The following is a 41,721-nucleotide window of genomic DNA, read 5'->3' as shown; positions in this document are numbered from 1 at the left end:
ACAGCCCGGAAACGCGTCCAGGTCGCCGCCGTCCGCGACCCCGACAACCCCCGTGCCCGCGCCGAAGCCGACCCCGAGAAGTGGTGGGAGGCCGACACCACCGAGCCGCTGGGCTACTCGGCACTGCTGGCCGCCGCAGCACCAATGCCAGCCTCCCGCCAGGCAATGCTCGCGCAGTACTTCGAGCCCGAGGAAGGCCAGGACGACACCAAGGGCCCTACCGCCGCGCACCAGGCCATCGCGCAGCTCGTGAAGCGCGGCAGTATCAGAGTCATCCTCACCATCAACTTCGACCGGCTGACCGAGCGAGCGCTGCAGGAGATCGGGATCTCGCCGCAGGTGGTGAGGCGTCCGGAGCAGATCAAGGGCATGAAGCCGCTTGCGCACAGCCAGGTCACCGTGATCAAGCTGCACGGTGACTACACCGACCTGGAGCAGCGCAACACGGTCGACGAGCTGAAGACCCACCATGAGGAGCTCCAGCAGCTGCTGGAACGGGTCCTGGACGAGTACGGGCTCATCGTGTGCGGGTGGTCTGCGGACGGGGACAAGGCGCTCGTCCGGGCCGTCGAGGGGACCCGGTCGCGACCGGTACCCGCGGTTCTGGTCGCAGTATGGCCGGTTCAGCGACGCCGCCCGGGCCCTCACCGCGTTGGCGAACCCCCGCCGCGACGCCAGGTCCCGAAGGGCGGAAACCCCTCACGGCACCCTGCCGGGAGCTGTACACGCTCGTACGCCAGAAGGAACCCTGCCTCAGAAGGCTCCACGCTCGAGGATCAGGTCGTGCTCCGATTCGATCTCCTGGTCAGCGGTCAGATGGACGTGTGCACCGGCATGCACGCCGTCCTGAGCCAGTGTCAGCAGATGACGGGCGAGAGAGACGAGGCCCTCGGGGTTCGCCTTGATAGTCACCTCCGTTCCGGTCACTCTCATCTCGATCTCGAAGCTCTCGTCCCATGCGAAACGCAGTCCTCGGTCGGGAAGGCAGTCGGGCACGTCGACCATGCGATCCATCGGTTCATCAATTCTGTGAGGGCACATCATCTGAGTGAGTGCGAACGCTATCCGTGCAGGTACACGTGCCGGTTCTCCACGACCATCATCTTGCCGGGCTTCTTTGGATTCGGTTCCAGCCGTTCGAAGTTCATGTGCGGGCCGACCGATGAGCGGGGTGGCTGCGGGTCGGGATGGGCCCGGGCCACCGCGGCGGTCTGGGAACGGTGGCTGATCAGCTGGTTGAGGGTCTTGTGCTGTGCACCGGGGGCGGACGTGGCCGCTCACTGCTCGCTACCTCCATATCTGACGGTCCCTGCAGGGCGCCCGGGCCCCGCTGTGTGAGGGGTCGGGATGCAATGCGAGCGTGGTGACTATGACCACTGACACGCCCGCAGATGTGCGAGTCACCCGGGCATGGAGCCGGATCGTGGAATGGCTGGCCGACTACGCCCCGCCGTCGTACGCGGCCCTCAGGCCCGGCGCCTCCGACGACGAGATCGTGGCTCTCGAAGAAGCCCTCGGTGTGAGCGTTCCAAAGGAGTTGAAGGCGCTGTGGCGGCTGTCCGCCGGTGAGGACGGCGTGGCCGGTTCGGGGCTCATGCTGGGCAACTGGGCTCTGATGCCGCTCGACGCCGTGATCGAGGTCTACCGGACGCAGATGCGGTTCCAGGAGGGGAACGGTGAGGGTGAGGAGGCCTTGGTGCTGTGGAAGCCATCGTGGATACCTTTCTGCTCCTTCAACCCCGACGACACCGTCTACGGCCTCTACCTGAACGGCGAGACCGGGGAAGTATGCAAGTGGACCAGGTTCGGGGAGCGCGAGCGGGAGTACGAGTCGCTGCCCGCCTACCTGGAACTCATGGCGGTCAGCCTGGAGGCCCCCTTGGCGGCGGCCGGGCCGCAGAAGCCCGGCATGATGGGCGGCGCCCTGGTGTGGGGGCCCCCTTCTGGCGGGGGGCACAGGGACCGGTGGGTGCGCCACCTCGGCCAGGCGCCGCCGCGCCATCCCGCGAAGACTCTCGGCGCGATCCGGGAAGCTCTGCCCGGCGATGAGGGTGCGGGGTTCGACGAGCAACGCGACGCCCTCGACCTGTCCGATCCCGAGGCCGTCGCCACCTTCCGGGACTACTGGTGGGAGCGTGCCGTGCAGGCTCAGGAGCAACTGGAGGACGACGTTGCCGCCGCGCTGGGCGGGAACATCATGGTCCAGCCCGGCCGCAACCTGGCGCCGGAGTACGAAGCCACGCTGCCGCCCGCCATCCGCCACCTCCCGCCGTCCATGGACGACATCCGCGCCGCCCTACGCCACGAGAGCGTCCGCGCACGGTTCGACCGGGAGTTCATGGACGCGATACCGCCGCACTATCCGGCGCTGCTGCTGCGGTGGTGGGACATCGCCCGCCTGATGGCCGACCCACGCGGCGACCGGGCCGTACGCGCTGTTATCAACGACCGCCGCGCCTCGCGCTAGGCCGTGCTGGACGTTCCAGCGCCGCCTGACGGCCGTATGGGCCCGGTCGCTGGAGCGGTGGCGGCGGGGCGTCCTCGTGTGCCCGCCGCAGTGCCACCATCGCGAGGTCCGTCCCCGGCGGCGTGCTCACAGCTCGACGGCCCGGGACACCGTCGTGGGCGTGCCCCAGACCCGTATGACGTTGTGGTCGGTGTGGGCGTGTACCAGCCGGTAGGCGTCGGCCGGCGCGGCCCTTTGAGCAGCTGATCGATGTACTGCTCGACGTCCGTGCGGCTGGTGCGGGGGGTGCCGCACAGTTGCCAGGCGCGGCCGTTTCACATCTCCGCAAGCCACCGTCTGCGCGGCTGCGGTTCGTCGGCGCGGATCGCGTGGCGGGAGGGCACGCGAAGCGGCGGCGCTTCCGCGTCGTCGGGGTGAGGGGGGCGGGGCGGTGTGCGCAGCCCGGCGCGGCGGCGGGTCTCGCACAGCAGGCACAGGTCGGCAGCGTCCGGGGCGACGGGGCCGAGGGGGTGCTTTGAGCAGCGCGTGGTGGGCTTCGCCGTCTGGATGGTGTCGTCGATGAGCGTGAGGGCCCGTTGGGGATCGCTGCGGATCTCGGAGACATCCGTCCCGGCGGTGGCGGTGGCGTCTTCGAGGCGCTGTCCGTGTTCCCCTGCCAGGCGCAGCGCCCGGCCCAGGGCGACGAGCTGGGCGTGGTTCACCGGCCGGTGCCTCCTTGCTAACGGCTTGATCATTGATGCCGCGGGCGCCGCTGTAGGCACGGGTACCGGGGGCCTGTCCCCTCACCACTCTGGTTCGCGACAGTCGGCCTGGCCACATGCCGCCACTGATTTCCGGTCGCTACGACGGCGGCCTGACCGACGACGATCGCGTCGACCCTGCCGAGCCGAGCAGGCAGGTGTCCGAGAAGCGGCCGTCAGGTCACTGCGGGTGACAGTGAGCTCCGCCGGATGTCTGCTCGGCGTCCGCTCGGAGCACTCGTCGACAACGGCCGTGCGTGATGGTCCGGACAGCTCCTGGTCGGCGGCCTCGCCAAGGGGGTGGTGGTTGACCGGGCCGCTCAGCGGCGGGGCACGGCGTTCCAGCTGGCCAGGATCGGCAGGACGCGCGCGGTGGGGGAGTCGGGCTCGGTGGTGTAGACGACAAGACGCTGGTCCGGTTCGTGAGGCGCGCAGACAATCTCGATATCGAAGGACATCGGACCGGCGGTGGGGTGCTGAATACGTTTGTTCACCGACGCGTAGTCGCGGACCGTGTGATCGTCCCACCATTGGGCGACGTCACGGTCGGTGGTGCGCAGCTCGTCCATGAGCGCGGTGAGGCGGTGGTCGTGCGGGCGGCGGGCGGTTTCGCGGCGCATGGTGGCGACGGTGGCTGAGGCGAAGTCGCACCAGTTGACGATCCGCTCGCGGGCAGTCGGGTCTTGGAACATGTAACGGACGAACGACGTGCCTGGCTCCAGTGGGCTGCCCAGGACCTCCGTCAGAACGGCGTTGCGGGCCAGGACCTCGCCGCGATGGCCGAGCAGCAGCACCGGGACGTGCTGGAGGGTGTCCATCAGGCGCAGCAGCCCCGGATCGGGGCGCTGGACCGTGCGCGGCGTCGCCGGCCGGTCCTGGGTGGTGGGCGCGGCCAGGTCGTGGAGGTGGGTGCGCTCGACCTCGTCCAGACGCAGGGCCCGGGCCAGCGCGTCGAGTACGGCGGCAGAGATGTTGGCCTGGCGTCCCTGTTCCAGCCGGCTGTAGTAGTCCGGGCTCACGCCCGCCGCTACGGCCAGCTCGTCCCGGCGCAGTCCCGGCACCCGCCGGGCTCCGGGGAAGGGCTCGATGCCGGCCTGGGACGGGGTGAGGCGGTCCCGGCGGGAGCGCAGGAACGCTCCGAGCGCGGCGCGGTCGCGTGGCATCGCTCCAGCGTAGGCGACCCCGAGCACCCCTGCCTGGTCCTGCCATGACCAGGTTCGTCCTGGCCTGGCCCGGTGCGTACAGCCCACGTAGACAGGGACCCATGACTTCCCTTCACACCAACGACAGCACACCTCCCACGCGGCTTATGAAGCGCTGGATACTGCCCGCAGACGCGACCGACGCCGCCAAGCTCGTGCTGGACGAGACGCCCGTACCCGTACCGGGTCCCGGCGAGATCCGCATTCGCGTCCGGGCGATCTCGATGAACTACCGCGACCAACTGATCCTCAAAGGCCCCTTCGGCCGCCTGCCGGAGCAGGACCTCGTCCCGCTGTCGGATGTCGCAGGGGAAATAGATGCCGTCGGCCCGCAGGTCAAGGGCTGGAGCGTGGGCGACCGCGTCACCAATCTGCACGTGCTCGACTGGAGCGACGGCCGCCCGCCGGCCGCCATGGGCCTGGGCCTGGGCGCCCTGCACGAGGACGGAGTGCTCGCCGAGTACGTCGTCCTTCCGGCCCGACGCATCATGCGCGCCCCCGCCAACCTCGACCACTGCGAGGCAGCCACCCTGCCCGTGGCCGCCCTGACCGCCTGGAACGCCCTGTACGGAGACCACCCGATCACCGCTGACAGCACCGTCCTGATCATCGGCAGCGGCGGCGTCGCGCTCTCCGCCCTGCAGTTCGCCCGGGCCGCCGGCGCCCGGGTCTACGCCACCGTGCGCAACAACGCCGCAGGTGAGACCCTCGTCCGCCTCGGCGCTGCGGGCTACGTCAACAGCACGACCGCACATGACTGGGGCGATGCGATCTTCGCGCTGTCCGGAGGCATCGACAAGGTAGTCGACAGCGTCGGCGTGTCCATCCTGACCCAAGCCCTGGCCGCCCTCGCACCGGGCGGTGAGATCGCCACCCTCGGCCTGTTCGATGCGACCGCAAGGCCGCTGGACGGGTACGCCCTGCTCGGCAAACAGGCTCGCATCCGCGGCGTCGCGGTCGGCAGCGAGGCCATGCACCGCGATCTTGTGCGCTACGTCGAGACCCATGACATCCACCCGGTGATCGACCGCCGGATCGACTTCATCGACGCCCCAGCCGCGTACACGGCGCAGACCGCCGGCGGGTTGTTCGGCAAGGTCGTCATCGAACTCGGCTGACCCTGGCCGACACCGACGCGGCACAACCGGAGCCGAGCACCCGACGATGGTGCTGCCAGCGACGTGTGCGTCGCCACAGGGTGCGCGGGACATGGCGAGAGATGTCGATTTCCTCGCTTGGTGAAACGCATGCTGTGGCTCCCCCCATCACGGCGAGTCTCGCAGGCCGGGCAGCCGATCTGCCCTGCCTCGCGCGTCGCCGCGTGGCTCGCCCGGGAGGGCGAGCCACGCGGCGCCCAAGCCCTCGCACGCCGCGCGACCGAGCTGTCCCACTCCCCCGCCCCTACCTGCATAGCTACCGGTCGTCGGGCCAGGTGGCGAGCACGCCGACGGTCTCGTCGTCGGTGAGGGTGACGCGGGCGTCCGGCATGGTGCCGTACTCGCCGATCCAGCGGCGGAACTTCTCCCGCGCCACCCCCCCCCCCGAGCCCACCAGCCGTGCTGCACTGCCCGGCCGCCGGATTCGAGCAGCAGGTGGTAGCGGCCGGGGCTGGTCATACGAGGCGGATTCCTCGCCACCGTCCCGGCTCCCGGGCGATCACGCGTTTCGCCTCCAGCTCGCCCAGCTGGTAGTGCACCAAGGCCCGGCTGCGCATACCAACAGCCGCGCCGATCTGCATCGTCGGCGCTTGGCCGTGGTCGGCGATGTGCTGGCGGATGCAGCGCAGGATGCGCTCCTGGGTGTCGGTGAGTAGTCGACGCGGTGCATACTTCAATTAGAGCGCTTGTTCGAATCCGAAGGCAAACGGAAGACACGGCGGCCGGGGAGCATCAGGTGGGTGGTGAGCAGCCTTCTCGCGTCTGGACGCGCTGCGCTTCGCTCGGCGCGTCGTCGAGCAGCAGGCCGTCCGGCAGCTTGGGCTGATCGATCGCTGGATCGCCGAGGAGGAGCGCCAGCCCCTGCGGACTGGCTGATCCAGTACGGCCTGAACAGGGACAACGTCGACGCCGTCCACGTCGGCGGCTGCTGGGCCGCGAAGAAGAGCGGCCGGTCCCGGGCCGCCACGCGCGAGCAGGCCCTCGACGCTCTCCGGAACCGGGTGCCGCCGTGCGTGCACTGTCAGCCTGACACGGCCCTCGGCATTGGGGACTGATTCTGAGCCGAAGGCCCAGAGAGCCAACCGTCGGCGCCGTGGCAGCAGAGGCGGCCGGCCCGTCGGCTTCGACCAGGAGCAGTACAGGCGCCGCAACGAGGTCGAACGGACGATCAACCGCCTGAAGAGCTACCGCGCCGTCGCCACCTGCTTCGACAGAGGGGCCTACGTCTTCGATAGCACCGTCACGGTGGCTGCGATCCGGCTTTGACTGCGCACGTGATGCACCGACGACGCCTCAGCCTGTAAAGGGATCTTCCACCGTTGGGATGTACGGGGATAGCAGCGCCTCCATGTGCTGCGTAACCATTCCTCGAGCCAGCTTCAGCACGCGCACATCGTTCTCGTACCCCGGTTCCTCGTCATCGGACTGGATCCTCGAGGGCGACCTCAACCGGGACGCCCCACCCGCCGCCGTCCACGTCGGCGGCTGCCGCATGGCAGGCAAGCGGTGGAAGGGCGTGCCGCGGGACGTGGCGCTGCGGGCACTCGCCGAGGGCGTCGAGGCGTGCGGGCACTGCCGACCCGAGGCTGAGCTCGGCTTCGTCGACGGTTAGTACTCCAGCTGTAGATCGTTGATCTTGCTGGTGAGGGCTGGTGCCCGGCCTCCTGCGGTCCTGCGTGTCACACCCCGGTGGCAGACTGGCGGCACAACGATGTTCCGGAAGGACAGGGCGATCCGGCAGGGTCACCCGTCAGCGGCACTGCTCGGGGGCGGCTGATGTCACGGGGGGAGATGCGCGGCTGTGATCTTCGACAGTCTTGATGTGTCGTACGGCGATATGTGGGGTTCCCACGAAGGAACGACCCATCCGGCCCCGATTTCGCGCGCGGTTGCGGCGCGCAGACACGCTGCCGGGATGGAGTACGCGGTTCTGCTGTCCTCGCGGGAGCGACCGCTGGCACTGGTCGAACGCTGGCCGCGCGGGAAGTGGCGGGTGTATCTGTTCGACGACAGGTCCTGGCGCATGCAGATGATCGACTTCAAGCCGCACCACACGGGGATGTTGCTGGCTCACCGGAACACCCGATGGCGGTTTTCCACCGAGCTGGATCGCTCGTCCTTTAAGTGGGATGTCCAGGAGACCACGACTGTGCTTGCCGACGGGCTTGTCGAGGCGAGGTCCGAGTTCGCCGGGCCGAGAGACCCGGAGCACGTCCCCGTGCGGCTGTTTCCGGCGCCCGTCGAGGACTTCCTCTGCCCCGCACCGGAATTCGGCGACTGGCAGGTGTTCACTCCGTTCCTCGCCCAGCAGAGCCACCAGCCCGCCACGACCGTGGTCCTGAGCGACGTGTCGGTGGACGAGGGGTCGGGACCGCTGCGCGCCACCGGAATCGAGCAACTGTTCAGTTCGGGCGCGCGCGACACTCCGGATGGACCGGCCGTCGTCGAGCCCGTCGACGCCGGTTTGCTGCGGATCACGTCAGGGCAGCTGGCGGTCTCGGACCCCGGCTGGATCAGAGAGCCGCGGACCGTCGCTGTGCCACCGGGCGAGTTCCCGGTCACGCTGTCGCTTTTGCGCACGACACACGGGGTCAATGTCGCCGCGGCCAGGGTGACGTTCCTGGACATCCCGCCCCGCGAGTGGGAGATGGCCCTCCGGCCCGACGAGGACCTGGGGCTGCTCGGCGAGGGTGAGTTCTACGGGGTCGGCGTCGATACCGGCACAGTGGCCTTCATGGATGCGACCCGGACGGTGATCGAAGACGAGCTGGACGAGAACCTGTTCATACCCCTCGACAGCCGCTTCACCGTCGAACTGCCCGGCACGGAGCCCGAACCGAACCTCATCGCCTTCCGTGCCGGCCAGGGCGACGGGTCCTACCCCGTCTGGATCGGCCGCACCGATGACGGGCAGGTTGGTTGCGTCGTGGTCGACTTCCAGCTCCATTCCTCCGGCGGGGGAGAGTAAGGAGCCACCGACCATCGGCGCGAGGCCGCACTGCCCGAGTCTGTACGCCAGGCTGGCGTGAGGTTCGGAGGCTCTGGATGAGCGTGACCGCCATGACTACAGCTGGAGTATCAGGCAGTGCGCGGCCGCCGGCCCCCGTCTTCTTTGCGGTGGTCTTCTTGGCGGGCTGCCTTTTCGTCGTCTTCTTCGGGGCGGGCATCTCGTGCACGTCCGCCTCGCCGGCATCGCCGCGGGAGGCTTTCGCGCGGGCCACCGACTCGTTCAGCGCTGACATCACATCCAGCACCCTTGCCGGCTCCTCCGGCTCCGGCGCCGGGGCTGGCTCCTGGTGCTCCCTCTTCGCCTCGATGACCTGCTCCAGTGCCTCGGTGTAGGTGTCGCGGAACTCGTCGCCTTCGAGGTCGTCGCGGGTCATGGTGTCCATGAGGGCGAGCGCGCCCTCGATCTCCTGCTCCGACAACTGCGCGGTGGGTGGGGTGAGCTCCGTGGGGTCGCGGATCTCGTCGGGCCAGCGCATCAGGTGCAGGACCAGGACGTCGTCCTTCACCCAATGGATTCCGAGGCGTTCGCGGCCGTGCCACGCCCACTTCGCCACGGCGACGCGTGACGATCTCCCGCGGCGCGCACCGGCCTCCGCCACGGCGATGAACACGGTCACCCAGGTCCTGGCCCGGCTCCGCCGCGATACCGTCGCCGCCAAGGAGTGGCTGTCCCGGTGGTGTGTTGTGCGCCGGGTGATGCAGCGTGTGCACTTGTGCGCCCCTTCGGTATATCGCCTCTGCGGCCGGTGCGGGGATAGCTTCGTTGCCTATCCCAAGTGGCGGGCCGGGCCCGCCGGACTGGAAGGAGTGCTGGCTTGCTGAAGCGTGCGGGGTTGTCGGTGGCTGCGGCTGCCGTGCTTGCTGGGGCTGTGGTGCCGGTTGGTCTGGCGAGTGAGGCTTTCGCCGCTGGGGCCAAGGCGGGGGTGTGCAAGTCGTCGGTGGACGGTACGTACTGCGGCTACTACTCGGGGTCGGCGTACACCGATCGCGGTGATGCGGGGGCCAAGGTGAAGGAGATCCAGGCACTGCTGATCCAGCATCACGGCTACTCGGTGGGCCCGAAGGGTGTGGACGGCTACTTCGGGGCGGGAACGGAGTCGGCGGTGAAGCGACTCCAGAAGCGCCATGGGTTGAAGGCCGACGGCATTGTGGGTGCGAAGACGTGGAACGCGCTGCGTGGGGAGCCGTTGGATCACTGAGGGCGATCTTCTCCGGCTGACCCCCAAGCCCCTGGGCACACAACTCGCCCCACGTGCGGCCGGACGAGGGCCGCCGGCGTCGACCGCTTCCATGCCCCTGCCAAGGACGCCGCGGGGTCGCGGCCGTGGCAGGTCACACGGCGTCGCCCGGCCTACCGCTCGGCATTCCGGGTGAATGGGTGATCTCTCTGTCGGCGGCTTTGATGATGGCCAGTACGGCAGCCGCCGCGGCCGCTGGATCGTGGGCCTCGACGGCCTCCACGACGGCGCGGTGACCCGGCAGCGAGGCTTCCACCGCGCCGGGGGTCTGGGTGCTGATGAGGAAGCTGTGTTCCAGTGCGATGTCGACAGCGCGGCCCAGCGAGCCAAGGAGACGGTTGCCGCTGGCGTCGAGCAACGCCCGGTGGAAGGCGATGTCGGCCTCGACGTAGCCGCGGCGGCCGGGTTCCGCCGCCGCAGCCTCCATGGCCGCCAGGGAGTCGTACAGCACTCGTACATCGTCGGTGCCGGCCCGGTTCGCGGCGAGCCGGGCCGCCTCGGGCTCGACGATCCGGCGCAGTTCGCCCGTGTCGCGCAGCAGGGCCGTGGCGTCCCCGGCCTGTTTCCAGCGCAGCACGTCACGGTCCAGGTGGTTCCAGTGCTCCGGAGGCAGTACGCGCGTGCCGGTGCGCGGGCGTACGTGCAGCATGCCCTTGGCCGCCAGTGCCTTGACCGCCTCCCGCACAACACCTCGGCTGACGCCGATCTCGGCCGCGAGCGCGTCCTCGACCGGCAGAGGATTCCCCGGTTGCCACACGCCACCCACGACGCGCCGCCCGAGTTCGTCGACCACGCGCTGGTGCGTGGTCAGGAAGTGCACCACGATCTCTGCCCGCCCCCTGGACGCCATTCATCGAATCATTTAATGATTGCGTCACAGGATACGGCCTGCGGGGCCTCACCCGACAACGCCCCATCGCGAAGCGGACGACGCCGAAGCCACGGGAGTGACCACATGACCGACGGTCAGAAGACGAGCCGCCGCAGCCAGGCATGGTTCGGCGCACAGGGCCGCAGCGGGATGCTGTACCGCTCCTGGATGCGCAACCAGGGGCTCGGGCACGAGGTGTTCGACGGGCGTCCCGTCATCGGTATCGCGACCAGCGCCTCCGAACTCGCCCCGTGCAACGCCCATCTGACACGCGTCGCCGAGGCCGTCAAACGCGGCGTGTGGCAGGCGGGCGGCCTGCCGCTCCAGTTCCCGACCATGGCCACCGGCGAGACCCTGATGCGCCCCACCGCCATGCTGTACCGCAACCTCATGGCCATGGAGGTCGAGGAGCTGATCCGGGCCAATCCACTCGACGGTGTCGTGCTGCTGTCCGGCTGCGACAAGACGACCCCCGCCATGCTCATGGGCGCCGCCAGCGTCGACCTGCCCGCCGTCATGGTGACCGGCGGGCCGATGCTCAACGGCAAGTACCGGGGCCAGGACGTGGGATCCGGCACCCACGTGTGGAAGTTCGAGGAGGACCTGAAGACCGGCCGGATGACCGATGAGGAATGCTTCTTCGCGGAAGGGTGCATGGCCCGCTCCAACGGGCACTGCATGACAATGGGGACCGCCTCGACGATGGCCTGCATGGCCGAGGCGCTCGGCATGCAGCTGCCGGGCTCGGCGGCCTGGCCCGCGGTCGACGCCCGGCGGATGGAGACCGCGCAGGCGGCGGGACAGCGCATCGTACGGATGGTGGAGGAGGAACTGCGTCCCTCGCGGATCCTGACCCGGGAGGCGTTCGAGAACGCCATCCGGGTCAACGCGGCCATCGGCGGCTCCACGAACGCGATCATCCACCTCACCGCGATCGCCGGACGCGTCGGTGTCGACCTGCGCCTGCGGGACTTCGACGACCTGGTCCGCGCAGTGCCGACCCTGGTCAACCTGATGCCCAGCGGCAAGTACCTCATGGAGGACTTCTGCTACGCGGGCGGGCTGCCCGCCGTCATCGCCGAACTGCTCCGCGGCGAGCTGCTGCACGGCGGACAGATCACGGTGACCGGACGCACCGTCGCGGAGAACACCGAGAACGCCGAATGCCTCGACTCCGACGTCATCACCAGCCTGGACGCCCCCTTCCAGCCGGCCGGCACCGGCACCGCCGTCCTCCGCGGCAACCTGTGCCCCGACGGCGCCGTGATCAAGCAGTCCGCCGCTTCGCCGCACCTGCTCACCCACCGCGGCCCCGCCCGCGTCTTCGACTCCCCCGAGGCCTACCACGAGGTGGCCGACGACCCGGAACTCGACATCGACGAGAACACCGTCATCGTCATCCGCAACGCCGGCCCCAAGGGCTACCCCGGCATGCCCGAGGTCTCCAACGTCCCGCTGCCCGCCAAGCTGCTGAAGGCAGGCGTCAAGGACATGGTGCGCGTCTGCGACGGCCGGATGAGCGGTACCGGATACGGCACGGTGGTCCTGCACGTGGCGCCCGAGGCCGCCGTCGGCGGACCGCTCGCCCTGGTGCGCGACGGGGACCCCGTCGTCCTCGACGTCCCGAACCGCACCCTGCGCCTGGACGTGGACGACGCCGAGCTCACGCGGCGCCGGGATGCGTGGCGGGCCCCCGCCGAACGGCACACCAGCGGCTACACCTGGCTCTACACCCAGAACGTGGAACAGGCGCACCAGGGCGCCGACTTCGGCTTCCTGCGGGGATGCCGTGGACACGAGGTCCCCCGCGACTCCCATTGATTCCACGCCAGTCGACCGCATCCCTCGAAACCAGGAGAGCATCGATCGTGGAACCGGCAGCAGCCCCTACTCGTCCGGTCCTCACCGCCGCCTCCGTCCTGCCGGAGGACATGGGCCGAGCCGCCCTCGTCGCGCGCGTCCACCACCCGGAATGGGACGGACCCTGTGTGGCCGCGGTCCGGGGCGATCAGGTCGTCGACCTGACGGCCATCGTGCCCACCGTCTCCGAACTGATGGAACGCGACGACGCGGTGACGGTCGTCCGCGAGGCCGAGGGCGGACACACCTGGCGCCTGGACGAACTGCTGGCGGCACCGGCCGGCCGCCATGACGTCCCGCATCTGCTCGCCCCCGTCGACCTGCAGGTGATCAAGGCCGCGGGTGTCACCTTCGCGCGGAGTCTGCTGGAACGCGTCATCGAGGAGCGCACGGGCGGCGATCCGGCGCAGGCCGCCGAGGTCCGGGCCCGCGTGAAGCAGGTGGTGGGCGGTGCGCTCGACGGCATCCGCCCCGGATCGCCGGAAGCGGACAGGGCCAGGGAACTGCTGGCTTCCGAAGGACTGTGGTCGCAGTACCTGGAGGTCGGGATCGGGCCGGACCCGGAGGTGTTCACCAAGGCCCCGGTACTGTCTGCGGTCGGAACCGGCGCCGACATCGGAGTGCTCGGCTCCTCGGTGTGGAACAACCCTGAGCCCGAGGTCGTCCTCGTCGTGGATTCGCGCGGCCGGGTACGCGGCGCGACGCTCGGCAACGACGTCAACCTCCGCGACGTCGAGGGGCGCAGCGCCCTGCTGCTGTCCCGCGCGAAGGACAACAACGCCTCTTGCGCGATCGGCCCCTTCATCCGCCTGCTCGACGAGGGCTTCGACCTCGACACCGTACGGAAGCTCGACATCGGCCTGCGGATCGACGGCCCGGACGGCTACGTACTCCACGGCAGCAGTTCCATGCGCGAGATCAGCCGCGATGTAACGGAACTGGTGGCCGCCACGCACGGTGCGCACCATCAATACCCGGACGGCTTCGTGCTGTTCACCGGAACGCTGTTCGCCCCCACCGAGGACCGGCAGGCATCCGGCGCGGGCTTCACCCACGAGTACGGTGACGTCGTGCGGATCTCCAGCCCGCGACTCGGCGCTCTGGTGAACACCGTCGTCCCCAGCGAGCAGGCCGCGCCGTGGACGTTCGGGGTACGAGCGCTGATGCGTAACCTCGCGCGACGCGGCGTGCTGTGAGATGACCAAGTCCCCGGAACCGACAGGGCCGGGCCACCACATGACCGGCCCCGCGGTCCGGGGTGCGCAGCGCCGCCGCTACCGCGACGTGCGCCGCGCTTGCCCGTTCAGGCCCGGGCGACCGGCTCCTGCCCCACCGTGGCGTGCAAGCGCCGGGTGTGATCCACGTGGCGCTCGGCTCCGGTCAGCGTGACCCTGGCCGTCAGGCGCGGATCCGCGCTGGAGGCGGACAACCGCACTTCCAGCTCGCCCGGTTCGACGACGCGCCGGCCGTCGCGTCCCGTGAAGGAGGCGACATCGGCCGGGACGGTGACACGCAGACGCCGGGCCTCGCCCGGCTCCAGGCCGACCCGGGTGTAGCCGACGAGGCGCTGCACCGGCTGGACGACGGAGGCGACCGGGTCGTGCAGATAGACCTGGACGACCTCGGTTCCGGACCGCCCGCCCGAGTTGCGGACGGTGAAGGCGAGGACGAACTCGCCGTCCGTCGGGGCCTGTGGAATATCCACGGTCAGGTCTGTCCAGTCGAACCGCGTGTAGGACAGGCCGTGGCCGAAGGCGAACGCGGGTGTCGGGTCGATGTTGGACACCTCGCTGCGGTGCGCGAGCCGCGCCCCGAGGTACGTGGTCGGCTGTGAGTTCGGCCCGCGCGGCACGCTGACCGGGAGACGCCCGGAGGGATTGGTACGGCCGCTGAGCACCCCGGCGATCGCCTGCGTGCCCTCCTCACCGGGGAAGAACGACTGCACGATCGCCGCGGACTCCTGCACGGCGCGGCCGAGTGCGTACGGTCGTCCCGCGAGCAGCACGGTGACCACGGGTGTCTCCAGGTCGAGCAGGGTGTCGAGCAGGTGCTGCTGCGCGCCGGGCAGCGCCAGCGCCTCGACGTCGCACCCCTCGCCGCTGGTGCCCCGCCCGAAGAGCCCGGCACGGTCGCCGAGTGCCACCACGGCGACATCGGCCTCGCGTGCCACCCGGGCGGCCTCGGGGATGCCGGAGAGGTCCCCGTCGTCGATTCCGGTGCCGCGGGCGACCGTGATCTCGGCGTCGGGGAACTCGGTGGCGAGGGTCTCGCGCAGCGTGGGCAGCGCGATGCCCAGTGGGGTCGCCGGGTGGTGGACGCCGATGTGCTGGGGGAAGGAGTAGCAGCCCAGTACGGCGGTGGGCTCGTCGGCGTTGGGACCGAGCAGGGCGATGCGGCGCGGCCTGCCGAGCGGCAGGGTGCCGTCGTTGCTCAGCAGCACGACCGCTTCCTCGGCGACCGTGCGGGCCAGAGCGCGGTTCTCCGGACTGTCCAGGTCGATCCGGCCGCGCAGGGCGGCCGGGTCGTCCGGATCCGCCCCGTCGAGCGCGGCCGGCACGGCGTTCCAGTCAGGGTCGAGCAGGCCGAGCACAGCCTTCTGGCTGAGTACCCGGCGCAGGGCGCGATCGACCAACGCCTCCGGAACACGGCCGTCGGCGACGGCCTCGGCCAGGGGCGTGCCGTACGTCTTGACATTGGGCAGTTCGACGTCGATGCCCGCGCGCAGCGCCGCGCGGGCGGCACCGGCCCAGTCGGCTGCGATGCCGTGCAGGGTCTTCAGGAAGGCGATGGCGAAGTAGTCGGCGACGACAGTGCCGTCGAAGCCCCACGTGTCGCGCAGCAGCCCGGTGAGCAGGTCCTCGTCGGCCGCGGAGGGCATGCCGTCGGTGTCCGTGTAGGCGTTCATCACCGACCGGGCGCCGCCTTCACGGATCGCCATCTCGAAGGGAGGGAGCAGAACGTCGGCGCGCTCACGCGGGCCCACGGAGGAGGGAGCGAGGTTACGGCCGGCGCGGGAGGCCGAGTGGCCTGCGAAGTGCTTGAGGGTGGCGACGATCCCGGCGGACTGGAGGCCCTGCACGTATGCCGTACCGATGGTGCCGACGAGGTACGGGTCCTCGCCGATGGTCTCCTCGGTCCGGCCCCAGCGGGCGTCGCGCACGACGTCCAGGACGGGCGCGAGTCCCTGGTGGACGCCGACGGCACGCATGTCGCGGCCGATCGCGGTGGCCATGCGCCGCACCGTGTCCGGATCGAAGGTGGCGCCCCAGGACAGTGGAACGGGGTAGGCGGTCGCCCCCCAGGCGGCGAAGCCGGCCAGACACTCGTCATGCGCCAGAGCGGGGATGCCGAACCGGTTCGTGGCGGCGATCCGGGCCTGGGTGCGCGCCAGGGAGAGCGCACCCAGGGCGGGGTCTACCGGACCGGTGCCGAAGGGCCGGGTCAGCTGGCCCAGTCCAGTGGGCAGGAGCGCGTCGAGATCGACGGCCTCCTCCATGTCGTGCTGATGGGGGGCCACCTCACCGCCCTGGTCGGAGGCTCCCACCCACACCCCGTACAACTGGGCGGTCTTCTCCTGAAGGGTCATCGCGTCGATCAGAGCGTCGACCCTCGCGGTGACAGAGGCGGTGGTGTCGTTCCAGAGGGGGATTGCGGGCGTGTTCTCTACGGCCACGATGGCGTTCACTTTCCTCCCACGCCCATCGGGCCTCGACCAGGGCGCGACGGGCGAACAGGTAGACGGGCGGGACTCACGGCGGGGCAGATCGCTTGCAGGCTCCGGCATCGGCCCGGATCCGCCGCGCCCGGGGGACGAGGCTGCTGGTGCTTCCGGGGGTGACGCAGGTCGTCCTCCGGCCCGGCCGGTGGACGAGGTACCGGCCCGGACCGGGAGGTGCGGGCAACGGCCTTGGTCTGCCGCGTCCCACCGCTCGGTCCCGGGGCTCCCCGGACGTCCCGGGCCACAGACCGGACACCGGTCACGGTGTCGGTCAGCGGCTGAATCCGGCGGTCAGACCGCTCAGCAGCTGGCGGCGACCGAACGCGTACAGGACCAGGACGGGCAGTGTGGTGAGGACGACGGAGGCGAGAACGGCGGGAACGTTGACCCCGTACTGCCCCTGGAAGGTCCACAGTGCGAGCGGCAGGGTCCGGCGGCCAGGGCTCTGGGTGAGGACCAGCGGCAGCAGAAATCCGTTCCAAATGGTCAGTGCGTTGAAGATGGTCACGGTGAGGATGGCCGGCCGGGTGAGCGGTGCCGCCAGCCGCCACAGTGTCGTCCATTCGGTGGCGCCGTCGACCCGCATGGAGTCGAACAGCTCTTCGGGCACGTCGCGGATGAAGTTGGCGAGCACCAGCACGGACAGTGGGATGGCGAAGGCGATCGACGGGAGGATCAGCGCCGGCAGGCTGTCGTACAGGTGCAGCTTGATGATGATCAGGTAGACCGGGATCACCGTCGCCTGGAGCGGAATGGCGAGGCCCATGAGGAACAGCCCGTTCATGGCGCGAAGGACCCGCATGCGCCAGCCGCGGACGATCGCGTAGGCCGCCATGAAGGAGAACACGACCGCCGGCACCACGGCGCCGGCGGTGACCACGACGCTGTTCAGGAAGTAGCGGAGGAAGTCGGACTCGATGACCAGCCGGTAGTTGTCCAGTGTCGGGTCGCCCGGAGGCACCAGCGGGTTGCTCGCGTAGTAGCGGCTCTGGGCTTTCAGGCTGGTGATGAGGGTCCAGTACAAGGGTACGGCGACGACGACGAGCCAGAGCCATCCGGCCAGGCCACCGGCCCAGTTGCGGTGACGGGCGGTCTGACGGGTGTGGCGTTGCCGCTCGCCGTGGGCGGCCTTGTGCGATCGTCGGGGCTCGGTCGTCGTCGTGGTCATCTCAGGCCCCCTCGAGTTGGCTGGCACCGGCGTCCCGGCCTCCGAGCCGGCGCAGCAGCAGGGCGAGGGCCAGCCCCACGAGGACCAGGATGACCGCGATGACGCTGGCCGGTCCCATCAGGCTGGCCTGGAATCCCCGCTTGTACATGTCCAGCGCGAGGACCCGGGTGGCGTCGCCGGGGCCGCCCTCGGTCAGGACGAAGATCAGATCGAAGAAGGTCAGCGACCCGACCACCATCAGCGTGGACGAGGTGATGACGGTGTATTTCAGCTGCGGCAGGGTGATGCTGAAGAACTGCCGGATGCGCCCGGCTCCGTCCAACTGCGCGGCCTCGTACAGCGATTTCGGGATCTGCTGGACTCCGCCCTGGTATATGAGCGAGTGGAACGGGATGAACTGCCAGGACACGACGAAGATGACGACGCCGAACGCGAGGCCGGGCCGGCCCAGCCAGTCCTGACTGAGGGCGTGGATCTTCAGTCCTGCTCCGAGCCCGAAATTGGGGTCGAGCAGGGCCTTGTACGCGATCGCGATGGCCGCGGAGCTGAGCATCAGCGGGATGAAGTACACCACGCCCAGCACCGCCCGGTAGCGCTGGCGGCCGGCCAGGAACGTGCCGAGCAGGATGCTCAGCGGTGTCTGGACGGCCCAGGAAACGGCCATCACCAGGAACGTCACCCAGAGGGCGTGCGGCAGCCCGGGGTCGGTGAGCACCGTACGCCAACTGGTCAGCCCCGAGGGGTGGATGGCGCCGATTCCGTCCCACGTGGTGAAGCTCAGCGCGAAGACACCGACGAGCGGAACCACGGCGAAGCCGACGAAGAGCACCAGGGCAGGCGCCGCCAGCCACGGCAGGACGGTGCGCGACGCACGACGCGGCGGATGGCCGGTGAAGGCGCTCATTTGGCGGTGACCGCGTTGAGGTTGCTGGCGAACTGTTCCGGTGAGATGGACAGCTGGAACAGCTTGGCGATGTTGTCCAGCAGCGTCTCGGCGGCAGTCGGGCTCAGCGCCTGGTCCCACGACTGGGCGAACACCTTGGCCTTGCTGGCGATGTCATAGGTGAACTGCAGGAAATCGGCGCTCTTGGAGGCGGCCAGCAGCTTCTCCGTGCCCAGCCGGATCGGAACCGACCCGTTGTCGATCCACTTCTTCACTTCCTCGTCCTGGAGGACGCCCTTGGCGAGGAAGTCCTTGGCGACCTTCTTCTCCTCGGCACTGGCCTTCGAGGAGACGGACAGGTACTGCGCGGGGTTGCCGACGGTGTCGCTCGGATCGCCCTTGCCGCCTTCGACGGGCGGGAAGGTCATGTAGCCCAGCCCGCCGCTGGAGACGAAGTCGCCGCCGTCGGCCTTCTGGATGCCGTACGACCAGGCGCCATGGAGCATCATCGCCGCTCTGCCGGTGTACAGCAGCGCCTGGTCTGCGTTGGAGTCCGCGGTGATCGAGGAGAAGCCTTTGACGAACCCGTGGGCTTTGACCAGCTCCTGCACCTTGGTCAGCGCGGTGATGGCGTCCGGGTTGGACCAGGCGTTCTTCTCGCCCTCGATGATGGCCTGGAATACCTCCGGACCGCCGATGCGGTCGAACAGGAACTCCAGCCACATCATGTTCGTCCACCGGGACTGGCCGCCGAGGGAGAACGGCGCTATGCCCTTCGCGTTGAATCGGGGCAGCAGCGCCATGATGTCGTCCCAGGACTTCGGCGGTTCCACGCCGACCTTCTCGAAGACCTTCTTGTTGTAGTAGAGGATGATCGGCTGCACGGTCTCGCACGGCATCGCGTAGATCCTGCCGTCGACGGTCGCCGCTCCGAGCGAGGACGGGAACAGCCGCTTTTTGACCTCGGAGTGCTCGTCGAACCACGAGGTGAGGTCCTCGACCTGGCCCGCTTCCACATAGGTGCGCAGCGTCCCGCCGCCCCAGCCCCAGATGATGGTGGGCGCCTGCCCGGCACCGATGGCGGTCTTGATCTTCGTCTTGTACGCGTCGTTCTGGAAGGTGGTGTCTTTGACCTGCTCCTCGGGGTGGGCCTCATTGAACGCGTCCACGGCGCCGGCTCTGACGCCTTCCTGGGGCTGGCCGTTGAGGTACCAGTACGTGGCCCCACCGCCGCTCTTGCCGGGGCCGGACGAGCCGCAGGCCGCCAGCGCCGCGGAGACCGGCACGCCGGCGGCCAGGCCGAGGAGGGTTCGTCGGGAGAGCGCCATGTTTTTTTCTCCGCACTCGAGAGCCACCGGCTTCTCGTGAGTCGTGGTGAAAGGTTTTCGAAACAGCGTCCTTCGAGCTCCGTTCGTGCAAGTTAGGTTTCGGGCTGACTTGGTGTCAAGGTATGTGCACAGACCCGGCAATACTGCGATCGGCCGCCTGGAACCGGACGGAAACGATCCTCGTAAACCTTGAGCTGGGACCGAAAATGTTTCGAAACGGGCCGATTGCGGTCGGTGCAATGGCTGTGGCTGACACCCTGTTCGGCGCAGGCCGTGCCACACCGGCAGTGCCCCTCCCGCCCTCGCGTGCACCGACCGCGATCCCACACGCATCGCCGGACGTGCCGAGGCCGAGTGGCTCGTCGGCACCTCGCCGGACGAACTCGGTGCCTGGTTGCCGTACGGTTGACCGGTTCCACCCGGGTTGCCGGCCCGACCGGCGGCTCACCACACCGGTGGACGTACAGCTGAGAGGAACCGATGCGACCGAACGCCAGGCGCACCACTTTGGCGGACATCGCCCAAGCGGCCGGGGTCTCCGTCGCGACCGTGTCCAAAGTGGTCAACGGTCGCGGTGACGTGGCGGCGCGGACCCGCGCCCGGGTGCAGGAACTGCTGCATCAGCACCACTACCTCGCGCCCGTGTTCCGTCACACCGAGGGTGTCGACGTCCCGACCATCGAGGTGCAGTTCAAGGGCGGCCTCAAGTCGTACGTGGCCGAAACCCTGGAAGGCATCATCGACTCCGCCGCTGAATCGGGGACCTCGGTGGTGATCAGCAAGGCGTCCCATGCCCCGCACTGGGCCCGGGACCTGGTCTCAGCCGGACGCCGCGCCGTCATCGCGGTCACTAGCGTGTACACCACGGCCCACCTGAACGAATTGGCTCGATCCGGGCTGCCGCTGGTCGTGCTGGATCCGCTGCACCTGCCGGACAGCCGGGTCCACAGCGTCGGGGCGACCAACTTCGCCGGCGGCCTGGCCGCGACCCGGCACCTGCTGTCCCTTGGCCACCGCCGCGTCGCCTACCTCGGCGGACCGGCCATGGCCGTATGCAACCAGGCACGCCTGCACGGCTACCGCGCCGCCATGGAGGCGGAAGGAGCGCGGGTGCCCGACGCCTACGTCCGGCCCGGAGAATTCACGTACGAGACCGGGTTGCTCGGCGCTGCGGCGCTGCTCGACCTGCGAGAGCCGCCGACAGCGGTCTTCGCAGGCAACGACGAGATCGCCGTCGGTGTCATCGAGACCGCCCGCGCCCGAGGACTGCGCGTCCCCGAAGACCTGAGCGTGGTCGGCTTCGACGACTCGAGCCTCGCCCAGATGGCCTCACCGCCACTCACCACCGTGCGCCAGCCACTGCGGGAGATGGGCGCTGCCGCCCTGCGCACCGCCCTCCGACTGGCCAACGGCGAGAAGGTTGAGTCCCACCACATCGAACTCGCCACCGAACTCGTGGTACGCGCCTCGACGGCACCGCCCCGCGAAGAGACGTCGGAGCGTGGGTAGCCGCAGATGAGGGTTCTTCGGGCAGGTTCCGGAACCGGGCGAAGCCCTGGTCCGCCGGGGCACGCCGAACGCCTCCACGGCGTTACGAGTTGGTGCGTGATAGCGGGTGAGGTGTGTTTGCCTTGCTCACAGCCGCCTTCAGATGTTGGCCGTGCGGTCGGAGACGAGGCCGGCGATGGCGCGGTAGGTATCGGACAGGCGGTCGCGGCGATGGGTCCAGCGCGTCAGTTGCTTCCAGCGTTTGTGATCGGCGAGGGCGTGTTCGACGGTGATGCGGTCGGATGAGTGGCCGTGGCGGTCGCGTTCCCACAGTTCGACTCTGCCGGGCAATGCTCCCGGGCGGGGTTTTCTGGGTGGTGTGATCGCTTGCCCGCGGTGGTCGCGGCTCAGGCCGAGGTAGCCGTCGTCCAGGAGGACCTCGACGTCGGGGAAGTGCTGGAAGCAGACGGCGATGCCCTCGTTGCGGGCGGCCGTGGCGTCGTGCATAAGCCCAGGTCGCAGGACGTCGGCCCATAACGTGCGGCACCGGCTTCACGAGACGCTGGCGGAGTGTCAGTCGAAGCGGACGCAGATCGACACGGGCAGCTTGGGCGACCAGGTGCCGGTGGCGTCGTCGTAGCCGCGAGCGTATCCGTTCTTGCCGGGCGGGCAGGAGTAGGGGATGTTCGTCTCGACGTGGAACGTACCGCCGGGGTTGTGCTGTCCTGGCCGTGCCACCACCCACTTGCCGAAGTGCTTGGCACCGGAGTTCAACTTGACCAGCACGTAGACCCGGCCGCCCACAGTGAAGTTCCCGCCGCCCAGTGAGAGGTGGTTGTTGTACCCGTAGCTGAACAGATACGGCTGCGACGCCTTGAGCTGGTGCGCCGGGACCGCGGTCGCGGCCGCAGTGTCGGCAGCGGTCGGCGCCGGCCTGGCCAGGGCCGGTGGTGCCATCGCGAGACCGACCAGGGCCGCGCCGGCTACGCCGGCCGTGATCCGGTGTGAGCGACGAGACGTGGAAGGGGAGGGCATACGCATGGCTGCTCCTCAGTGACGTGCGGAAGGGACGGCACCGACCGGTTCACGGCACCCGCAGGCATGGGGTTCGTTCGGGTGGGGACCAGTAGGAGTCGGGCACCCGGGCTCGACAGCCGCTCGGCGAGGGAGACGCGGCGAGCCAAGCGTTGGCGGGGGGCGGCAGATCGAGAGCCGAGCGCGGCCCGGACAATCCTCTTTTGTACCGCAGACCAGTCTACCGAGCCCTTCCTGGCCCCGCACGTCACGCTCGCCTACCAGGGTCGCGAGAGGAGGCCGCGGCCTCCGTACTCGGCGACAGCGGGCCGTCCTGCCGGGCGAACACCAATGTGCTGGTCGATGAGTATCTCGACAGCCGCGAGGTGTCGGTCGAATACGTCACCCACCGCCGTGAGTCCACCGTGGTGGCAGTCACCCGCCAAGACGTCGCCGCCCCGCCGTACTTGGCGGAACTGGCACACGCGATCTACGTCACCGATCCTCTGCTCCATCCAGGGGCGTGTCTTTCCCGATCACCGATCGTTGACTGGGGGTCAGGGAGACCCGATGCCAACGTGAGCGGTGATCAAGCCGCTGCCGCCGCAGACGAGTTGCATGAGCTGACTTCTCGTCGGAGTCGTCACCACCGAGGTGTCGGTGAACCCGATTCACGACTCCTTGCCGCCCAGGACCGTGTCGATCAGGGCCTCCGCCGACCCGGGGTCGCGGGCGAGCCGTCCGGCTTCGCGGATCTGTTCCTCTTCCATGGCCCGGGCCTTCGCCAGCTGGATCGCCTCGTGGATGCCGTTTCCGTCGCCGTGCGCGAGCATGACGAGGAACCAGCGCACCGCCTGCACCGGGTCCGGCGTGGTACCGAAGCCGTCGCGGTACCAGCAGGCCGCGGCGTTCATCGCCCCCGTGTGCCCGCGCTCGGCCGCCCAGACGTACCAGCCCAGCGCTTCCTCGTCGCGGTCCAGCGCCGACAGCCGGTCGCCGAGGACCGCGCCGGCGGGCACGACCCCCTGGTGTGCGGCAGCCTCGAACAAGCGCAGGGACTCCTCGGGGTCCTCGACCAGCTGGGCGAGGTTGAACATGCCGTAGGCGTCCCCGCCCTCGGCTGCCGCCCTGAACAATTCGGCCGCACGCGCGCGGTCCTCCTCGACGCCGAGACCTGTCGCCAGCATGTGCCCGTAGGTGCGCTGACCAGCCGGGAACCCGGCCTCGGCTGCCGCACGGGCATAGCGCACGGCCATGGGCAGAGCCGACTCGTCGAAGTACTCCAGGTAGATCCCGCGGCCGGCGCGGTCGGTCCGGCTCGCGGCCCAGTCGAGTTCTCCTCGGGTGAAGCCCGCGGCGTGCACCCGCAGGATGACGTCGTTCTCGGCGGCGCGGGGAGGGGGCAGGTCCTCCAGGGTCAGTCCTGTGGCCCCGGCTTCGCGGTCCCGAACAGTGACGGCTCGCACGAGCGTTCCCTTCTTGGTCTGTGGTGAGGGGCGGCGGACGTCAGCGGATCTTCGGCGGGGAACCGTCGCCGCTCGCGGGTGAGCGGGCCGGTCCCGCCCCACCTCCTCACGGTGCCACCAGCCGTGCTGGACCGCCCGGCCGCCAGAGTTGAGCAGCCGGTAGTAGCGGCCGGCGCCGGTCAAGCCAGTCGGATCCCTCGCGACCGCCCCGGCTCCCGGACGATCGCCCGTTTCGCCTCCAGCTCGCCCAGCTGGTAGTGCACGGATGCCCTGCTGCGCATGCCGACAGCCACGCCGATCTGCTGCATCGTCGGCGCTTGGCCGTGGTCGGCGATGTGCTGGCGGATGCAGCGCAGGATGCGTTCCTGGGTGTCGGTGAGGTAGTCGACGCGGTACATAATTCGATTAGAGCGCTTGTTCGATTTTTGGAGCAAGCGAAGTCACGGCGGGCCGGGAGGAGCAGGTGGGTGGTGAGCAGCCGCTCTCGCGTCTGGACGTGCTGCGTTTCGCCCGGCGGGTCGTCGAGCAGCAGGCCGTCCGGCAGCTGGGGCTCATCGACCGTTGGATCGCCGAGGAGGAGCGGCGGGAGGCGGAGCGGCGCCAGGGTGAGCGGATGCGGCCGGCGCCTGCGGACTGGCTGATCCAGTACGGCCTCAAACGGGACAACGTCGACGCCGTCCACGTCGGCGGCTGCTGGGCCGCGAAGAAGAGCGGCCGCTGCCGGCCCGCCACGCGCCAGCAGGCCCTCGACGCGCTCGAGAACGGGGTGCCGCCCTGCGTGCACTGCCGACCCGACACAGCCCTCGGCCTCGGCATTGGCTGAGACGAGAGGGCCCCGGCCAGCGTGCTGGCCGGGGCTGAACCCGCAAAGGGGTGTGATCGTGAAGGGCGGTCGCCTACGCGGCGAAAGGCAATGCGAGGCTTCAGCCGAACGATCGTCCTCGCATGCGATAGATGAGGCCCGGGGACACTGTTCCCTTCACCATCACGGTTCGTTCAACCACATCTGCCCGGCGAACATTCCCGCGTGCCTGCGAGTTCTCGGGATCTTCCCGGGCGCTGCACCGCTTCCGTCGTCGCCGCGAGGTAGCCCTACTCGGTCGGGTGAACACGCCATGAGGGGAGAACTGCGCGCGGCGCCGGCTCGTGATGCCCGATATGAAGCCGATCAGCGAAGTGCATGTGGCGGAGCCGGGCCTGGCCGTCGTCGAGGTCGCGGCCTGTGATGACGAGACGGCATTCGCGCTCCAGGAACTGCTCGCCGGGCGGTGGGCGACCACGACCGCGGACACCACAACCCCGGCTCCAGGCGAGCCCGGTGTCCGGCTGCACTGCTACCTCGACGTGCGCCGGGAGATCGGCTCGTAGCGTCGCTGGGGCTGTCGTACGTCCGCAGGCCCGGTGGGCAGCTGTCAGGCGGCGGTCTTCTTGCGGCGGCGTCCACTGGAAGCGAGGGCGTCGATGAGCTCCTCGCGGCTCATCTTCGACCGGCCGGGAACGTCCTGTTCGGTCGCCCGCTGGTACAGCTCCGCCTTGCTCAGCTTCTGCAACTGGCTCTTGCCGCCGGCACCGCGTCCGCGGGCCCGCGCCGCTCCGGCCTTCTTCGGCGGTGCCTTCCGCGCCGGCGTCTTCACCGACCCGCCTGCCGACGACCGGGCGGCCGCATTGCGCGGCGCTGCCTTCTCCTCGCGCTCGCCGGCCGACTCCTTGTCACTGCGCCCGGAGCGGGCGGCCTGAAGGCTGCCTTCCAGGACCTTCATCAGGTCGATCACGTTGGTCGCCTCCGGCGGCTCCTCGGCCGCCGCGATCTCCTGGCCCTCGGCCTTGGCCTTCACCAGTTCGCGCACCTTCTCCTGGTAGGTGTCGCGGTAGCGGGAGGGATCCCAGTCGGAGCTGAGCGCGTCGACCAGCTGCCGCGCCATGTCCAGCTGCTTGCCCCGCCCCACGCGGCCGGAGGGGAGCTCGGGCAGCTCCTGGCCCGGGTCACGGACCTCGTCCGCCCAGTGCAGCGTCTGCAACACCAGTACCTTGTCCTCCGCGCGCAGCGCGGTCAGGTACTGCTTGTTGCGCATGACGAAGGTGGCGATCCCCACCTTGTTCGTCTCCGCCAGCGCGGCGCGCAGCAGCTCGTAGACCGCTGTGTACTCCTTGCCGCGCGGGGTGATGTAGTAGGTGCGGTCGAAGTAGACCGGCTCGATCCGCTCCAGGTCGACGAAGTCGGTGATGTCGATGGTCTGGGAGCGGCCCGGCGCGATCTCGTCGAGTTCGCCGGGTTCCACGATGACGTACTGGCCCTCGTCGAGTTCGTAGCCCTTGACGATGTCGCTGGTGTCGACCTCGTCGCCGGTACGTTCGTTCACCCGCTTGTTGCGGACCCGGTCCGAGGTGCCGCGCTGGAGCTGGTGGAAGTGGACGGTGTGGTCCTCGGTCGCCGTGTAAAGCCCCACGGGCACGGTGACGAGCCCGAAGGTGATCACCCCTGACCAGATCGCCCGAGCCATGATCGTGCTCCGTCCCTTCCGCCCCGGCATGCGCGGGTGCCGGGGCCACGCCTGTTGTGTCCACGCTCGCACCATGGCCTGTATCGCGCCCGCTGGGCCGCCGGGGCAGGCACCCGAACGGCGGTCGGCCGGGGTGGAAGGCATCGGACATGACGTGGACGCTGCCCGAGCCGATGCTCGCCGCCCCCGTGCCGGACCCGGCTCTGCCGGCGGGCTGGGCGGCAGAGGTGAAATGGGACGGATGGCGGGCCGCGGTGTCGGTGAAGGCCGGCCACATCGTGCTGCGCTCACGCCGGGGCACCAACCTGCTGCCGGCGTTCCCGGAAATGCGGGCCGGGTGCGCGCAGCTGCCGGACGCGACCGCGTTGGACGGCGAGCTGGTCGTGTGGGAGGCCGGACGGCTGGCATTCGAGCGACTCCAGGGCCGCTCGCTCGCCCGTGGAACCGGAGCGGCGCGGCTCGCCGGTGAGTGGCCGGCTCACTTCGTCGCCTTCGACCTGCTGCGCCTGGAGGGGACGGACACCACCCGGTGGGCCTACCGGCGCCGGCGTGCCGCCCTGGAGGAACTGTTCCAGGAGCGTGGGCTGACGGCGCCGTGGGCGCTGTGCCCGTCGACCACGGACGAGGACACGGTCCGCGAGTGGCTGACCTGGACAGCTGTCGGCGTGGAGAGAATCGTGTACAAGCGGCTGGACAGCGCCTCTGAGCCGTCGGTACGCGGGTGGCGCAAGTACAAAAACGCGATGAATTGCAGTTGATGCAACATCCTGCGGCTCGCCGGAATCGCCGTTTCCGCTGATCATTCCCCCAACTCCCTTGCCATGGCGGCGTCACAGGGGAGCCGCGACCAGGACGGTAGCGATAGACGCAACATTGATGCGTTTGATACAACAGCGGCCATGGTCGCTGAGGCACCCGGTTCGGCGCGTCTCCTCCTCGCTCCGAACGTCGTACACCTGGCCCCGGAATCAGCGGTGTTCACGGCGATGAAGGAGGGCTGGGCCCGGCAGCAACACGCCCGGTTCCTGAAGGCTGCGACGATCGAACCGCGGCTGCGTCTGATCAACCGGTTCGAGGTGTTCACGGGGCTGTACCCGTGGCAATGGACTCCAGCGGACGGCGAAGCGTTCATCGCGCACCTGCGTGGCGGCGCCAATCCGATTCGTATGTCGACGGCGCGGACGTGCGAGGTGACGATCACCTTGTTCGTGGAGTACCTGCTGGACCACCGGTACGGATGGGTGGGCACCTGCCTGGAGCGGTTCGGGCAGGCGCCTCAGGTCGTCTTTCACGAGGCGAACTCGGTGGTGCACACGCTGGAGTACGAGGGCGACCCGCGGCGTCGGCCGCTGACCTACGACGAGGTCCAGGCCCTTTTCGACGCGGCTGATGCACTGCCTGCCCAGATCCGCGGGCACGGGCGGAAGGGGACGCTGACGGCGCTGCGTGACGCCGCGGTGCTGAAGACGATCTACGCCTATGGAACCCGGCGCACCGAGTCCTCCATGGTCGACCTGGTGGACTTACGACGGCATCGGAAGAGCCCGCAGTTCGGGCAGTTCGGCTCGCTGGCGGTGCGGTACGGGAAGTCGTCCAAGGGGGCGCCGCCGAAGCGGCGGACCGTGCTGCTGGTGCCGGAGATGGACTGGGTGGTCGACGTCCTGGGCGAGTGGGTGCATGAGGTGCGTCCCCGGCTGGCGCCGGGGCCGACATCCGGCATTGTGGGTGACCGAGCGGGCCGGGCGGATGTCGCCGCGCTCAATCAACGAAGCCTTCACCACAGCTCGGGACGCGGCCGGTCTGGATGGAGCCCTCGACCTGCACTGTCTGCGCCACAGCTACATCACTCACCTGACGGAGTTCGGTTACCCCGCGCGGTTCGTGCAGGAGCAGGTCGGCCACTCCCACGGCTCGACGACAGCCATCTACATGGGTGTCTCCGACGAGTACCGCAACCACCTGCTGGAGGCTTCGCTGAAGCGCCGGCTCGGCGATGACTGGGACCTGACGTGATCAAGAAAATGGGCTACGAGTGGCGGCTGCGGCAGATCATGGCCGAGCAGGAGATGTTCCATACCTCGGACCTCGTGCCGCTGCTCGCGGAGCGCGGGGTGAGCCTGTCGCGTGAGCAGGTCTACCGGCTGGTGACGCAGCCCCCGCAGCGGATGAGCATGGACACCCTGGTCGCGCTGTGCGACATCTTCGGCTGTACCCCGAACGACCTCATCAAGCCGACGGTCGTCAACGCGCAGGTGAAGAAGACCGCGGGCGGCGAGGAGGCACCGCTGGCGCTGACGGAGCGCCGGACCACGATCCGCCGCCCGGGTGCGCCGTGAGGAAGTACCTGACCCCGGACCAGGTACGGCTGCGCGAGGACCTGGCCGGGGCCCGTGACCGGATCGTCGTCCTGCTGAATCTGGCCGTCGGAGAGTCCCTCGGCATGGAGCAGGCTCAGGAGTTCGTCGAGAAGGCGCGGGCATGGAGCGGTGCGAACGCCTTCCGCCTGCTGCGCTACCTCGCGTCCAGACCCGACGCGCTGAGTGCCCCGACGCCGGACTGCCCGCCCTGCGGGGTACGGCTGATCGCCCTGCTGATCGCCGGCGGCCACGGCGAGAACGTGGGCCTGGTGCCCTGCGCCGACTGCGGACGGACGAACCCGTTGCCGACGTACGCCGGTCCCGAAGGGCGGCTGTGCCATGGCTGCTCCAGTCGGCGCCTGGCGGTCCCGTGCGCGCGGTGCGGCAAGCTCGCGAGGGCAGTGGCACGACGTCCGGACGGACGGATCTGCCAAGTGTGCAAGGAGAAGGAGCCGGGCTCGCGCAAGGAGTGCGGCAGTTGCCGCCGGATGATGATTCCCACCCGGCACCTGCCCGACGGCACCTACTTGTGCCAGACCTGCGCCCCCAAGAAGCTCCAGACGTGCTGCCGCTGTGGCCGCCGGCGGCGGGCGAACGCGCTGACCGCCGACGGGCCCGTCTGCGGGACCTGCTACGCGAGCCCTGCGCGCCGGTGTGGCGTCTGCGAGCAGGTGGGGCCCATCAGGGTGCGGGCAAAAGGCGAGGCTCCCGACATCTGCTACCGCTGCTATGTGCGGCCGGAGAAGCTCTGCACCGTATGCGGGCGGATCCGTCGCGGCCACCACATCGACCACGGCAATGGACCGTTCCACTGCGATGGGTGTGTCCCACGCGAAGCCCGCAAGCGGCAGCTGCACATGTGCGCACTGTGCGGCCAGGAGCGGAAGGTGGGCGTGTTCTGGCCGGTAGGGCCCGTCTGCCCCTTGTGCTACCGGACTGCTCTGACGCAGCCGGAATCGTGCACGATGTGCGGCCGGCAGCGCATTCTCGTGGGCCGTGCCCCGGACGGCGGCCGGATCTGTAATGCGTGCTCCTTCCCCGACGAGCGGCCCGATTACTGCTCGTCCTGCCAGCAACCGGCTGATCTCCTGCCGGGACGCCGCTGTCCACGCTGCACCCTGCTCGCCAAGGTGACCAGCCTGCTCTCACGCGACGGAACCACCCTCGACGCCTCCCTGCGGCCGCTCGCCGATGTACTCAGCGACGCTCCCAACCCCTACCCAGTCCTGGCCTGGCTGCGCCGAAGCCCCGCCGCGCGCCTCCTGGGCCAGCTGGTAACCGCGCCCGACGAACTCGACCACGCGGCACTGGACGCGCTGCCCCAAGGACACGCCATCACCTACGTCCGCAGCCTGCTCACCACCGCAGGCTTACTTCCGCCACGCGATGAGAACCTCGCCCTGCTCATCAACTGGACGGGCCGCACGCTGGCCAGGCTGCCAGGACATCAGGCGACCCTGATCCGCCCGTTCGCCGAGTGGCACATCATCCGCGACGCCCGCCGGCGCTCGGCGCGCGGCCGCTACACCTACACCGCCCACAAGGGCGACTGCGGCAATATCCGCGCCGCCATCGACTTCCTCACCTGGCTGGACACCCAGCAACACACCCTTCAGAGCCTCACGCAGGAAGACCTGGACCTCTGGGCAATCTCCAGGCCCACCCTGCGAGCCCGCTCCATCCCTTTCATCCGCTGGGCCGGTGCCCGCCACCGCACCCGGGCCGGCCTGACCATCGAACACCCGCCCTCCCAGCTCCCCGGCCAGTTCCAAATCGAAGAAGACCACTATGAGGAACTACGCCGGTGCCTGAACGACCCCACGCTGCCGTCGGACGTTCGCATCGCCGCAGCCCTCATCCGCCTCTACGCCCTCCCTCTGACCCGCATCGTCGACTCACCACTGACCACCTCCACCACGACGCGGATCACACCTACCTGACGATCATCCGCCACCCCGTCGTCCTGCCACCGAAGCTCGCCCGCCTCATCAATGACCACCTCGAAGAAGGATCCCGGCACGGCAACGAAGCAACCAGGTACCTGCTGCCGGGCCGAGCCCCCGGGCGTCCCCGCAACCCTGCGGGACTGGCCGACAAACTCAAGCGCTACGGCCTGCCCGCCCGCGCAGCCCGGAACACGGCCATGATGCAAGCGCTCGCCGACCTGCCACCCGTTGTGCTCTCCGACTTGATCGGTATCCAGCCGAGAACCGCGGAACGCTTCGCAGCCATGGCCGGCGAGAACTGGTCCGACTACCTGGCCGCGACCCGCCCGCACCCGCACCAAACGAGTTGATGGGGGGTGTGCATCAGGCAACGATAGGACGCCCGGCGGGATCGGTGATGACCTGCACGTTCATGCCGTGCTTCTCATGCTTCCCAGAGCAGAAGGGTCAGTCGGCCGCGATTCGGTCGATCGGCAGCAACGTGCCGTCCAGGATCGAATGCTTGGTGGAGGCGGTGCAGCCCGCGGGCCGCAGGTCCGAAGCCAGCGCGGCGAGGACCGCACCCGCAGCGACCGCCTCAAGCGCTGAGACTTCGTGAAAAACCCACTGCAGGCGGCCGCGAGCCGGCAGGCCGGAAACGACGAAAGGCGGATCAGGGTGCCGGCTCAGACGTGCCTCGCGCCTGGTCGCGGCTGGCGACCACCAGGTATCCATCGCTCTCGGGGTCGAAGGTGGTGGACTGCACCGTGAGCCCGACACTCCGCAACTGAGCCACGAGATCCTCGTACCGGTAGGGCCAGATGGACAACCGCTCCGAGCAAGCCCGCACTGCCCCATCCGGCTCGATCTGGGCGACCACGATCTCAAGGAAGTGTTCCTGCTCCCAGCACTGCTCGATCTGCCAGTAGTAGCTGACGACCGCATCTCGGTCGTCGCGGCGGATGAGTCGATCGCGGACGTCTACCCGTGAGCCGGCGGAGCGCACGAGCTCCCAGTTGCGTGAGTGGAGTACAAGGCGTCCGCCCGGATTCAGCAGCCGCGACATCGCTTCCAGTGCGGTCAGGCGCCCGGCTGCGCCCTCAGCGTGCCCGAGCGAGTTGCCGACGCAGAACACCAGATCGAACGTGGAGTCCTCCAGGTGGTCGGGCAGCTCGTCCCAGCTCGCGCGGAGGGCTCGAAGCGAGACACCCCCCTCGTCGGCGGCCTTCTCGGTCCGGCGAACCATCCCATTGCTGGCGTCTGCGGCGACCACGTCAAGGCCAAGACTCGCGAGACCGACGGCGAGCTGGCCGGTTCCGCACGCGCAGTCGAGGACGCGCGCGTTGGGCGGCAGAGAGCCCACGACATCGCTGTAGTAAACCGCGGCTGCATTGGCGGGGGTCAACCTGTCCTCCCCGATCAGCCACTCGTATACGTCGGAAAGTGCCCCATAACCAGCCACCGCGATAACCTCCATCACTCGACGACACGCGGGCTAGCGCGCCTGAGATTCGGACCTTGCGCCTCGCACTGTGACGGGCCGTGTCAGCGAAGCATTGAGCAGGACCCAACCACTTCCGGCCGCTGAGACTCCACCGGATTTCGTGGGAAACCGCGGCACGCCGGACCGTCGCCGGTCCCCACTCCACCGGCGCCCCATCGGCCACGATGGGGACCGCGGCCGGCAAGCGCGCGTTTACTGCGGAGCGCTTTAGGCACAGCGGCTACGTCCATCTCGCCGACTTCGTCGGATACAGGTTCTCCTACGACGCACCAGAGGGCGGATACCGGGGCCTGGGCAACGGCCTCTGAAGGCTCGTCAGTAGCTCCCGCATCGGCGTACAGCGGGCGGTGCGCACCGTCCGCCGCGGTCCGCTGCACGAATTGTGCATGAATCGAATACTGCCTCTTCGCCAGTAGGTGCGCGAAACCCAGGAAGCGATCGTCGGCGCCGTCACCGGATCGCTGAGGACGCCAGGACACTGCTGCTGGGCCGCTACGACACCGACGGCCGCCTGCACTGCAGCACACCGGCCGCACGACGACGCTCCCCCAGGCAGACGCCCGCAGTGTCGCTGTTCTCCTGGCCCCCTCCAGAGGCGCACACCCATGGACGGGCTGGACCTTCTCCGCCGGATGGGGCAGCCGGGAAGTCCTGGACGTCACCCTGGTCCGGCCCGAGCTCGTCGTGGAAGTCGGCATCGACGTCGCCCGCGACAGCACCGGCCGGTGGCGGCACCCAGCACGAAGGCACCGCCCACACCCCGACCTCTCCCCCGGCGACGTCACAGCCTTCGGCAGCCCTGGCTAGGCCGGCCACAGGGTCGGGGTGTGTCGCCGGAGTAGTAGAAGCGGCAGCTGACGCCAGGGCCGGGCGTGCGGGATTCGCCGGGGCGCGGGTCGTTCAGGGCGCGGCCGCCGGGCCACCGCCCGAGTTCGGTGGACAGGGCCACGCCGCCGTCGACTTCTTCGGTCCGCCATTCGTGGATGTCCAGCAGCAGGCCGTCCAGTGGCCCGCCGACCGGTTAGACGTAGGTCCGGTTCGGGAGCGGGCCGGGGTTGGGGTCGTCGTGCTCCGCGCCGTAGACCCGGCCGTTCAGCAGCTGCTCATCGCCGCTCATCCGATCAGCGTTGCGGCCACCGCCGGGCCACGAGGATTGCCTGATCTCCTGTCGGCGCTCGTCGGTGAACTTGGTGCTGCAGGGCGTGCACAATGGAGTTCGTTCAGGCCGCTGGCGGCTTCGACGCCGTCGACCCGACCGACAACGAGGGGCCGGAGACGACGTCTGGCCCGGCCTGGGTGACCGGGCCCGTCGCGGGCACGTCCGCGGTGGCCACAGCTATCGGCGACGTCCGTGCCGGACCGGCTGCGTGGCTTCACGACCGGCGCTTCGGCGGCAGCGCGCTCGGTTTCCTCCGCCTGGCGGCACGCGATGCCGCTCAGCCTCCGCGCGGTCGGCAGCCTGCTGCGCACACGGCCCGCACAGCCGGTCCCACTCACGCCGAGGCATCCTCGGCGTTGTCCGCCAACTCACTGAACGGCCTGGCCGGATGATCAAAGCTCAGCTGGCGTCTTGAGGCCCCGGGTCTTGGGGCTTCAGGCCTCGTCTGGTCCGACTCAGCTCACGCATCTGCAGAGCGCGGGTCGCGTGCTCGTGTCCCGCGCCTGTGAATTCGAAGAAGCGGCGTGCGGGGCGACCAGGGTGCGGGCCGGTTTCCTCCTGGCTGGTGACCCAGCCGCGTTCGGTGAGCCGGTCGAGGATGGGATACACGGTGCCAGGGCCGAGGTCGGCCTTCCGGCAGATCTCCAGGCCCCAGATCTCTTCTTCGTTCTTCTTCGCATCCAGCAGTTCATTCAGGACGGCGATCAGCGGCTTTGTGAGCCGGAGAGGTGTCATACCCTCAGTGAACCATATATCGAGTACGAAGCATGGCTTCGTGTCCGCCTGGCCTCCGGCACCTCTCACGAGTCGGCATCGACGGCTGCCCCCTCACGCCACGTGCCAGCAGTCGGGCCGCGGCGACATGGTTGTCGCCCTCGACGAGGAGCAGCCTTCATCTGTGTGTACACGCGCGCGGACTATGGAAGTCACGCTGACCAGCGGGGACGCCACCAGGCGGGGTTACGGCTGCGGGGATTCCTGCTATCCAGCCGGTACGCGTCCGGGATGCAAGGACTACGGAACGCGTCCGATTGCTACCGGATCGTGATGCTCAGATTCCCCTCAGAACCAATGACGCTGGTGGGAGCAGGTCTCTACTGTCCTTGGGAACCGAGGAGTTCACGGTCTTCCGTTCTCCGCGGAGCGGATTGGGCGCGCCTAGACCCGCTGGGGGCGCGGCGAACGCTCTCAGCGACGCGGGGCGCTTCCCCGCCCGGCTGAAGGGGGGTCGGCTCAGATGCCGTCCCGTCGATCCGGGAAAGACCACGGTTTCAAGGCGCACATCGAATGGAGGAGCCGGTTCAAGAGGTCGGTCCAACTCCACATCAGGTCGGACACCGTGTCGGCGGCCTGCGAAGTTCTGCTGGTCGTTACGTACTTCTACGACAAGTGGAAGTGATGTCAAAGGGCCGCGACCTCAGCTGAGGGCTGAGGCCGCACCACCGAGGCCAGAGTCTCGTCCTCAAGGAGCCCACGGCTCGTACCCGTGGACGGGCGGGGCTCTGGCCACCGTCTGGCCGGCATCACGTGGACACCGTCCGGGACAGGAACTTACCCCACCAACGGCACAGAGGCCGTGCACATGGCATACGGCTTCAAAGAGGGCCTCCCCAACGCCCCACCGGCTTCCAGAAAACGTTCACGGACGGCTCCTACCTCCTTGCCTCAGACACAGCTTCTCGCTGGTGGTGCCGGGCCTGGCGGTGGTGGACGTCGCGGCCACCGATGACGCAACCTTCGTCGCGATCCAGGAGCTGCTCGCTCAGCCGGCGCAGTGTTCCGGGCGCAGGGTGAGGCCGCGGTTGAATAACCGCGCGGTGGCGTCCGGTCCGAGGGCGCGGGCGACGGCGGTGCCTTCGTCGTCGCGGACGAAGGCGAGCAGCATCTTGCGGCCGGCGGTATTCACCTCACCGCTGGAAGGGCTTCATTGGGCATCTCCACTCGTTCGAACAAGGAACTGCTGGTCGGCTGCGCGAGTGCATCGTTCTTCGACCGCTTCGGCTCCCTCAGCAGTGTCGCCGTTGACGATGCCTATGCACCGGCCACTGGTGGACGGGCGAAGCCGGAAACCCCCAGCGCCTTCGTTAGCCGCGGGTTCCAGGCGAAACAGGGTCGCGTGCGTGCAGTCGTTGCGGGGTTCGAGCATGCCTTTGACCGGGCCGGTGGACATGACGGTCAAGCACCCCTTGCCTTCCTGGGGGTGGTGCCACTGAATGCGGTAAATGCCTCCGCCGGCCGGTTCCAGGTAGGTGCGCGGCACGGTGGCATGAGCGCAGGGGAGCTGGACGGCGACGGCGCTGGCGTAGGCGCCATCGCGGTCGCGTCCGTCTGTCAGGCAGAGGTCGGGATTGCGGGCGGGGCGGATAGTGACCCAGCCGTCGGCAGGAGTCCTGGCCAGTGCGCTTGGATCACCGGAGTCGTGGGAGGAGCGGGAGAGTAACCCCCAGGTGGCCGCACCGAGTAGGGAGATCATGAGCACGGACGCGACTGCGAGCGTGCGGCCCTTGCCCTGGCCCTGCCGCGATGTCGTGGGTTCTTCGGTTTCCGGTGGAGCGCCGATCCCCGCGTCGCCCTCGCCCTCGCCACTGGCCCCTGGCTTTGTGCCGGACGCTGCCGGGGATATCGCGGCGATGCGATCCCGGGCGTCCAACCAGGAGCCAACGTGCTGTCCCTCCCCGCACGCTCGGACGAACGCGGCCAGTACATCGGGCCGTGGCAGGCTCGACCGTCGAAGGACGTCCGCCAGCGTGCTGCGTGCCAATACGTCGCCATTGCGGGCCGCCTGCTCTTCCAGCTGGCGATATGTCAGCCCCGTTTGATCCTTGAGCTGCTTCATCACCTCGACGAAGCCGGCGGCATCCCGGACCGTATGCGGCGACACTTCCCTCTGGCTCGTCATGAGCGTCATCCTGGCGCCGTGCTGAAACCGACGCAACGACGGTTTCCGCCAGGACCGCATCTGCCGGACACGATCCGGACAGGCCACTGACCAGCCCGGACAGTCCACATCTGTCCGGGACAGATGGTCGGCCTTGCCCCGGCCCGACGACGGTGGGCAGCCTTTGTTGTGCCCAGCCGGGCGAACCGTTGTGAAGGCCCGGCGAGACACGCGACGCGGCGGTGATCCGGCAGCGGGTATGGCGAACCGCTGAAACCAGGGCTGGCAAGGGAAGACGATCCTCTGCCCGCGACCCGCCAGCGGCCACGGCTTGACCTGTCCGGCGAGGTGGATAAGTCCGTGCGGAAAGCACAGGATCCGTCTCCTGAAGAGAGGAAGAAATCGTGAAAGTAAGCAGGATTTCGGTGGTCACGGGTGTTGCTGGTGCCGTCATGGCTCTCGGTATCGCCATTGTGCCTGCCCAGGCCCAAGAGTCCTCAGCGGCTTCGTATTGCGGCAGTACCGGTGACTGGTCCTCAGACGGGGGCGCTTACGCCGAATTCGACGTCGATTGCGTCGTAGGTACTGGCGAAAATTCCGAAGGAATCGTCATCGACGGCTACTTGCACGACTACGCCAAGGACGGACTTGGTCCGCGACTCTACGTACAGGCACTCACTCCCTCCGGCACCTGGGGGCCGACCACGGAGGCGGCACGGAACAGCAACGGCTACAACGGGCCGCCGGCTCCCATCTACTTCGCCACCAATGCTTCCGGCTTCAACGCGCGGTTCAAGGTGTGCAACGGTGGCGTCAGCAGCAACTGCTCGAGCTGGTTCGGGGTATAGGAGCACAGTGTCGCTTGATCATCCGGCTGGAAGGTCCGCGCATGGACTTGGCAGCGCCGAAGTGCGTGACGGTGTGCCGGCGAATCGCCGCCGACGACGAGCGTTCGGGTGACGTGTGCTTTTCGAGTTCGCTCAGATAGGCGAGAGCTCCTGCTCCGGATCCCGGGGCGGGAGCCCGCCGTGTGGGTGGCCGGGCGGCTGGCCTTCAGACCTCGTCGGCATCAGCCCGTCACCGTCGCCCCGCTAGGCACGTCGCGGGCGACAACTGTCCCGATTACCTCGCCGACTGCCGAACATGGCGTGTATGTCGCCAGGTTCTCTCGGAAGACGCCACGGTACGAACCTGCGCTATCTGTGGGAGATTCAGGCACCGTCGAGCGCTGACCAGTGCGGACTCGCTCGTCTGAATGAGCATGGACGCGAAGTGGTATGGCGAACCGTTCCGCCAGGACAGGCCGATGCCATGAGACTTCTGCCCGCACCACGGCCCCGCACCGGCAGGTCAGCGCCGCTCGCCTCCGCCGTCCCGGCCGTTCTGGCCGCATCACTGGCCGGCCTCGTACCCGCCCACACGACAACCGCTGCGGGCTCCGCCGCCGTGGCCCGCGACCAGATCGCGTGCCCGCGCGGCTTCGTCTGCATCTACCCCGACATCACCTTCAACGGCCAGCCCTACGTCAAGCGCGCCGTCGACGGCTCGGTGCGGTACCTTCCCACTACATCCGCGGCACGGGCAGCTCCATCATCAACAACAGCAGCCGCACCGCACGCGTCTACCAGAAGGACAACTACCTCGGCGGGCACGTCTGTGTCGGATGCGACGGCGGCACCATCAGCGACCTGCGTTCCTACCAGCTCAACGACACCACTCACGGCCTCCGCAACAACACACCCCCTGCGGCGCCTCGTAACCGCCTGCTGGTGACGACGCACTCAGCGCACCACCCCGCCCTCCCGCCCGTCAGTCACTACGCACTGCGGCGCGCGTTCGACCAATCCGGAATCACCCCGCGTGAGATGTGGAGCGGCCACGTACTGGACGTGGCCCCAAACCGCGACCCGATACACCTGGTGCACCTGTTCGGCATCCATCCCGGCACCGCCGTCCGCTACGTCCACACCGCGCACCCTGACAAGGCGCTGCACCCAGATCCGCTGAGACGGGCGGCGTTGTCCAGCGTCTGTAGCCCCGAGCTGATTGACTTTCACATGGCCGTGTACGCGCAGGCTGGCTTCCTCGGGCAGCCAGCGACAGTTGCGCGAGCGCAGCTGGGACTGTGGCGCTGCGGAGTGCTGCGCCGCAGCCGCTCCGCCCTAGCCGCAGACGGCCATGAAGAGGCGCATGATGACCTGCTCGTCCCGTGGGCGCCCGGCAGCTTCCGACTGGCGTGATCAAGCGGTGTGCGTCGGCGAAGATCCCGACATCATCTTTCCGCTCTCCGCCCTCGCGGCTCCCGGGACAGAGACCGCGCTGGCCGGGGCGATCTGCCGCCGTTGTCCGGTCATCGTCGCCTGCCGTATCTGAACGCTCGATCATGGGGAGGACGACGGCATCTGGGGGCAAGAACGGCAGCCCAGCGCCGCGCCATCCGACGCGCCACGACGGACACCGGCCCCGCGGTCCAGCGGCGCGGGGACGGGGGCCGGGGAGGAGCCGCTTCCCGTCTGGCGCTGGTGCACCAAGCCCAGTTCACTCATGGGCCCTCCTTCTCTTTCGGCCCGGCCGCTGCTGGTGATCCGTAGCGCGCGAAGGCCCTCTGTGCCACAATCCCGGGCAGGGGTGGGCGATAGTGAGCCCGGAACGGGACGAGCGGGAACGGCTGCAGACGTATTCGCGCTGGGTGGGCAGGGGCGGGGTCGCCGTGGGCGTCGTCGGCGCTGCAGTCTTCGGCTGGATCATGGCGGGCGCGTTCCTGAGTGGGACCGGTACCGCCGACGCGGCCCCGCGCGATCTGTGCTCCTTGATCCCGGCCGAGGACGCGAGCAGGATCGTTCCGCTGCGCCGTACGACGCATCGGACCCTCCCCCGGAGCGACGTGCGCAACGAGGCCGAGTGCGAGATGACGAGCGGTGACGCGTGGATGAAGGACGGCGGCCGTTACGGCCGGCTGCGTGTCGGGCTGGACCGCCACGGCACCACCCGCCACGGCGACGGCTGGGACGAAGCCCGAAAGGCCTTCAACTGGTCCGAGGAGTACGACCGTGGCGACGGCGGAACGCCCCGCGAGGTACCCGGCCTGGGCCAGAAGGCATACGAGGAGACCCGCTCCGAGCCGGCCTCCCCGCCCGGGCAGCGCGGGGTCCGAGCCAGAGCCCAGCTGACCGTCCTGCTCGGTAAGGACGTCCTCACCGTCGACTACACCGCCGAGCCGAGCAGCCCGGAGCGTGCCCGCAAGGTTTCCGTGGCCGTAGCGAGAACAGTGCTGGGGGGACTGTGAGCAGCCCCGCACGATCCCGAACGGCCCTGCTGACGGTGCTGTCGATCGTGCTGACGGTCCTGGCCAGTGGCGCTGTGAGCATCTGGGTCCACCGCGACGAGGAGTCCGCCCGCCGCGCGAGGGTCGACCGGCACCGTACGGCCCCGACGGCCCCGTTCCCGGACCCGTTCGTCACCCGGCCGCCCCGGTGACCATCTCACCCGAGCGCGTTCTGTCGGCCCGTCTACGGCTCCTCGGGAGAAGTCGGGCTCATCCGTGCCGGTAGGGCGACCCCCGCTGTTCTGATCATGGTGGGGGGCACGTCGCGTCATCGCCGCCGCCGACGGCAGCAAACTCGGCCGCACCGCACACGCCTACGTCGGACCCTCCACCTCGGTCGACGTCCTCGTCACCGACACCAGCGCTCGCCGACGAGACCACGGCACTCGAGGACAGCGGCACCACTCTCAAGATCGTCTGAATCCGGCCACCACGACGTTCCCTCAGGGCCTGTCGTCGCATGCCGGGCCACATCAGGAGTGAGGCGAGGGTGACGGTCGCTTCGTAGGACTGGGCGGCATTGTCGTCGCGGGTGGCGGTGTCGCGTCACTGCTTGAGGCGGTTGAACCGCCGTTCACGCCGTTGCGGAGCTTGCAGACGTCGCGGTCGAGGGCCGGCGGGCGGTCACCCCGGGTGCCGCGCCGGGCCGGATTGCGGACCTGGTCGGCTTGCGGACGTGGTCGGCCCGCTCTGGGATCGTGTGCGGAATGCCGTGCCGGCGGAGCCAGGTCCGGATCGCTGTCGAGCTGTAGCTCTTGTCGCCCAGGACGTGACCGGGACGGACACCGGGGCGTCCCGGTCTGGGGCACCCGGACCGCCTCCGTCATGGGCCGTTCTGATGTTGAGCGCGCCGGGATCAGCGGACTCCGAACATGAAGATAGAGGTCGCAGCGCGGTTGCCGAAGCGATCAGTGGAGCGGCCGGCACCGGGACCTGCGTCCTTGAATCGAGGGTCGAGGATGGCTTTGCGTGCCTGTTGTTGGCGTAGTTGTTCTGGGGGTCGTGATGCATCCACCAATAGACGGCTGCCTTGGGGGTGCCCCAGGTCCATCCGGCAGGCACGACATTCGTGCCGTCGCTCGGCCCGCCGCCCGTGCGGGTCCACCGGGGAACCTGCTACATGGCGGGCAAACGGCACCGGCCCGTCGGCCCGGACGAGGCCCGCCGGCTGCTCGCCGACGGCACCTGCGCGTGCAGCCACTGCCGCCCCGACACCGCTCTCGGCATCGCCGGCTTCACAGCGGCCAACAGAATTGGCCTGGCAGGCTGACCTACAGAGATCCCGGCTCGCCGTCGGCGACGAACCGTGTCAGCGATCGCTCCAGCAGTTCCAGAAACTGCCGCAGGTCATCGGCTACCTTGTCGAGCTCTGGCTCGTCCAGCGACGCCATCCGCGTCCGATGAACCGACCCATCAGCGCCCGCGATGTAGGACAGGCCGCCGCCGGTCGAGCCGATGACCAGACCCTGGACCTGTAGATCCGCGCCGACGGTGACAAAGCCGTACTCCTGGAGTCGCAGAAGGACGTCACCTGCCGAGTCGATGAAATAGCCATTGCCCACGTCATCCCAGGTGACGTGGCCGATGCTGTCGTAGAAGGTGATCAGATCAGCCGGGATGAGGCTCACTTGGGCAAGCGTGCGAGCCGCAGCTTGATCGTCGCGACTGGCCGGCCGGACCTCGTTGGTGCCTGGTGGAAAGCCGTGCCGCCGCTCGAACTCGCCTGTCATTGCCGTGAGGGTTCCGGAGACTCTGTCTGTCCACGAGGCCAGCCAGGCGGGTGAAAGTGAACGGTCAGTCATGGGGCCGGATCATGGCATGGGCCACGGACATTCACGGGGCGACCAGCGGCCTTACATTCCGATGTCAGCGCAGAGCCTTGAGTTGTCGGTGGGTGATCAGGCAGCAGGCGAGTCTGAGGAGCGCTTCGTGGATGTCTGCTCGTCGTTCCTAGCGCACGCGTAACCGGCGGAAGCCGTGCAGCCAGGCAAAGGTTCGCTCGACCACCCACCGGTAGACCCCCAGGCCGGAGCCGTGCTCCGTGCCGCGCCGTGCGATGGCGGGTACCACGCCCCGGGCGCGGACCTCCTTGCGGTAACAGTCATGGTCGTAGCCGCGGTCCACGTAGAGCGTGACGGCTCTGCGGCGGGGTCGGCCGACCCGACCCCGGTCGACCGGTGACGGACCCGTGTGGCTCCCCCTTTCAGGGCTCTGACGTGCGACGAATCGACCACGCACCGGGGCCAGTCCAGCTTCCGTTCCGTGTTCAGCTCGGCGAGTAGGACCTCGAGCAGTCGTTGCCAGACCCCGGCCTCGTTCCAGTCCCGCAGCCGTCGCCAGCACGTCATCCCCGAACCGAACCCCAGCGATCCACGGTGATGCCCCCACGGATCGGACAACGCTCAACTCCCCGTCCGGACACGGATACCACGGCTCCGCCACCTCATTGTGTTAGCCGTTGTC

General features: G+C 69.0%; 38 protein-coding genes and 8 pseudogenes. 24 read left to right on the top strand and 22 right to left on the bottom strand.

Annotated elements, in window-relative coordinates:
- Window positions 1-1,338 (top strand): SIR2 family protein (locus C3492_RS41365; protein ID WP_181140827.1); only part of this gene is annotated, 1,338 nt, incomplete at its 5' end.
- 31 nt (window positions 1,339-1,369) lie between these two features.
- Window positions 1,370-2,467 carry an SMI1/KNR4 family protein gene (locus C3492_RS41360; protein ID WP_181140826.1) on the top strand — a complete coding sequence of 366 codons (1,098 nt, stop codon included), beginning with the start codon at window positions 1,370-1,372 and terminating at the stop codon, window positions 2,465-2,467.
- A 126-nt stretch (window positions 2,468-2,593) separates the two neighbouring features.
- Here the strand turns inward: C3492_RS41360 and C3492_RS41355 are convergent.
- Both C3492_RS41355 and C3492_RS41350 read right to left on the bottom strand, forming a co-directional pair.
- Window positions 2,594-3,168 (bottom strand): annotated as a pseudogene (locus C3492_RS41355) (hypothetical protein).
- Window positions 3,169-3,527: 359 nt separating this feature from the next.
- The gene (locus C3492_RS41350; protein ID WP_103817737.1) at window positions 3,528-4,370 is read right to left on the bottom strand and encodes a helix-turn-helix transcriptional regulator; all 843 of its coding nucleotides are present in this window, start codon (window positions 4,368-4,370) and stop codon (window positions 3,528-3,530) included.
- A gap of 101 nt (window positions 4,371-4,471) precedes the next feature.
- Between C3492_RS41350 and C3492_RS41345 the strand changes: the two genes are divergently transcribed.
- Window positions 4,472-5,527 carry an NAD(P)-dependent alcohol dehydrogenase gene (locus C3492_RS41345; RefSeq protein ID WP_258056206.1) on the top strand — a complete coding sequence of 352 codons (1,056 nt, stop codon included), beginning with the start codon at window positions 4,472-4,474 and terminating at the stop codon, window positions 5,525-5,527.
- Window positions 5,528-6,021: 494 nt separating this feature from the next.
- Here the strand turns inward: C3492_RS41345 and C3492_RS41340 are convergent, their stop codons facing one another.
- Window positions 6,022-6,243 (bottom strand): LexA family transcriptional regulator, encoded by a 222-nt coding sequence (locus tag C3492_RS41340; RefSeq protein WP_103817735.1) that lies wholly within the window; start codon window positions 6,241-6,243, stop codon window positions 6,022-6,024.
- Between the two features lie 63 nt (window positions 6,244-6,306).
- On the opposite strand from C3492_RS41340, the gene C3492_RS45260 reads away from it, so the two are divergent.
- Window positions 6,307-6,621 carry a DUF6233 domain-containing protein gene (locus C3492_RS45260; RefSeq protein ID WP_308461187.1) on the top strand — a complete coding sequence of 105 codons (315 nt, stop codon included), beginning with the start codon at window positions 6,307-6,309 and terminating at the stop codon, window positions 6,619-6,621.
- Window positions 6,617-6,832: pseudogene (locus tag C3492_RS41330) on the top strand (IS5/IS1182 family transposase); the annotation flags it as partial. The gene C3492_RS45260 and the pseudogene C3492_RS41330, both read left to right, overlap by 5 nt.
- Before the next feature lie 27 nt (window positions 6,833-6,859).
- Here the strand turns inward: C3492_RS41330 and C3492_RS46485 are convergent.
- Complete coding sequence (locus C3492_RS46485; RefSeq protein ID WP_258056205.1) at window positions 6,860-6,952, bottom strand: immunity 7 family protein; 93 nt, start codon at window positions 6,950-6,952, stop codon at window positions 6,860-6,862.
- Here C3492_RS46485 and C3492_RS45255 point away from each other — a divergent pair.
- From C3492_RS45255 to C3492_RS41310, 3 genes are all read left to right on the top strand, one after another.
- A complete protein-coding gene (locus C3492_RS45255; protein ID WP_258056204.1) occupies window positions 6,915-7,178 on the top strand; it encodes a DUF6233 domain-containing protein in 264 nt (87 codons plus the stop codon). The genes C3492_RS46485 and C3492_RS45255 overlap by 38 nt on opposite strands.
- Before the next feature lie 189 nt (window positions 7,179-7,367).
- Window positions 7,368-8,534 carry a DUF4241 domain-containing protein gene (locus tag C3492_RS41320; RefSeq protein ID WP_103817733.1) on the top strand — a complete coding sequence of 389 codons (1,167 nt, stop codon included), beginning with the start codon at window positions 7,368-7,370 and terminating at the stop codon, window positions 8,532-8,534.
- Between the two features lie 856 nt (window positions 8,535-9,390).
- Complete coding sequence (locus tag C3492_RS41310) at window positions 9,391-9,774, top strand: peptidoglycan-binding protein (protein ID WP_103817732.1); 384 nt, start codon at window positions 9,391-9,393, stop codon at window positions 9,772-9,774.
- 133 nt (window positions 9,775-9,907) lie between these two features.
- Here C3492_RS41310 and C3492_RS41305 read toward each other — a convergent pair whose 3' ends face one another.
- The gene (locus C3492_RS41305) at window positions 9,908-10,663 is read right to left on the bottom strand and encodes a FadR/GntR family transcriptional regulator (protein ID WP_103817731.1); all 756 of its coding nucleotides are present in this window, start codon (window positions 10,661-10,663) and stop codon (window positions 9,908-9,910) included.
- A 105-nt stretch (window positions 10,664-10,768) separates the two neighbouring features.
- On the opposite strand from C3492_RS41305, the gene C3492_RS41300 reads away from it, so the two are divergent.
- Both C3492_RS41300 and C3492_RS41295 read left to right on the top strand, forming a co-directional pair.
- On the top strand, window positions 10,769-12,505 hold the full coding sequence (locus tag C3492_RS41300) for an IlvD/Edd family dehydratase (protein WP_103817730.1): 1,737 nt from the start codon (window positions 10,769-10,771) through the stop codon (window positions 12,503-12,505).
- Window positions 12,506-12,552: 47 nt separating this feature from the next.
- Window positions 12,553-13,740 carry a fumarylacetoacetate hydrolase family protein gene (locus C3492_RS41295; protein ID WP_103817729.1) on the top strand — a complete coding sequence of 396 codons (1,188 nt, stop codon included), beginning with the start codon at window positions 12,553-12,555 and terminating at the stop codon, window positions 13,738-13,740.
- A gap of 107 nt (window positions 13,741-13,847) precedes the next feature.
- Here the strand turns inward: C3492_RS41295 and C3492_RS41290 are convergent, their stop codons facing one another.
- From C3492_RS41290 to C3492_RS41275, 4 genes are all read right to left on the bottom strand, one after another.
- Window positions 13,848-16,229, bottom strand: a complete 2,382-nt coding sequence (locus tag C3492_RS41290) for a glycoside hydrolase family 3 N-terminal domain-containing protein (protein ID WP_103817728.1) — start codon at window positions 16,227-16,229, stop codon at window positions 13,848-13,850.
- A 304-nt stretch (window positions 16,230-16,533) separates the two neighbouring features.
- The gene (locus C3492_RS41285; protein ID WP_103817727.1) at window positions 16,534-17,430 is read right to left on the bottom strand and encodes a carbohydrate ABC transporter permease; all 897 of its coding nucleotides are present in this window, start codon (window positions 17,428-17,430) and stop codon (window positions 16,534-16,536) included.
- A gap of 1 nt (window position 17,431) precedes the next feature.
- Window positions 17,432-18,334, bottom strand: coding sequence for a carbohydrate ABC transporter permease (locus C3492_RS41280; RefSeq protein WP_103817726.1), 903 nt, complete (start codon window positions 18,332-18,334; stop codon window positions 17,432-17,434).
- Window positions 18,331-19,641 carry an extracellular solute-binding protein gene (locus C3492_RS41275; protein ID WP_103817725.1) on the bottom strand — a complete coding sequence of 437 codons (1,311 nt, stop codon included), beginning with the start codon at window positions 19,639-19,641 and terminating at the stop codon, window positions 18,331-18,333. Before C3492_RS41275 ends, C3492_RS41280 begins: the two co-directional genes overlap by 4 nt.
- A gap of 480 nt (window positions 19,642-20,121) precedes the next feature.
- On the opposite strand from C3492_RS41275, the gene C3492_RS41270 reads away from it, so the two are divergent.
- Window positions 20,122-21,150: a LacI family DNA-binding transcriptional regulator gene (locus tag C3492_RS41270; RefSeq protein ID WP_103817724.1), complete on the top strand. Its 1,029-nt coding sequence runs from the start codon at window positions 20,122-20,124 to the stop codon at window positions 21,148-21,150.
- A gap of 138 nt (window positions 21,151-21,288) precedes the next feature.
- Here C3492_RS41270 and C3492_RS41265 read toward each other — a convergent pair.
- The 4 genes and pseudogenes from C3492_RS41265 to C3492_RS41250 all read right to left on the bottom strand — a co-directional run.
- Window positions 21,289-21,678 (bottom strand): annotated as a pseudogene (locus C3492_RS41265) (transposase family protein); the annotation flags it as partial.
- 24 nt (window positions 21,679-21,702) lie between these two features.
- Window positions 21,703-22,164, bottom strand: coding sequence for a hypothetical protein (locus C3492_RS41260; RefSeq protein ID WP_103817723.1), 462 nt, complete (start codon window positions 22,162-22,164; stop codon window positions 21,703-21,705).
- Window positions 22,165-22,814: 650 nt separating this feature from the next.
- Window positions 22,815-23,609 (bottom strand): tetratricopeptide repeat protein, encoded by a 795-nt coding sequence (locus C3492_RS41255; protein ID WP_103817722.1) that lies wholly within the window; start codon window positions 23,607-23,609, stop codon window positions 22,815-22,817.
- Window positions 23,610-23,788: 179 nt separating this feature from the next.
- Window positions 23,789-24,007 (bottom strand): LexA family transcriptional regulator, encoded by a 219-nt coding sequence (locus C3492_RS41250; RefSeq protein ID WP_103817721.1) that lies wholly within the window; start codon window positions 24,005-24,007, stop codon window positions 23,789-23,791.
- Between the two features lie 65 nt (window positions 24,008-24,072).
- On the opposite strand from C3492_RS41250, the gene C3492_RS41245 reads away from it, so the two are divergent.
- Both C3492_RS41245 and C3492_RS41240 read left to right on the top strand, forming a co-directional pair.
- On the top strand, window positions 24,073-24,432 hold the full coding sequence (locus tag C3492_RS41245) for a DUF6233 domain-containing protein (protein WP_103817720.1): 360 nt from the start codon (window positions 24,073-24,075) through the stop codon (window positions 24,430-24,432).
- Between the two features lie 335 nt (window positions 24,433-24,767).
- Window positions 24,768-24,977 (top strand): DUF6207 family protein, encoded by a 210-nt coding sequence (locus C3492_RS41240; RefSeq protein ID WP_103817719.1) that lies wholly within the window; start codon window positions 24,768-24,770, stop codon window positions 24,975-24,977.
- 44 nt (window positions 24,978-25,021) lie between these two features.
- Here the strand turns inward: C3492_RS41240 and C3492_RS41235 are convergent, their stop codons facing one another.
- Window positions 25,022-26,110, bottom strand: coding sequence for a Ku protein (locus tag C3492_RS41235; protein WP_103817718.1), 1,089 nt, complete (start codon window positions 26,108-26,110; stop codon window positions 25,022-25,024).
- A 149-nt stretch (window positions 26,111-26,259) separates the two neighbouring features.
- Between C3492_RS41235 and C3492_RS41230 the strand changes: the two genes are divergently transcribed.
- The 4 genes and pseudogenes from C3492_RS41230 (at window position 26,260) to C3492_RS41215 (ending at window position 30,407) form a co-directional block, all read left to right on the top strand.
- Window positions 26,260-26,868, top strand: a complete 609-nt coding sequence (locus tag C3492_RS41230; protein ID WP_103817717.1) for a hypothetical protein — start codon at window positions 26,260-26,262, stop codon at window positions 26,866-26,868.
- 141 nt (window positions 26,869-27,009) lie between these two features.
- Window positions 27,010-28,123 (top strand): annotated as a pseudogene (locus tag C3492_RS41225) (tyrosine-type recombinase/integrase).
- Window positions 28,120-28,446: a helix-turn-helix transcriptional regulator gene (locus tag C3492_RS41220; protein WP_103817716.1), complete on the top strand. Its 327-nt coding sequence runs from the start codon at window positions 28,120-28,122 to the stop codon at window positions 28,444-28,446. Before C3492_RS41225 ends, C3492_RS41220 begins: the two are co-directional and overlap by 4 nt.
- Window positions 28,443-30,407: a Cro/Cl family transcriptional regulator gene (locus tag C3492_RS41215; RefSeq protein ID WP_103817715.1), complete on the top strand. Its 1,965-nt coding sequence runs from the start codon at window positions 28,443-28,445 to the stop codon at window positions 30,405-30,407. The genes C3492_RS41220 and C3492_RS41215 overlap by 4 nt, the downstream gene beginning before the upstream one ends.
- A gap of 384 nt (window positions 30,408-30,791) precedes the next feature.
- On the opposite strand, the pseudogene C3492_RS41210 reads toward C3492_RS41215, so the two are convergent.
- The 4 genes and pseudogenes from C3492_RS41210 to C3492_RS41190 form a co-directional block, all read right to left on the bottom strand.
- A pseudogene (locus tag C3492_RS41210) lies at window positions 30,792-30,971 on the bottom strand (IS5/IS1182 family transposase); the annotation flags it as partial.
- Between the two features lie 94 nt (window positions 30,972-31,065).
- Window positions 31,066-31,869 (bottom strand): class I SAM-dependent methyltransferase, encoded by an 804-nt coding sequence (locus tag C3492_RS41205; RefSeq protein ID WP_181140824.1) that lies wholly within the window; start codon window positions 31,867-31,869, stop codon window positions 31,066-31,068.
- An 808-nt stretch (window positions 31,870-32,677) separates the two neighbouring features.
- Window positions 32,678-33,013, bottom strand: a pseudogene (locus C3492_RS41195) (hypothetical protein).
- A 441-nt stretch (window positions 33,014-33,454) separates the two neighbouring features.
- Window positions 33,455-33,790, bottom strand: a complete 336-nt coding sequence (locus tag C3492_RS41190) for a PadR family transcriptional regulator (protein WP_103817714.1) — start codon at window positions 33,788-33,790, stop codon at window positions 33,455-33,457.
- Window positions 33,791-34,740: 950 nt separating this feature from the next.
- On the opposite strand from C3492_RS41190, the pseudogene C3492_RS47090 reads away from it, so the two are divergent.
- Window positions 34,741-34,785, top strand: a pseudogene (locus C3492_RS47090) (hypothetical protein); the annotation flags it as partial.
- 32 nt (window positions 34,786-34,817) lie between these two features.
- Here the strand turns inward: C3492_RS47090 and C3492_RS45245 are convergent.
- Both C3492_RS45245 and C3492_RS41180 read right to left on the bottom strand, forming a co-directional pair.
- Window positions 34,818-34,961 (bottom strand): hypothetical protein, encoded by a 144-nt coding sequence (locus C3492_RS45245; protein WP_219822134.1) that lies wholly within the window; start codon window positions 34,959-34,961, stop codon window positions 34,818-34,820.
- Between the two features lie 18 nt (window positions 34,962-34,979).
- Window positions 34,980-35,954, bottom strand: a complete 975-nt coding sequence (locus tag C3492_RS41180) for an RICIN domain-containing protein (RefSeq protein ID WP_258056203.1) — start codon at window positions 35,952-35,954, stop codon at window positions 34,980-34,982.
- Window positions 35,955-36,337: 383 nt separating this feature from the next.
- Between C3492_RS41180 and C3492_RS41175 the strand changes: the two genes are divergently transcribed.
- From C3492_RS41175 to C3492_RS47085, 6 genes are all read left to right on the top strand, one after another.
- Complete coding sequence (locus C3492_RS41175; protein ID WP_103817712.1) at window positions 36,338-36,781, top strand: hypothetical protein; 444 nt, start codon at window positions 36,338-36,340, stop codon at window positions 36,779-36,781.
- A 618-nt stretch (window positions 36,782-37,399) separates the two neighbouring features.
- Complete coding sequence (locus C3492_RS46480) at window positions 37,400-38,173, top strand: peptidase inhibitor family I36 protein (RefSeq protein WP_258056202.1); 774 nt, start codon at window positions 37,400-37,402, stop codon at window positions 38,171-38,173.
- On the top strand, window positions 38,112-38,306 hold the full coding sequence (locus tag C3492_RS46475) for a WhiB family transcriptional regulator (protein WP_308461186.1): 195 nt from the start codon (window positions 38,112-38,114) through the stop codon (window positions 38,304-38,306). The genes C3492_RS46480 and C3492_RS46475 overlap by 62 nt, the downstream gene beginning before the upstream one ends.
- A gap of 265 nt (window positions 38,307-38,571) precedes the next feature.
- Window positions 38,572-39,219 (top strand): hypothetical protein, encoded by a 648-nt coding sequence (locus C3492_RS41150; protein ID WP_103817709.1) that lies wholly within the window; start codon window positions 38,572-38,574, stop codon window positions 39,217-39,219.
- The gene (locus C3492_RS41145) at window positions 39,216-39,410 is read left to right on the top strand and encodes a hypothetical protein (protein WP_103817708.1); all 195 of its coding nucleotides are present in this window, start codon (window positions 39,216-39,218) and stop codon (window positions 39,408-39,410) included. The genes C3492_RS41150 and C3492_RS41145 overlap by 4 nt, the downstream gene beginning before the upstream one ends.
- Before the next feature lie 884 nt (window positions 39,411-40,294).
- Entirely contained in the window at window positions 40,295-40,528 is a 234-nt protein-coding gene (locus C3492_RS47085; protein ID WP_374938431.1) for a DUF6233 domain-containing protein, read from the top strand.
- A gap of 1 nt (window position 40,529) precedes the next feature.
- On the opposite strand, the gene C3492_RS41135 is transcribed toward C3492_RS47085, so the two are convergent.
- Complete coding sequence (locus C3492_RS41135; RefSeq protein ID WP_103817707.1) at window positions 40,530-40,988, bottom strand: SMI1/KNR4 family protein; 459 nt, start codon at window positions 40,986-40,988, stop codon at window positions 40,530-40,532.
- Window positions 40,989-41,124: 136 nt separating this feature from the next.
- Window positions 41,125-41,645 (bottom strand): annotated as a pseudogene (locus C3492_RS41130) (transposase); the annotation flags it as partial.
- Window positions 41,646-41,721: the final 76 nt, after the last annotated feature.

This window comes from Streptomyces sp. Ru62 (assembly GCF_002920615.1).
In the GTDB taxonomy this organism is placed as follows: Bacteria; Actinomycetota; Actinomycetes; order Streptomycetales; family Streptomycetaceae; genus Streptomyces.
Note: the sequence above shows the minus strand (reverse complement) of the source record. Positions and strands in the feature narration are given on the sequence as shown.

What these genes read in the sequence shown, in the direction of transcription:
- C3492_RS41360 (WP_181140826.1), top strand. Translation starts at nt 1,370, where the DNA reads ATGACCACTGACACGCCCGCAGATGTGCGAGTCACCCGGGCATGGAGC.
- C3492_RS41350 (WP_103817737.1), bottom strand. Translation starts at nt 4,370, where the DNA reads ATGCCACGCGACCGCGCCGCGCTCGGAGCGTTCCTGCGCTCCCGCCGG.
- C3492_RS41345 (WP_258056206.1), top strand. Translation starts at nt 4,472, where the DNA reads ATGACTTCCCTTCACACCAACGACAGCACACCTCCCACGCGGCTTATG.
- C3492_RS45255 (WP_258056204.1), top strand. Translation starts at nt 6,915, where the DNA reads ATGTGCTGCGTAACCATTCCTCGAGCCAGCTTCAGCACGCGCACATCG.
- C3492_RS41305 (WP_103817731.1), bottom strand. Translation starts at nt 10,663, where the DNA reads ATGGCGTCCAGGGGGCGGGCAGAGATCGTGGTGCACTTCCTGACCACG.
- C3492_RS41300 (WP_103817730.1), top strand. Translation starts at nt 10,769, where the DNA reads ATGACCGACGGTCAGAAGACGAGCCGCCGCAGCCAGGCATGGTTCGGC.
- C3492_RS41285 (WP_103817727.1), bottom strand. Translation starts at nt 17,430, where the DNA reads ATGACCACGACGACGACCGAGCCCCGACGATCGCACAAGGCCGCCCAC.
- C3492_RS41280 (WP_103817726.1), bottom strand. Translation starts at nt 18,334, where the DNA reads ATGAGCGCCTTCACCGGCCATCCGCCGCGTCGTGCGTCGCGCACCGTC.
- C3492_RS41275 (WP_103817725.1), bottom strand. Translation starts at nt 19,641, where the DNA reads ATGGCGCTCTCCCGACGAACCCTCCTCGGCCTGGCCGCCGGCGTGCCG.
- C3492_RS41270 (WP_103817724.1), top strand. Translation starts at nt 20,122, where the DNA reads ATGCGACCGAACGCCAGGCGCACCACTTTGGCGGACATCGCCCAAGCG.
- C3492_RS41260 (WP_103817723.1), bottom strand. Translation starts at nt 22,164, where the DNA reads ATGCCCTCCCCTTCCACGTCTCGTCGCTCACACCGGATCACGGCCGGC.
- C3492_RS41250 (WP_103817721.1), bottom strand. Translation starts at nt 24,007, where the DNA reads ATGTACCGCGTCGACTACCTCACCGACACCCAGGAACGCATCCTGCGC.
- C3492_RS41240 (WP_103817719.1), top strand. Translation starts at nt 24,768, where the DNA reads ATGAAGCCGATCAGCGAAGTGCATGTGGCGGAGCCGGGCCTGGCCGTC.
- C3492_RS41235 (WP_103817718.1), bottom strand. Translation starts at nt 26,110, where the DNA reads ATGGCTCGGGCGATCTGGTCAGGGGTGATCACCTTCGGGCTCGTCACC.
- C3492_RS41230 (WP_103817717.1), top strand. Translation starts at nt 26,260, where the DNA reads ATGACGTGGACGCTGCCCGAGCCGATGCTCGCCGCCCCCGTGCCGGAC.
- C3492_RS41205 (WP_181140824.1), bottom strand. Translation starts at nt 31,869, where the DNA reads ATGGAGGTTATCGCGGTGGCTGGTTATGGGGCACTTTCCGACGTATAC.
- C3492_RS41190 (WP_103817714.1), bottom strand. Translation starts at nt 33,790, where the DNA reads ATGACACCTCTCCGGCTCACAAAGCCGCTGATCGCCGTCCTGAATGAA.
- C3492_RS41180 (WP_258056203.1), bottom strand. Translation starts at nt 35,954, where the DNA reads ATGACGAGCCAGAGGGAAGTGTCGCCGCATACGGTCCGGGATGCCGCC.
- C3492_RS46475 (WP_308461186.1), top strand. Translation starts at nt 38,112, where the DNA reads ATGAAGAGGCGCATGATGACCTGCTCGTCCCGTGGGCGCCCGGCAGCT.
- C3492_RS41135 (WP_103817707.1), bottom strand. Translation starts at nt 40,988, where the DNA reads ATGACAGGCGAGTTCGAGCGGCGGCACGGCTTTCCACCAGGCACCAAC.